This window comes from Streptomyces sp. NPDC002623 (genome assembly GCF_053592635.1).
Window position 1 is genome coordinate 1 of record NZ_JBSFWB010000056.1, and the last position, 42,612, is coordinate 42,612.

The 42,612-nt window shown below is 70.8% G+C and carries 31 protein-coding genes, 1 pseudogene and 1 riboswitch; of the genes and pseudogenes, 24 read left to right on the plus strand and 8 right to left on the minus strand.

Annotated elements, in window-relative coordinates:
• The 17 genes from ACWD4O_RS45280 to ACWD4O_RS45360 all read left to right on the plus strand — a co-directional run.
• Nucleotides 1-287, plus strand: a 287-nt coding sequence (locus ACWD4O_RS45280; protein ID WP_451288928.1) for a winged helix-turn-helix transcriptional regulator, incomplete at its 5' end; no start/stop codon positions are given.
• A gap of 190 nt (nucleotides 288-477) precedes the next feature.
• Nucleotides 478-1,776 (plus strand): extracellular solute-binding protein, encoded by a 1,299-nt coding sequence (locus ACWD4O_RS45285; RefSeq protein ID WP_451288929.1) that lies wholly within the window; start codon nucleotides 478-480, stop codon nucleotides 1,774-1,776.
• A 7-nt stretch (nucleotides 1,777-1,783) separates the two neighbouring features.
• Entirely contained in the window at nucleotides 1,784-2,704 is a 921-nt protein-coding gene (locus ACWD4O_RS45290; RefSeq protein WP_451288931.1) for a carbohydrate ABC transporter permease, read from the plus strand.
• Complete coding sequence (locus tag ACWD4O_RS45295) at nucleotides 2,701-3,582, plus strand: carbohydrate ABC transporter permease (RefSeq protein WP_451288932.1); 882 nt, start codon at nucleotides 2,701-2,703, stop codon at nucleotides 3,580-3,582. Before ACWD4O_RS45290 ends, ACWD4O_RS45295 begins: the two co-directional genes overlap by 4 nt.
• Nucleotides 3,583-3,587: 5 nt before the next feature.
• Nucleotides 3,588-4,982: a carboxylesterase family protein gene (locus tag ACWD4O_RS45300; RefSeq protein ID WP_451288933.1), complete on the plus strand. Its 1,395-nt coding sequence runs from the start codon at nucleotides 3,588-3,590 to the stop codon at nucleotides 4,980-4,982.
• Nucleotides 4,983-4,990: 8 nt separating this feature from the next.
• Nucleotides 4,991-6,121, plus strand: a complete 1,131-nt coding sequence (locus ACWD4O_RS45305) for an ROK family protein (RefSeq protein ID WP_451288965.1) — start codon at nucleotides 4,991-4,993, stop codon at nucleotides 6,119-6,121.
• 52 nt (nucleotides 6,122-6,173) lie between these two features.
• Nucleotides 6,174-7,727 (plus strand): GMC oxidoreductase, encoded by a 1,554-nt coding sequence (locus ACWD4O_RS45310; protein ID WP_451288935.1) that lies wholly within the window; start codon nucleotides 6,174-6,176, stop codon nucleotides 7,725-7,727.
• Nucleotides 7,724-8,332, plus strand: coding sequence for a nucleoside deaminase (locus ACWD4O_RS45315; protein ID WP_451288936.1), 609 nt, complete (start codon nucleotides 7,724-7,726; stop codon nucleotides 8,330-8,332). Before ACWD4O_RS45310 ends, ACWD4O_RS45315 begins: the two co-directional genes overlap by 4 nt.
• Nucleotides 8,333-8,361: 29 nt before the next feature.
• Nucleotides 8,362-9,306: a sugar phosphate isomerase/epimerase family protein gene (locus ACWD4O_RS45320; protein ID WP_451288938.1), complete on the plus strand. Its 945-nt coding sequence runs from the start codon at nucleotides 8,362-8,364 to the stop codon at nucleotides 9,304-9,306.
• Between the two features lie 76 nt (nucleotides 9,307-9,382).
• A complete protein-coding gene (locus ACWD4O_RS45325) occupies nucleotides 9,383-10,450 on the plus strand; it encodes an isopenicillin N synthase family dioxygenase (RefSeq protein ID WP_451288939.1) in 1,068 nt (355 codons plus the stop codon).
• A gap of 244 nt (nucleotides 10,451-10,694) precedes the next feature.
• Nucleotides 10,695-11,660, plus strand: a complete 966-nt coding sequence (locus tag ACWD4O_RS45330) for a PDR/VanB family oxidoreductase (protein WP_451288940.1) — start codon at nucleotides 10,695-10,697, stop codon at nucleotides 11,658-11,660.
• A 136-nt stretch (nucleotides 11,661-11,796) separates the two neighbouring features.
• The gene (locus tag ACWD4O_RS45335; protein WP_451288941.1) at nucleotides 11,797-12,774 is read left to right on the plus strand and encodes an MBL fold metallo-hydrolase; all 978 of its coding nucleotides are present in this window, start codon (nucleotides 11,797-11,799) and stop codon (nucleotides 12,772-12,774) included.
• A 151-nt stretch (nucleotides 12,775-12,925) separates the two neighbouring features.
• A complete protein-coding gene (locus ACWD4O_RS45340) occupies nucleotides 12,926-14,584 on the plus strand; it encodes a DHA2 family efflux MFS transporter permease subunit (protein ID WP_451288943.1) in 1,659 nt (552 codons plus the stop codon).
• Nucleotides 14,585-14,858: 274 nt separating this feature from the next.
• Nucleotides 14,859-16,148 carry an extracellular solute-binding protein gene (locus ACWD4O_RS45345; protein ID WP_451288944.1) on the plus strand — a complete coding sequence of 430 codons (1,290 nt, stop codon included), beginning with the start codon at nucleotides 14,859-14,861 and terminating at the stop codon, nucleotides 16,146-16,148.
• A gap of 47 nt (nucleotides 16,149-16,195) precedes the next feature.
• Nucleotides 16,196-17,047 carry a carbohydrate ABC transporter permease gene (locus tag ACWD4O_RS45350; RefSeq protein ID WP_451288945.1) on the plus strand — a complete coding sequence of 284 codons (852 nt, stop codon included), beginning with the start codon at nucleotides 16,196-16,198 and terminating at the stop codon, nucleotides 17,045-17,047.
• Nucleotides 17,044-17,979 (plus strand): carbohydrate ABC transporter permease, encoded by a 936-nt coding sequence (locus ACWD4O_RS45355; RefSeq protein ID WP_451288946.1) that lies wholly within the window; start codon nucleotides 17,044-17,046, stop codon nucleotides 17,977-17,979. The genes ACWD4O_RS45350 and ACWD4O_RS45355 overlap by 4 nt, the downstream gene beginning before the upstream one ends.
• Before the next feature lie 123 nt (nucleotides 17,980-18,102).
• A complete protein-coding gene (locus ACWD4O_RS45360; protein ID WP_451288947.1) occupies nucleotides 18,103-20,457 on the plus strand; it encodes a glycoside hydrolase family 3 N-terminal domain-containing protein in 2,355 nt (784 codons plus the stop codon).
• Nucleotides 20,458-20,537: 80 nt separating this feature from the next.
• Here ACWD4O_RS45360 and ACWD4O_RS45365 read toward each other — a convergent pair whose 3' ends face one another.
• A complete protein-coding gene (locus tag ACWD4O_RS45365; protein ID WP_451288948.1) occupies nucleotides 20,538-22,673 on the minus strand; it encodes an RICIN domain-containing protein in 2,136 nt (711 codons plus the stop codon).
• 152 nt (nucleotides 22,674-22,825) lie between these two features.
• The gene (locus ACWD4O_RS45370) at nucleotides 22,826-23,866 is read right to left on the minus strand and encodes a LacI family DNA-binding transcriptional regulator (RefSeq protein WP_451288949.1); all 1,041 of its coding nucleotides are present in this window, start codon (nucleotides 23,864-23,866) and stop codon (nucleotides 22,826-22,828) included.
• A 226-nt stretch (nucleotides 23,867-24,092) separates the two neighbouring features.
• Between ACWD4O_RS45370 and ACWD4O_RS45375 the strand changes: the two genes are divergently transcribed.
• The gene (locus ACWD4O_RS45375) at nucleotides 24,093-24,338 is read left to right on the plus strand and encodes a hypothetical protein (RefSeq protein WP_451288950.1); all 246 of its coding nucleotides are present in this window, start codon (nucleotides 24,093-24,095) and stop codon (nucleotides 24,336-24,338) included.
• 64 nt (nucleotides 24,339-24,402) lie between these two features.
• On the opposite strand, the gene metE is transcribed toward ACWD4O_RS45375, so the two are convergent.
• The 3 genes from metE to ACWD4O_RS45390 form a co-directional block, all read right to left on the minus strand.
• The gene (gene metE, locus ACWD4O_RS45380) at nucleotides 24,403-26,721 is read right to left on the minus strand and encodes a 5-methyltetrahydropteroyltriglutamate--homocysteine S-methyltransferase (RefSeq protein WP_451288951.1); all 2,319 of its coding nucleotides are present in this window, start codon (nucleotides 26,719-26,721) and stop codon (nucleotides 24,403-24,405) included.
• A 167-nt stretch (nucleotides 26,722-26,888) separates the two neighbouring features.
• Nucleotides 26,889-27,118, minus strand: a riboswitch (cobalamin riboswitch).
• 222 nt (nucleotides 27,119-27,340) lie between these two features.
• A complete protein-coding gene (locus ACWD4O_RS45385; protein ID WP_451288952.1) occupies nucleotides 27,341-27,937 on the minus strand; it encodes a hypothetical protein in 597 nt (198 codons plus the stop codon).
• A gap of 247 nt (nucleotides 27,938-28,184) precedes the next feature.
• Nucleotides 28,185-29,234, minus strand: a complete 1,050-nt coding sequence (locus tag ACWD4O_RS45390) for an amidohydrolase family protein (protein ID WP_451288953.1) — start codon at nucleotides 29,232-29,234, stop codon at nucleotides 28,185-28,187.
• Between the two features lie 332 nt (nucleotides 29,235-29,566).
• On the opposite strand from ACWD4O_RS45390, the pseudogene ACWD4O_RS45395 reads away from it, so the two are divergent.
• The 4 genes and pseudogenes from ACWD4O_RS45395 (at nucleotide 29,567) to ACWD4O_RS45410 (ending at nucleotide 34,412) form a co-directional block, all read left to right on the plus strand.
• Nucleotides 29,567-31,122, plus strand: a pseudogene (locus ACWD4O_RS45395) (bifunctional 3-(3-hydroxy-phenyl)propionate/3-hydroxycinnamic acid hydroxylase).
• A gap of 8 nt (nucleotides 31,123-31,130) precedes the next feature.
• A complete protein-coding gene (locus ACWD4O_RS45400; RefSeq protein ID WP_451288954.1) occupies nucleotides 31,131-32,024 on the plus strand; it encodes an alpha/beta fold hydrolase in 894 nt (297 codons plus the stop codon).
• Nucleotides 32,021-33,034: a VOC family protein gene (locus ACWD4O_RS45405; protein WP_451288955.1), complete on the plus strand. Its 1,014-nt coding sequence runs from the start codon at nucleotides 32,021-32,023 to the stop codon at nucleotides 33,032-33,034. The genes ACWD4O_RS45400 and ACWD4O_RS45405 overlap by 4 nt, the downstream gene beginning before the upstream one ends.
• Nucleotides 33,035-33,263: 229 nt before the next feature.
• A complete protein-coding gene (locus tag ACWD4O_RS45410) occupies nucleotides 33,264-34,412 on the plus strand; it encodes a N(5)-(carboxyethyl)ornithine synthase (RefSeq protein ID WP_451288957.1) in 1,149 nt (382 codons plus the stop codon).
• Nucleotides 34,413-34,693: 281 nt separating this feature from the next.
• Here the strand turns inward: ACWD4O_RS45410 and ACWD4O_RS45415 are convergent, their stop codons facing one another.
• Entirely contained in the window at nucleotides 34,694-35,317 is a 624-nt protein-coding gene (locus ACWD4O_RS45415) for a DJ-1/PfpI family protein (protein ID WP_451288958.1), read from the minus strand.
• A 92-nt stretch (nucleotides 35,318-35,409) separates the two neighbouring features.
• Here ACWD4O_RS45415 and ACWD4O_RS45420 point away from each other — a divergent pair, with 92 nt between their 5' ends.
• Complete coding sequence (locus ACWD4O_RS45420) at nucleotides 35,410-36,747, plus strand: aminotransferase-like domain-containing protein (protein ID WP_451288959.1); 1,338 nt, start codon at nucleotides 35,410-35,412, stop codon at nucleotides 36,745-36,747.
• A 28-nt stretch (nucleotides 36,748-36,775) separates the two neighbouring features.
• Here the strand turns inward: ACWD4O_RS45420 and ACWD4O_RS45425 are convergent, their stop codons facing one another.
• On the minus strand, nucleotides 36,776-37,009 hold the full coding sequence (locus ACWD4O_RS45425) for a hypothetical protein (protein ID WP_451288960.1): 234 nt from the start codon (nucleotides 37,007-37,009) through the stop codon (nucleotides 36,776-36,778).
• A 239-nt stretch (nucleotides 37,010-37,248) separates the two neighbouring features.
• Between ACWD4O_RS45425 and ACWD4O_RS45430 the strand changes: the two genes are divergently transcribed.
• Nucleotides 37,249-39,183, plus strand: a complete 1,935-nt coding sequence (locus tag ACWD4O_RS45430) for a glycoside hydrolase family 9 protein (RefSeq protein ID WP_451288962.1) — start codon at nucleotides 37,249-37,251, stop codon at nucleotides 39,181-39,183.
• Between the two features lie 123 nt (nucleotides 39,184-39,306).
• On the opposite strand, the gene ACWD4O_RS45435 is transcribed toward ACWD4O_RS45430, so the two are convergent.
• Complete coding sequence (locus ACWD4O_RS45435; RefSeq protein ID WP_451288964.1) at nucleotides 39,307-42,147, minus strand: alpha-L-rhamnosidase-related protein; 2,841 nt, start codon at nucleotides 42,145-42,147, stop codon at nucleotides 39,307-39,309.
• Between the last annotated feature and the right edge of the window lie 465 nt (nucleotides 42,148-42,612).

The window sequence follows — 42,612 nt, forward strand, 5'->3', positions numbered from 1 at the left end:
CCCGAAAGCCTTCGTCTCAGCGGCAGGTCGTCGGGCAGGACCCGGAACGCCTTGTGCCGGCTCTCGCACCCCTGGAGGACACCATGACGACAACGGACTACCTGCCCGGCCTCACCCGGGCCTTCGCCCTCCTCGGCAGACGCTGGAACGGCCCGATCCTCGCCGCGCTCGCCCACGGTCCCGTCGGCTTCGGACAGTTGCGCGAGCGGATCCCCGGCATCAGCGACCGCATGCTCGCCGACCGCCGGGCGTGTGAGGGATCGGACGACGGTCGCGACAGAGCGTGACGGGTCGATTTCGCTACAAGTTCCGAAATTATCCGGGACGGCCTCCGGTACGCCGCCGAAACACACCATTCATACCGTCACTATCGGCCGCATAGGACCCATCGAGCTCATTAGGTCCATCAGGTCAAAAATGCTGCTTTCACCAGAAAGCGCATCACTGTCCTCAGCGCCTTTGTGACGGGAGCCCCGAGTGTCCAACCTCTCCAGACGCGGTGCCCTACGGCTGACCGGCGGGATAGCCCTCCTCGGCAGCCTCGCCCTGGCGGGCTGCGGTCGCAGTGACGACACCACCGCGAAAGCCGCCGCCGAGCCCATCGACAGCTCCCCGGCCGCGGGCACCGTCAGTGTCTGGGCCGCCCAGGGCGACGCCGACGTGCTCGACAAGGTCATCGAGCCCTTCAAGACGGCGAACCCCGACCTCGACGTGAAGTTCACGCTGATCCCGAACGCCGACTACTACACCAAGCTCCAGTCGGCGATCGCGGCGGGCAAGGGGCCCGATATCGCCCAGTTCTTCCCCGAGTCGCAGGCCCAGTTCCTCGACCCGTCGATCCTCCGGCCCGTTCCGGACGGCCTCGTCGACTCGGACAGCTTCTTCACCAGCCTGTGGGACGCCGGTGTGGTCGAGGACGTCGCCTACACGGTGCCCTGGTACGCGTACACCTACGCGCTCGTCTACCGCTCCGACCTGGCGAAGAAGGCGGGCGTCGAGGCGCCGAAGACATGGGACGAGACGGTGCCGTTCCTCAAGGCGCTTCAGGGCGCCGGAGCCGCGCACGGCCTCGGGGCCGACATCGGCTGGGACATCTTCAACGGCCAGGACGCCGCGATGTACGCCTGGCAGGCGGGCGGCTCGCTGCTGTCCCCGGGCGGCGAGTGGACGCTCGACACACCGGCGATGGTCGACGCGATCAAGTACAACGCGTCGTTCTACACCTCGGGAACCGCCGACACCACCGGGCCCGGGTTCCTCGACTCGCAGCCGTACTTCGTCTCGGGCAGGACCGCCACGATGATCACCGGCCCATGGGTCATCGGTCAGCTCGACGCCGCCGCGAAGAAGGACGGCTGGACGGCGTCCCACGTCGCCACGGCGCCGCTGCCGGCCGGGGCGTCGGGCAGCGCCTCCTTCTCCGCCGGCGGCAGTTGGGGGGTGCTCGCCGACAGCGACAACGCGGACGCGTCGTGGAAGCTCATCCGGCACATATCGAGCCCGAGCACGCAGGTCTCGCAGTACAAGGCGTACAGCTCGCTGCCGGCGGTCGTGTCCGCCTGGAAGGACCCCGCCATCGCGGGCCAGCCGCTGCTGGACGCGTTCCTGACGCAGCTGACGAACACCCGGGCGTTCCCGCAGGTCAGTACCTGGCCACAGGTCGCGACCCGGCTGGGCAAGGAGATGGAGGCCGTGGCCAAGGGCAAGGAGACCGCCGCCGAGGCCGCCGCGAACCTCCAGTCGTACGCCGCGAGCCTCGGCACGGGTACGGAGTGATCCGCCGATGACCGTCACCGTCCTCCCGAGGGCGCCGCGCAGAACGCGTCGTCCTCGGGGCGTCCGCCGAACGGCTGTGGGCTGGCTGTTCCTGGCGCCGTTCAGCATTGTGTTCCTGCTGTACACGGCGATCCCCGCCGTGGCCGCGCTCGGGTTCAGCCTCACCGACCTGCGGGGCGCGGATCTGCGTCATCCGTTCGCGGTGGACTTCACCGGACCGGACAACTATCTCCGCCTGTTCCAGGACCAGAGCTTCCTCCGGGACATCCTGAACACCGCCGTCTTCGTGGCTGTCGGTGTGCCGCTGACCATGGGGATCGGGTTCGCGCTGGCGCTCGCGCTGAACTCCGGCATCCGTCGGCTGCGCGGCGTGTTGCGCACGGTCTTCTTCGCGCCGGTCGTCACCAACATCGTGGCGGTCGCCCTGATCTGGCAGTACGCCTTCAACGAGGGCGGCACCGTCAACAAGATGCTCGGCGCCGTCGGATTCGCCGGGCCGAACTGGCTGGACGACCCGAATCTGACCATGCCCGTGGTCGTCCTGCTCGGCGTCTGGCGCAACTTCGGCATCGCGATGGTGCTGTTCCTCGCCGGCCTGCAGGCGATTCCGCAGGACGTGTACGAGGCAGCCTCCCTCGACGGGGCCGGCCGGTGGCGGCAGCTGCGGAACATCACCCTGCCGCTGCTGCGGCCCACCACCCTCATGGTGTCGGTGCTGCTCACCGTCTTCTACCTCCAGGTCTTCGACGAGCCGTACCTGCTCACCAACGGCGGCCCGCTGGGCTCCACCGAATCCGTGGCGCTGTACACCTACCACCAGTTCGGGGCCGGCGAGTTCGGGACGTCCTCGGCCGCGTCCTTCGTGATGCTCGTGCTCGTGATGCTGGTGAGCGCCGTCCAGTTCCGACTGCTGAGGCCCCGCGCATGACCGCCATCGCCGTGTCGGAGAACGCCGACATGACCACCGACCGGATCGCGGTGCGCCGCCGGTCCGTCTCCCCGCCCCTGCTGTACGGCGCGCTGGTGCTGTGCGCGCTGCTCACGCTGCTTCCGTTCATCTGGGTGATCAGTGGTTCGTTGCGCAGCCTCGACGAGATTCGCTCCGACCCGGGTGCCTGGGTCCCTCAGCACCTCACCTTCGACAACTTCGAGCGGCTGTTCACCACAGAGGGCTTCGGCCGGTTCCTGGTCAACAGCGTCGTGGTCGCGGTCATGGTGGTGGCCGGCAACATCGTCGCGGCGTCGGCCGCCGGCTATGCGCTCGCGAAGCTCGACTTCGCGGGCAGACGGATCGCGTTCGCCGCGGTGATGGGCGCGATGATGATGCCGCTCACCACGGTGTTCGTCACACAGTTCGTGATCACGGTCGACCTGGGCCTGGCGGACACCCTCACCGGTGTCGCGCTGCCGAGTGTGGCACTGCCGTTGTCGGTCTTCATCATGCGGCAGTACGCGATGTCGATCCCCGACGAACTGCTCGAAGCGGCCCGGATCGACGGCGCGGGCGAGTTCCGGATCTTCTTCAGGATCTTCCTCCCGCTGGCCGGACCCGCTGTCGCCACGATCACGATCATGTCGTTCCTCTACTCGTGGAACAACTTCCTCTGGCCGCTCATCGTCGCCCAGAGCATGTCCGGCTACACACTGCCGGTGGGCCTGGCCGCCACCAGCCAGGCGGCGGCACACGTCACCGACTACGGCCTGCTGCTCGCCGGTGCGATCGTCGTGATGCTGCCGGTGCTGGTGCTCTTCCTGTTCCTGCAGCGCTACTTCGTGCAGGGCGTCGCCGGAACGGGAATGCGGTGACCTCCATGGACTCGTTCGCCGAAGGCCGGGAGACGGTCACCGTACGCGCTCCAGCGGGCACGATCATCGGCCGTCGCACCGGCTCGGTCCGGCGCTTCCTCGGCATCCCGTACGCCGAAGCTCCCACCGGTGCACGGCGGTTCGCCGCGCCGGCCCGACGCGGCCGGTTCACGGAGCCGTTCGACGCCTCCCGCCACGGCGCCACCGCGCAGCAGGTGCCGCTGTTCGCCACGACCACGGTGCCGGAGCCCTCGGTGCCGGGCGACGACGTGCTGAACCTCGGCATCGTCGCCCCTGACGCCGACGACGACCGCGGGCCCTGCCCGGTCCTGGTGTGGATCCACGGCGGCGCCTTTCTGGCGGGGAGCCAGGCCAGTCCCTGGTACGACGGCCGCGCCTTCGCCCGCGACGGCGTCGTCTGCGTCACCGTCGGCTACCGGCTCGGCGTCGACGGATTCTCCGTACTGGACGACGTTCCCGCGAACCTCGGGCTGCGCGACCTGCTGCTCGCGCTCGACTGGGTGCGGGACAACATCGCCGCTTTCGGCGGCGATCCGGACCGGGTCACCGTCGCCGGTCAGTCGGCCGGGGGCGCGGCGGTCCTCGCGCTGCTCTCGTCGCCCGCGGGCAGCGGCCGCTTCCACCGCGCGGTCAGCCTCTCCGGTGGCACGTTCACCGCGGACGGGGACGCGGCTCGCGACTTCCTCGGACGGCTCGCGCGCCGGCTCGGCGTGCCGGTGACGCGAGCCGGATTCGCCGGCCGCGCCGTGGAGCACATCCAGCGGTGCGTCATCGACCTGAGGGACGAGCAGGGCGACGACATGCCCGCGCTCGGCCTGTTCGTCGGCGACGACATCCTGCCCGTGCCCGTCGTCGACGGACTCACCCTGCACGGGCACGCCGTACCGCTGCTGCTCGGTGCGACGGGCGACGAGTTCGACGGCGACGCCACCACCGGCACGGCCGACACGCGCACGGCAGGCACCCGCACGGCAGGCACGCGGGTGACGGACACGCTCTTCCGCGCCGCCTGCCCGCGCGTCGCCGCCTCCCGCCGCGTCGCCGCCGTCGGCACCTGGCTGTATTCCTTCGAGTGGCCCTCCCCGGTGCTCGGCGGCGCCACGCACTGCATCGACATCCCGTTCTTCTTCGACGTGCTCGACGCACCCGGTGTCGCCGAGGCGCTCGGGCCGCACCCGCCGGGGGAACTGGCCACGGCGACGCACGGTGATCTGGTCGGGTTCGTACGCGGCGAGGAGCCGGCCTGGGCCAGGGCGACCGGGACCCACGGCGACACGGCTCGCGAGTACGGCCGTCCCGGCGCGGCGCTCGCGGCCGACACCAGGGGCGTGTTCGATCCGGTGGTACCGGCGGCGTCCGGGGTGGCGGAGGCGTGCTGATGTCCGGGATGAACCAGAGCGCCGTCCGACGCATCAACACCTCGGTCATCCTGCGCGCGCTGGCGGTGTCGGCCGGGCCGATCACACTGACCGAGCTCGCCGAGCAGGTCGGCCTCTCCCGCCGCACCATCGAGGTCGTCCTGGACTCCCTCGTCGAGGCGGGCTGGGTGACCGAGCTGGACCGTGTGCCGACCAGGGGCTGTGCCGGGCGCCCGGCCCGCCGGTACGAACTGCGGGCCGAACACGCGCTGCTGGCGGCCGTACGCATCACCACCCTCGACGCGTCCGCGGTCATCGCCGATGTACGCGGCCGTGTCGTCGGCCGGGCGCACCGGCCGCTGCGCGCCTACCAGGATCCGCAGTCCACGCTCGACGACGCGGCGGCCCTGGTGCGGGAGGCGCTCGACGACGCGGGCGGGCCGGCGAACCGCCTTCGGGCCGGTGCTGTCGCGAGCGGCGGCGCGATCGACGACGACGGGGTCGTACGGCGCCTGGTGCACACGACGCGGTGGGAAGGCGTGCACCTTCCCGGAGAGTTCGCGCGGCGGGTCCGGGTGCCCTGGTTCGCCGACAACGACACCAATCTCGGTGCCCTCGCGGAGCGTTGGCGGGGTGTGGCAGGCGACCACGACAACGTCGTATGGGCGGTACTGGGGAACCGGACCGGACTTGGCATCCTCATCCGAGGCGCCGTGCACCGAGGTCTCGACGGTGCCGCAGGCGAGATCGTCGAGGCGGTGTCGATGCGGACCGGCTCGGTGGAGAACCGCCCGGTGGCAGGGCTCACCTCACCGGAACCGGAGCGGCGCAGGGTCGCGCTCGACCGCTTCGACGCGGCTCGTGCCGGCGATGCGACAGCGCTCGCCGAGGTGGACGAACTCGTGGAGAACATCGCGTCGATCCTCACGACCCTGTCGTGGACGGTCGCGCCGTCGCTCATCGTGCTCGGCGGCGGTCTGGAGGACGCGGCCGATGTGCTGCTGCCCCGGGTGCGCAGGGCGATGCACGACGCCCGCACCCCCGCGGTCGAGCTGCGGGCCACGTGTCTGGGCCGCGACGCCGACCTTGTCGGCGCCGTCAAGCTGGCGCTCGACTCGATGGACACCGAGCTGTTCGGCCCGCTCGCCCCGAACACGTGACCGCTCACCACCAGCAGCAACAGGACAGCAGCAACAGGACAGGAGTCTCCCCTTGACCGGCACCACTCGCACCGACGTCCTCATCGTGGGCAGCGGCATCATGGGATCAGTCGTGGCCAGACTGCTGCGCGACACCGATCCGACGCTGGACATCACCATGGTCGAGGCAGGCAGCGCGATCGGTGAGGCACCCGGCCTGCACCTGCACGACGTCGACGATCCGGCCCTCTGGTCGCGCTACAACGAACGGGTCGGCACCGGCATCCAAGGCATGTACACCGGAGCCGAGATCGCACGCGATGTCGCGGACAGCCTCGACGATCTGACACCCGGTATGTTCCACGCGCTGGCCTTCGGCGAGGACGTGGAGGCGATGCCCGCGACCGCACTCGCGTGGAACGCCGGCGGCATGGGCGTGCACTGGACCGCCGCGACGCCGTGGCCCGCCGGGGACGAGGTGTTCGACTTCGGCGACCCTGCCCGCTGGGCGACGGACCTGGACACCGCGCGCCGGTTGCTCGCGGTCACCCCGACCGCGATCGGCCCGACCGACGTCGGCCGGATCGTGCTCGACGCACTGCGCCGGCGCTTCGACGGCATCGGACCGGACGACCGACGGCCGCAGCCGATGCCCATGGCCGTCACCGCGTCGGCATCGGGACCCATGCCGCGCACAGCTCCAGGGACGATCTTCCCCGCGATGGCGACCGGCGTGGACCCGGCCTTCACCCTGCTGACCGGAACGCTCGCGACGGCCCTCGTCGTCTCGGACGGCCGGGTCAGCGGCACCCGGCTGCGTCGCATCGCCGACGGCGCCGAGTCGCAGCTCCTCGCGGACGCCGTGGTGGTGTGCGCCGACGCGCTGCGCACCCCGCAACTGCTGTTCGCCTCGGGCATCAGGCCCGAGGCGCTGGGCCGCTACCTCAACGAGCACGCGTTCGTCACCGCCCGGGTACTGCTCGACCCCGACCGCTTCGGCATCGACCCCGCAGACCTGCCTCTGCCGCGCGCGGGCGAGTTCAGCACCGATTCGCTCTGGCTGCCGCAGAACGGAGCGGCGCAGCCGTTCCACGGCCAGATCATGAACCGGACGTACGTGGACGCAGACGGCACCCCCCTCGCCCACTCCGTGGGCCTCTCGCTGTACGTACCCGTCGAGTCCCGCCCCGAGAACCGGCTGGTGTTCTCGCCGACCGAGACCGACCTGGCCGGGATGCCCCGGATCGGTGTCGAGTTCGGCTACTCCGACGCCGACCGCGCGCTGCTCTGCCGGGCTCTCGACGAGATCCGGTCGATCGCCGAGGAATTCGGCCCCTTCGATCCCGCGACGGAACGCGCGCTGCTCCCGCCCGGCTCGTCGTTGCACCTCACCGGCACCGTCCGGTCCGGCCCGGTCGACGACGGCACCAGCGTGTGCGGTCCGGACGGCCTGGTGTGGGGCTACGACAACCTGTACCTCGCCGGCAACGGCGTGATCCCCACCGCGATGGCCGCCAACGTCACCCTGACCGGCGCGGTGACGGCCGTGCGGGCGGCCCGGGCCGTCGCCGGACGGACCGCCGCGCTCGCCGAGCTCACCGCACATCGAGAGGAAGTCCGATCATGATCGACATCGCAAGGGAATACCGGGTGGCGCTCCCGACCTGGATCGATGACGAATTGGCCGCCGTCCCCGCCGTGATTCCCGACCGTGACGACCGGATGCGCCTCGTGCACCGCCTGGCCGACCGCAACTGGCGTGAGGGCAACGGAGGCCCGTTCGCGGCACTCGTCGCGGAACGGGACACCGGCCGGATCGTCTCGGTCGGCGTGAACGTCGTACTCGCCTCCGGCGTCTCCAGCGCACACGCCGAGGTCGTCGCCCTCGGACTGGCCCAGACGGCGACCGGCGGCTGGGACCTCGGCGGTGACGGAATGCAGGCGCACGAGCTGGTGGTGAACTGGCGTCCGTGCATCCAGTGCTACGGCGCGGCGATGTGGTCCGGGGTGCGCGGTCTCGTGGTCGCCGGCGACGGCCCGCAACTGGAGGAGATCACCACGTTCGACGAGGGCCCGCTCGGCGCGGACTGGGCCGAGCAGTTCCAGGCACGCGGCATCGAGGTCGTACGGGACGTGCTCCGGGACGAGGCGCTCGCCGTGTTCCGCGGCTACCGGAAGGCCGTCGACGCCGACGGCCTCGTCGTCTACAACGCGCGCGCGGGCGCCGAATGACACCGCCGATCCGACGGGAGACACCCACCATGGCCCCACGCTTCGCCACCGATGTCGTGACCTTCTACCACCCCGGTTTCTGGGGCCTGGAATCCGCCGACGCGTTTCGCGACTGGGCCGTCGAGAACCCCGAGCGCTTCTGGGACCGGACGATGGACGCGTTGGCCGAGGCCGGTGTCACCGGCCTCGAGCTGACTTTCGCGCCCGGCGACATCGACTCGGTCCTGCGCGCTTTCGGCGACGCGCCGTCGTTCCGCCATGAGTTGCAGGCCCGAGGCCTGTCCGTCGTGAGCGCCTTCATCGCCGGGAGCGAATGCCCCGACTGGCGGGACGGCGAAAGCCTGCCCGCGATAGTCGCCGACGCCGAGCGACGTGCGGCCTTCCTCGCCGATGTGGGCGCCGAACTCCTCGTCACAGGGCTGCCCATGCGTGCGACGTTCGGGACGCGCCCACCCTTCTTCGTCGACGCCGCGTACATGACCCGGATGGCCGACATCGCCCACATCGTCGGTGAAGCCGTCGCACAGTACGGTGTGAAGCTCGCCTTCCACACCGAGTCCAACAGCACTCTCTGGTACGAGAGGGACATCGACCTGTTCATGGCCCTGACCGATCCGCGCTATGTGTGGCTGTGCCCGGACTCCTGCCACATCGCACTCGGGGGAGGCGACCCCGTCGCCGTCGCGCGTCGCCACTCCCCACGCATCGCACTGGCGCACTGGAAGGACGCGGTCAAGCCGATCGACGTCGAACTCACCATCGACGCAACGGTCTTCGCCCAACAACAGCCCTACATGACCGAACTGGGTACGGGCATTGTGGACTGGAAGGCATGGGCCGCCGCGATGTCACTCACTCCCGGCGCCGACACCGTGCTCATCGAGCTGGACGAGGCGGCTGATCCCGTCGCCGCGCTCCGGACGGGGATGGCCGTGGTGAAGGGGATACGCGGAGACGTCGGGCTTCTCTCCTGAGCCGGGTCGGCCGGCGCGCCCAGCGGTGGCTCCCGGCCCTTCGCCGAACAACCACAGTCTGAAAGGACGTAGGACAGTGAATTCTCCCATTGCCGCCTCCAGGCACCCGTTCACCGTGCCGGCCGTCGACATCTCCCCCTACGTCGGCGGCGGTACGGATGAGGAGCGGGGGCATGTGGCACGGCTGATCGACGCCGCGTGTGCCGAGGTGGGGTTCATCCAGGTCCTCGGGCACGGCATTCCGCAGAGCGCGCTCGACGGTCTGAAGGAGGCGATGGACGCGTTCTTCGCGCTGCCGTTGGAGGCGAAGAAGGCGTACCGCGTCGACGGCGGCGCCAACCGCGGCTACAGCCCGCCGAAGAGCGAGTCGCTCAGCCTGAGCCTGGGCCTGGAGTCGGCCTCGCGGATGAACGACTTCTTCGAGGCCTTCAACGTCGGTGTCGAGGCGCGTTCCTTCCCGCCCGACCTCGGCCTTTCCGAGGACGACTTCGGGATCAACGTGTGGCCGGACATCGAGGGGTTCACCCCGCGGGTGGAGGCTTATTTCGGCCATGCCTCGCGGGTGGCGCGCACGCTGACCCGGATCTTCGCGGACGCCCTCGGTCTGGCGCCGGACTTCTTCGAGGCGCTCACCGGACATTCCATCGACGTGCTCCGCATGAACAACTACGCCCTGCCGGAAGGCACCGTGGACCTGGACGGCGAGCTGATGGGAATGGGCGAGCACACGGACTACGGGATCGTCACCGTGCTGTGGGCCGACCGAGTCCCCGGGCTCCAGGTGCTCGACCGAGACGGCATCTGGCACGACGTGGCGCCCGCGGACGGCGCTCTGCTCGTCAACCTGGGCGATCTCACGGCCCGGCTGACCAACGACCGGTGGATGTCGACGCTGCACCGCGTCAAACCCCCCGTCGTCGACGGGGCGATCCTGCGGCGCCGCTCGGCCGCCTTCTTCCACGACGGGAACCCGGACGCGGTCATCGAGACACTGCCGGCCCTTCTCGACGCGGACCACGGTCTCGCCTACGAACCGGTCACCGTCCGCGAGCACATCAGGGCAAAGCTGAACGGCTCGCGGGAGGGCAAGAAGAACGTGGCCGCGGTCCGCGAGGCCGCCCGCGCGCGGGCGGCCACCCAGTAGACGTCGTCCTCCCCGGAGAGGGAGGCATGGCCTGAATGTGACGCTCCGTGCGTTGCCAACGTAACGATTCGGCAATGCACAGGCCTGTGTATCCGCTATGTTCTTCAACGGAACTCGTCGTCCGTTGCCTTGCCTTCCGTCGCGCGATCCATGTCCTGACACGTCTCAGCGTCAGCCCATGCGTCGGAAGTCTGCTTCGTCGGTGTGGGTGTCGCTCCGTCTCCTGTGAAAGCGGGAAACCATCTTGAGCAACCCCTCCGATCGCGAGCACGAGAGTGATCTCGTCGTCGTGGAACGATCCGAAGCCGCCGACGGCGTAGCCGTGCTGACGCTTCGTCGCCCCGACGGCGAGCCCCTCCCGCAGTGGCAGCCCGGCGCCCACATCGACCTGCTGCTCGACGACGGCCTGGTTCGCACCTACTCGTTGTGCGGCGCACCCGACGACCGGACAGCGTGGCGCATCGGTGTGCTGCGTGTACCGGACGGCCGCGGCGGCTCGGCCTACGTCCACGCCAAGCTGCACGTCGGATCCCGGGTGCGGGTCCGCGGACCGCGCAACAGGTTCGCCCTCCGTCCGGCCCGGCGCTACCTGTTCATCGCGGGCGGCATCGGCATCACCCCGGTCCTTCCGATGCTGGCGGCTGTCGAGGCCGCCGGGGCTCGGTGGCGGCTGCTGTACGGCGGCCGGAGCCTTTCCTCCATGGCCTTTCTCGACGAACTGGCCGGGTACGGCGACGCCGTGGCCGTGCACCCGCAGGACCGGCACGGTCTGCTCGACCTCGACAGCTACCTCGGCACCCCCGCCCCCGACACCCTGATCTACTGCTGCGGCCCCGAGCCGCTGCTCGCCGCGGTCGAGGAGCGGTGCCGGGAATGGCCCGCCGAGGCCCTCCGGGTGGAGCGGTTCCAGGCCAAGGAGCAGGAGCAGGAGGCGAGTTCGGGGAACGCCTTCGAGGTCGTGCTCGACCGCTCCGGGATCACCGTCCAGGTGCCGCCGGAGCGCAGTGTGCTGGACGCGGTGCGAGAGGCCGGCGTGGCCGCGCTCTCCTCCTGCGCCGAAGGCATCTGCGGCACCTGCGAGACCGAAGTCCTCGACGGTGAGCCCGACCACCGCGACTCCGTCCTCAGCGCGGAGGAGCGGGAGTCCAACGAGATCATGATGATCTGCGTCTCCCGCTCGCGCGGGCCCCGGCTGGTCCTCGACCTCTGACCGCCGCGTCACGGCCGCCGACTCGCCCGCACCCGGACCCGGATGCCGCCGCCGACGCGTGGAGGCGCATCGAGACCTTCCTCGACACCCACCTCAAGCACGACGACCAGCACGACAACCCGAAGAAAGTGACGTCATGAGCACGACTCAGGCAGAGCAGGAAAACCAGGCGGAGCAGGAAACCCAGGCCGGGCACGGTGCCGAGGCGGCGCCCGCGCAGAGCGAGGGCTGGTCCGTCGACGACCGCTGCCTCAACTGCAACATCGCCCGTCAGCTCGCCCCCGGCATGATCGGCTTCAAGGAGGGCGGCGAGTACGGCGGTCTGTCGACCGTCGTTCGCCAGCCGGAGACCGAGGCCGATGTCGAGAAGCTGTACCTGGCGGCGCACGCCTGCCCGACCCGGTCCGTCCACCCGCCGGCCGACCGGTGGGACGCCGACTCGGACCCGTACCCGAAACCGCTGGACGAGGACCAGGTCGTCTGGCTCTGCGGTCACGCCTCCCCGCAGACCTACGGCGCCACCTCCTACCTCGTGCGCCGCCCCGACGGCACCGCGATGATGATCGACACCCCGCGCTGGCGGCCCGCGCTCGCCCGCCGGTACGAGGCGAGGGTCGGCAAGGTCACCGACGTCCTCGTCACCCACCTCGACCATGTCGCGCACGCCCGCAAGTACGCCGACGCCTTCGGCGCGCGCCTGTGGATCCACGAGGGCGACCTGCACTCCCTGCCCTCCGCCGACCACATCATCCGCGGCACCGAGCCGGTCGAGATCGGGCCGGGCGTCATCGCCCACCCCTTCCCCGGGCACACCGAGGGCAGCACGCTCTTCATCGCCGACGACAAGTACTGCTTCACCGGCGACGCGTTCTTCTGGTCGAACGGTCAGCAGACCCTCGAAGTCGCCCACAGCGTCGTCTACGACTCGATCAAGACGCTCGCCGAGTCGGTGGCCCGCGGGGCCGAGGAGCTGACCTTCGAGTGGGTGCTGCCGGGCCACGGCGACCTGCACCACCTCCCCGCCGACGAGATGCGCGAACGCATGAGGGGCCTCGGCCGCCGCGCCGCGACGTACCCCGAGGAAGAGATCGACTACGGGGCGGTCCGCTACTGACCCGCTGAACGCGGGCCAACCCCTCACCGGGCTCAGGGGCGACAGCGAGATCCGCCCCTGGGCCCGCCCGGCCCGACCGCGTCCCCCGGCGGTCGGGCCGGGCCATGACCGGACCCACCACCACCCCGAGAACCACGAGGTCGGCAGAGCATTGACTGACACAGCGACCGCACCGACGACCGGACGCCCGGCCCCCTCCGCGAGCCCCTGGGCCGCACTGGCCGCCCTCTCCCTCGGCCTGTTCATGATCGTGGTGGACACCTCGATCGTGTCCGTGGCCGTGCCGACCATGGTCCGCAGTCTCGACACCGGGCTCAACGCGGTGGTCTGGGTCAACAGCGTCTACCTGCTCGCGTACGCCGTCCCCATGCTGCTCACCAGCAGGCTCGGCGACCGCTACGGCCCCAAACGGGTCTTCGTGGCCGGTCTCGCGGTCTTCACCGGCGCGGCCCTCGCCGCCGGGCTGTCCGGCAGCGTGGAGATGCTGATCACCGCCCGTGCGTTCCAGGGTCTGGGCGCGGCCCTGCTCACCCCGCAGACCCTCACCCTCATCACCCATCTGTTCCCGGCCGGTGACCGCGGCAGGGCCATGGGCGTCCTGGGCGGGGTGTCCGGCCTCGCCACCGTCACCGGCCCACTGCTCGGCGGGGTACTGGTGGACGGCCTCGGCTGGGAGTGGATCTTCTTCGTCAACGTCCTGGTCGGCGTCCTCGCCCTGGCCTTGAGCCTGCTGGTCGTGCCTGACCTGCGCCTCGGCCACGCGCGGCGCTTCGACGTGCCGGGCATCCTGCTGTCCGGCGGCGGACTGTTCCTGATCGTGTTCGGTGTGCAGAACGGGAAGACGTACGACTGGGGTCGGCTGCTCGGCCCCCTCACCGTGTTCGAGGTCATCGCCGCCGGTGTGGCGCTGCTGGTGGCCTTCGTGGTCTGGCAGCGCGTCAACCGCGATGAACCGCTGGTCCCGCTGCGCGTCTTCAGCAACCGCGACTTCTGCGCCGCCACCCTGACCACGGCCGCCATCGGCTTCGCCATGACCGGCATGTTCCTGCCGCTGGTCATCTACCCGCAGTCCGCGCTGGGCCTGTCGCCCACCGAGGCCGGCCTGCTGACCGCGCCCATGGCCCTCGTCTCCGCCTCCATGGGCCCGTTCATCGGCCGCCTCTCGGACCGCGTGGGCGGCAAGTACCTTGTCATGTCAGGTCTGTTCGGCATGGCGGGCGGCCTCGGCGTCGTCGCGGTCCAGGCAAGGGCGGACCTCCCGGCCTGGCAGCTGATACCGGGGTTGGTGCTGACGGGCCTCGGCATGGGCTTCGTCCTGGTCCCCGTCAACAGCGTCGCGATGGGCTCCGTACCGGCCGACCTGCGCGGAGCGGCCTCCGGCATCTTCTTCACCGCCCGCCAGCTGGGCGCGGTCCTGGGCAGCGCAGCCATCGGCGTACTGCTGCAGGCCCGTATCTCGGCGAACGTGGCCGCCGAGGCGAACACGGCGGCCGCCCGACTTCCGCTTCCCTACCGGGCGGCCTTTCTGGAAGACATGCGCAAGGCGGCCGAGAGCGGCCCGGCCGGTGGGGGCGAGGCGCACGCGCTGCCGGGACTGCCCGCGCACCTGGCCCGCCAGGCCGGGCCACTCGCCGACCAGGCCCTGCGGAACGGACTCACCCAGGCGTCGAAGGAGACCCTGATCCCCCTGGTCGCGGTTCTCGTCCTCGCCACACTCGCGGCCGTCGCGATGCGGCGCACCCGGGCGGCGCACGGCGAGGTCAAGGGCGTACCGACCCCGGACCGCCCGGGCACGCACCCCCGTCGCTGACTCCGGACAGCGCCCCGCGCCCGAGGGAGACCCCCTTCTTTCCCCGAGGCGGACACGTTCGCGAAAGTATTTCGTAACCGAGGTATTTCCTGTCCTTGTCCCGGTCGTGAATTCCGTGTCAGTGTCCCGGCCAGCAGGCAGGCCGTTCGGCAGCGGGGTTTCCGAAAGCCTTTCGTACCGGCCCCGATCTGCCTTGCTCAACGACGGCATGTGGAAAGAAGAGAGGCACAGCATGCGGAGAATCCCGGTCGACAGACATTCCTCACGCCCGAGAATGCGACGCGTCGTCGCGTCCGCCGTCACGCTCACGGCGGCCATGGGCCTTGCCGCGTGCGGGACTTCGGGGCCGGCCGGATCGTCTGCGAACTCGTCCGCGAAGGGCCTGACGATGTGGGCGCTCAACGACCAGACGATCCTCAAGGAGTCCGTCGACGCCTACAACAAGGACCACCCGGACGAGAAGATCACCCTGCGGCTGTTCGCCAACGACGACTACAAGCAGAAGCTGCGCGTCGCCTTCGGCGCGAACCAGGCCCCGGACATCTTCTTCAGCTGGGGCGGCGGAGCGCTGAACGACTACGTCGAGGCCGGCAAGGTCGACGCGCTGACGCAGACCGAGGCCAACACGGACCGGTTCACTCCGAGCGTGATGCAGAGCGCCACCTTCGGCGGCAAGGTCTACGGCGTGCCCGCCAACGGCCTCGCCCCGGTCGTCCTCTACTACAACAAGAAGGTGCTGGCCGACGCGGGCGTCGAGCCGCCGAAGACGTACGACGACCTGCTGGCGGCCGTGAAGAAGCTGAAGGCGAAGGACGTGGTGCCCCTCTCCCTCGCGGCGAACTCCAAGTGGCCGACCCTGATGTACCTGGAGTACCTGCTCGACCGCGCCGGCGGCTCCGAGGTCTTCACGAAGATCGCCTCCGGTGACGCCTCGGCGTGGAAGGACCCGTCGGTCACCAAGGCCAACCAGTACCTCCAGGACCTGTCGAAGGCCGGCGCCTTCGGCGACAACGCCTCCTCCGTCAGCTACGACCAGGGCGCCTCCACCGCCCTGCTCTACACCGGCAAGGCGGCGATGGAGGTGATGGGCACCTGGGAGTACGCCAACATCGCCAAGGCCGATCCCGACTTCCTGAAGGGCGATCTCGGCTACACGGCCTTCCCGTCGCTGTCCGGCGGCGCCGGCGACCCGAAGAGCATCGTCGGCAACCCCTCCAACTTCCTGTCGCTGAACTCGTCGACCAAGAACAGGTCGGCGGCCCTCACGTACCTGAAGGACTACGTCCTCGACGACTCCCAGGTCGACGCCTACCTCGCCGCCGGCAGCGTGCCACCGGTCAAGGGCCTGGAGTCGACGCTGGCGGCGGTGAAGTCGTCGTCCGACAAGGCGTGGCTCACCTTCGTCTACAACCTGGTGGAGGACGCGCCGGGCTTCCAGCTCTCCTGGGACCAGGCCCTGCCGTCCGACAGGGCCGACCCGTTGCTGACCAACACGGACAAGTCGTTCCTGCGCCAGATCTCGCCCGCCGAGTTCGGTACGAACATGAGCAAGGCGGCCTCGTGACGGTCACCGCCGCCCCAGCGCGCCGAAGAGGAGGCGCCGGCCTCCTCATGGCCGCCCCGGCACTCCTTCTCTTCGGCCTGTTCGGGCTCGTCCCCCTCGTCGGGGTCATGGCGCTCAGCCTCGCCCGCTGGGACGGCCTCGGGTCCATCGGCTGGGCGGGCCTCGCCAACTGGAGCGGTGTCCTGACCGACGGCGCGACCTGGCAGGCGCTGGGGCTCACCGTCAAGGTGATGGCGGTGAGCTGGCTGGTCCAGACGCCGATCGCCCTGGCCCTCGGTGTCTTCCAGGCGCCGAGGGGGCGGGCGAGGGCGCTGTTCGCCGTGCTGTTCTTCCTGCCGTTGCTGCTGTCGGCCGTGGCGATCGGCCTGACCTGGCAGGCGCTGCTCGACCCCTCCTTCGGCATCGGAGCCACCCCCGGGCTGCACTGGCTGGCCAAGCCGCTGCTCGGCTCGCCGGACCTGGCCCTCTACACGGTGATCTTCGTGATCGCCTGGCAGTTCGTGCCGTTCCACGCCCTGCTCTACCAGGCCGGGATACGGCAGATCCCCACCGCCCTGTACGAGGCGGCCGCCCTCGACGGCGCCGGACCGATGGCCCGCTTCCTGCACATCACCCTGCCGCAGCTGAAGTACACGATGGTCACCTCCAGCACCCTCATGCTCGTCGGCTCGCTCACCTACTTCGACCTGATCTTCGTGCTGTCCGGCGGCACCGGCGGCCCCGGTACCGCCACCCGCGTCCTTCCCCTCGCCATGTACATCACCGGATTCCAGGCCCACGACATGGGCCGGGCCAGCGCCGTCGCCACCCTCCTGGTGGTCTTCGGCCTCGGCCTGTCGCTGCTGACCACCCGCCTGTCCGGCTTCACCCGGATGGACAGCCGGCAGGAGGGCATGTGAGCACCACCGTGACCAAGGCCGACGACCCTCGTACGGGCACCGGCCGTGACCGTGCGCCCGGGCGACCGACAGCACCGTCGCGCCCCGGTCCCACCCGCCGCATCACGGCCGTCGGCGCGGTACGCCGTGCCCTGACCGGCGGCACCGCCCTCCTGTGGACCGCGATCGTCGTCGTACCCGTGTACTGGCTGGTGGTGACCAGCCTGCGCAGCCGCGGCGACTTCACCGCCGACAGCCCACTGGCCCTGCCCGGCCACCCGACGCTCGACAACTACCGGACCGTCCTGGCCGGTGACTTCACGACCTACCTGCTCAACAGCGTGATCGTGACCGTCGCGGCAGTCGCCCTGACCGTCGCCTTCGCCCTCATGGCCGCCTTCGCGATCGTCCGCGGCGCCGGAAGCCGCCTCTCCCGCGTGTCCTTCCGGCTCTACCTGCTGGGCCTGGCGATCCCGCTCCAAGCGGTGATCATCCCGGTCTACCTGCTGATCATCAGGATGCAGCTGTACGACAGCCTGCTCGCGATCGTCCTGCCCTCGGCGGCGTTCGCGCTGCCGATCACCGTGATGATCCTGGTGAGCTTCCTGCGCGACGTCCCCCGCTCGCTGTTCGAGGCGATGATCGTCGACGGCGCCGGCGACTGGCGCATGCTCTTCTCGCTCGCGGCACCGCTGGCCCGACCGGCGCTGATGACGGTCGCCGTCTACGACGGACTGCAGGTCTGGAACGGCTTCCTTTTCCCGCTCATCCTCACCCAGAGCGGCGACAAGGCCGTACTGCCACTGGCGCTGACCCTCTACCGGGGCCAGTTCGGCATCGACGTACCGGCCACGATGGCCGCGGTCGTGCTCTCCACTCTCCCGATGCTCGCGCTGTTCATCCTCGCGCGGCGCCAGCTCGTCGCCGGTCTCACCGCCGGTTTCTCCAAGTAACCCACTTCAGCAAGCAGTTCGCTCCGAGCAGTGGCCGGGCACCGCGCCCGGCCCCGTCGGCGTGCCCGCGCACACCCCGCGCGCCCCCTCGCGAGCACCTCCGCAATCCCCGAGGAGTCGTGAATGACGACCACCATGCCGGACCACGGCGGCATCCCCCAGCAGGAGGACGACCGGCCCTGGACCGACCCCACCCTGCCGACCCCCGACCGGGTCGAAGCCCTCCTCGCCGGCCTCACCCTCCCGGAGAAGGTCGCGCAGCTCAGCAGCGCCTGGGAGGACGTCGAACCGGCCGGCCCGGAAGTGGCGCCGGGCACCAGCATCTTCGACCGGGTCGGCGACCTCGCCGAGACCGCCCGGCACGGCCTGGGCCAGCTCACCCGCCCCTACGGCACCCTGCCCCGGCCCGCCCTGGAGCACTCCCGGGCCCTGGCCGAGCGCCAGCGGCAGATCGTCCGGCAGAGCAGGCTCGGCATCCCGGCCATGGCGCACGACGAGTGCCTGACCGGCTTCACCGCCTACGGCGCGACGATCTACCCCACCTCGCTCGGCATGGCGGCCACCTTCGACCCGGAGCTGATCCGTCGGGTCGGTGCGGCCATCGGCGCCGACATGGCCGAGGCCGGCGTCCACCAGGGACTCGCCCCGGTCGTCGACGTGATCCGCGACTACCGCTGGGGCCGCTGCGAGGAGACCTACGGCGAGGACCCGTACCTGGTCGGGGAGATGGGGGAGGCGTACGTCACCGGGCTGCAGAGCGCCGGCGTGTACGCCACCCTCAAGCACTTCGCCGGGTACTCCGCCTCCATGGGCGGCCGCAACCACGCCCCCGTGCATGCCGGCCGCCGCGAACTCCTCGACGTGATCCTGCCGCCCTTCGAGCGGCTCGTCGCCGCGGGTGTGCGCTCGGTGATGAACTCGTACGCCGAGATCGACGGCGAGGCGCCCGCCGCCAGCCGATGGCTGCTGACCGAAGTCCTGCGCGAGCAGTGGGGTTTCGAGGGCACCGTCGTCTCCGACTACTGGTCCCTGCCCTTCCTGGTGAGCGCCCACCGGGTCGCCGCCGACCTGCCCGGCGCGGGGGCACTCGCCCTGAGCGCCGGCCTGGACGTCGAACTGCCCGACCAGCGCGGCTTCGGTGACGCCCTCGTCCACGCCGTGCAACAGGGGCTGGTGGAAGAGGAGTCGGTCGACCGTGCCGTGCGCCGGGTGCTGCGGCAGAAGGTCGAGCTCGGGCTCCTGGACCCGGACTGGGACCCGCGGCCGCCCGCCCTCGTCGCGGGCGAACTCGACCTGGACAAGCCGGCGAGCCGCGAGCTGGCCCACGCCGTGGCGCAGTCGAGCGCCGTCCTGTTGTCGAACGACGGCACCCTGCCCCTTGCGACCACCGGCCGGATCGCGCTGATCGGCCCCTGCGCCGACGACGTACGCACCATGTTCGGCTGCTACAGCTTCCCCAACCACGTCCTGGCCGAGCGCGACGACCTCGGCAACGGCGTCGAGGCGATCTCCCTTCGCGGCGCGCTGATCGAGGAACTGCCCGCGGTCCACTGGGAGTTCGCCGAGGGATGCCCGATCCGCGACGTGGACCGCTCCGGCATCCCGGCCGCGGTGGCGGCCTGCACCGCCGCCGATCTCACGATCCTGGTCGTCGGCGACAAGGCGGGCATGTTCGGCATCGGCACCTCGGGCGAGGGCTGCGACGTGGAGGACCTGCGCCTTCCTGGCGTCCAGGAGGAGCTGATCGAGGCGGTGTCGGCGACCGGGAAGCCCGTCGTACTGGTCGTCAACAGCGGTCGGCCCTATGCCGTGGGCCGGTTCGCGTCCGCCGTCGCGGCCATGGTGCAGGTCTTTCTGCCGGGGGAGGAGGGCGGCCGCGCGGTGGCCCGACTCCTCTCCGGGCGGGCCAACTTCAGCGGCAAGCTTCCGGTGCAGATCCCCACCTCGCCGGGCGGGCAGCCGTACACCTACCTCCACCCGCCGCTCGGCGACCGACAGAGCTTTCTGTCCAACCTCGACCCCACGCCCGCGTTCCCGTTCGGGCACGGGCTGTCGTACACCGACTTCGAGATCGACGCGCTCGCCGTCGACCGCGAAGCGGTGCCGACGGACGGGGAGTTCACGGTCAGCGCGCGGGTGCGGAACACGGGGAGCGTCCCGGGCGCGGAGACCGTCCAGCTGTACGCCGTCGACCCGGTCGCGCAGGTGACCCGGCCGGTGCGCTTCCTGCTCGGCTTCGCCAAGGTGGCGCTCGCCCCCGGCGAGCGGGCGACGGTCCGCTTCCATGTCCACACCGACCGCCTGGCCTTCACCGGTCTGGACGGCCGCCGAGTCGTCGAACCCGGCGAGATCCTGCTCCACGCGGGCTCCTCCAGCCTGGACACGCCCGTACGGGACGCCGTCCGGCTGGTCGGCGAGGAGCGGGACGCGACGGTCCTACGGCACCACGGCGTGCCCGTGACCGTCGAGCGGGAGTGAGCCGCGGGAGACGGGCATGAGAAGGGCGGCGCCACCGGTGGATCCGGTGGCGCCGCCCTGCTGTCCGCCCTGGTCAGGAGCTAGCTTCGGCTCCACCGCTGGGTCGCGTTGCTCAGGCCGGTCCACAGCTGGACCTTCGAACCGTTGGCCGTGCCCCAGCCGGTCACATCGATGACCAGGCCGTTGGAGCGGTTGACGATGGTGCCGTCGACCCGGAAGGACCACTGCTGGCTGGTCTCTCCGTTGCAAACCCACAGGATCAACTTGGTGCCCGCGGTGGTGCCGTCCCCGTCGGCGGCCAGACACTTGCCGGAGACCCGCAGTTCGCCGGCCGTGGTCCGGGTGACGGTCTGGTTGGCGTTGCCCGAGCAGTCGTAGATCTGGACCTGGACGCCCGTCTGGCCGTTCGGGACGTCGAGGCAGCGCCCGGAGTACGCGCCCTTCAGAGTGAAGGTCGAGGCCGTGGGGAGCGGGTCCTGGACCAGCTGCCAGTCCTGCGAGCCGTCGGTGGTCGAGGCCGCCACGGTGACGGATCCGCCCGCGGTCGAACCGGTCATGTAGAGGCCGGTGTTGAGGACCGAGCGGAGCTTGTAGTAGCCGCTGGTCGAGGAGACCAGGGTCCACTGTTTGTCGGTGGCTCCGTCGTCGACCCACTGGGCCAGCTTCTGCCCGGCCGTGGCGCTGCCGGTCCAGATGGCGACTGCGCGGCCCCCGGCCTTGTTGAGCAGCGTCACGTTGGCGCCCTTGGCGGTCAGGTGCCAACGCTGGGTGTCGGCCGCGGAGTCCGCGCCCAGGACGAGATCGGGGGTGTTCCCGGTGAGGTTCGCGTCCTGCGTCTTGCCGGACGCGGTCGAGAGGACCTGGCCGGTCAGCCGGTTGACCAGGCGGTTGTAGCCGCCGTCGGACTGCCCGAGGTCGACCTCGGCGTACTTCACGGGGCCGACGCTGCCACCGCTCCAGGACGCCTGGAGGATGAGGACGCGTCCCGTGCCGTCGACGTACTGGAGGCCGCGGCTGTACCCGGACGCGATCGACGTCTGGTACTGCTTCCATGTGCCGGTGCTCAGACCGGACTCGTTCACCCAGACGCTGCCGCTGCCGGCGGCGTTGTAGACGATCCGGCCGTCCGGCATCGGCAGGAGGACCGGGCTGCCGCCGGTGGACAGCGTGCTCCCGCCCGAGGGCACGGGCAGCGCGGTGATCGCGGCGTCCGTGGCCGAGAAGAACTTCGTCGGGTCGTCGGAGATCCGGTAGCGGACGTTGGTGCCGCCGCCCCAGTACTCGTACGTCAGAAGCCACTTGCCGTCGGTCGTCGGGGCGATGGTGGTCATGCCCGGGCGGCCGCCGCCGATCTCCGTCTTGCCGCCGCCCATGTTCACCGTCGAGCCCGGGACGTCCACGACCGGGCTGCTCCAGGACGTGCCGCTGCTGCCGTCCCAGGTCCGGTGCAGGAGGACCTGACCGCCGGAGTCCGTGGCCGTGGCGTTGGCCGGGTCGAGGGTCGGGGCGCCGGTGGTGGTGTCGTAGCCGGTGTAGTCGCCCTCGTCGGAGTAGTAGGCGATCAGCTTGCCGTTGTGGGCGAGCAGGTGGGGTTCCCACACGGGGTCGACCTGGGCGGCGGTGTTGGCGGCCGAGACACGGCCGACGCTGCCCGCGCTGCCGCCCTGCCAGCCGCCGGCCGCGATGATGTTCTTGAAGCTCCAGGTCGCACCGCTGTCCGTACTGGCGTACAGGGCGAGCGCCACGTCCTTGCGGTCGCCGTCGGCGGACGGCGTCCAACTGGAGTCGGCGGCCTTCTGCTCCTGGTAGTAGTAGTCGTCGCCCGAGACGATGTCGGCGAGCAGCAGCGTGCCGGCGCTCAGCGAGCCGACGTCCTGCGGGAGGACGTAGAGATACGGGTTGGTCCAGTTGCTCGTGTACTTGGCGTACTGGGAGTCGCCGGACATATAGGCGGGGGCCTTGACGTCGGTGAGCTTCGACCAGGTCGTGCCGTCGTCGTCGCTCTTGTAGACCGGCATCGTCTGGCCCACCGGAGCGCTCTCGCTGTCCTCGAACGTGGCCACGATCCGGCCGTCCGGCAGCTGGGCCGACTTCGGGTAGAGCACGCAGGGACTCTTGTTGCACGCGGCGGTGTTGGTCGCCGTATACAGATTCGCGGTACTCGGCTGATATGCCGACGCGTTTGTCGCGGAGGCGACGGCGAATGCCGCGCCCATGCCGAAGGCCGTCGCCGAAGCGAAAGCCTTTCGCGCCCAGGATCTTCTCAACGGCGTTCCTTCGAAATGGAGGTGCGGGGAGGAAGCCAGTATTCGCAGGCGACACCGCACTGTCACCGCCACGTTGCGAAAGGATTTCGTGCGGCGGCGGGTTACGGAGTATTGACTCGGCGGCATACGGACGTCGAAGTCCGCAGGACGAGTTCCGTCGCCAGCTCGATGCGCGGCGACGCGGGCGGCCGGCCCTGGGCCAGATCCATCAGCACCCGGGTCGCCTCGCGCCCCAGCTCCTCGAACGGCTGGCGCACCGCGCTCAGCGGCGGGCAGGCCATCGCCGCGACCAGCGTGTCGTCGAACGACATGACCGACAGATCGTCCGGCACGGCCAGCCCCTGCTGACGGGCCGCCTCCAGCACACCGAGGGCCTGCGCGTCGCTGGCCGCGAACACGGCCGTGGGCGGGTCGTCCGCTCGCAGGATCTGCAGGCTCGCCGCGAGCGCCTCGGTGTAGTCGAAGTCCGTCGAGCGGACGAGCGCGGGGTCGTAGCCGATCCCCGCTTCCTCCAGCGCGGCCCGGTAACCGTGCACGCGCGCCGCCCCGGCCAGGGAGTGCGACCGGCCCGCGACCATGCCGATCCGGGTGTGCCCCAGTTCCAGCAGATGCTGGACGGCGTCCCGGGCCCCGCTCCAGTTCGTCACGCCGATGCTCGGGATGTCCTCGGACGGAGCGCTGAGCGGGTCGATCAGCACCACGGGCAGCCGCTGCTCGACGATCCGCCGCTGGTCGTCCTCGGCCAGCATCGAGATCACGATCACGATCCCCGCCGCGCCGAGCGCCACGCACTCCTCCAGCCACCCGGAGATCGACCGCCGGCTCGTCGTCCCGGTGACCACGTCGATGCCGAGCTCGCCGGCCGCGTCCACGATGCCCCGGGCGACCTCCAGCGTGTACGGACCGGACAGATCGCGGAAGACGACGATGATCTGCCGGGGCGTCGCGGGATCCCGTTCCCACGGGCGGACGTACCTGTACCGCGCCAGCAGTTCCTCGACCCGGTCCCGGGTCGCCGCGCCCACGTCCCGGCGCCGGTGCACCACCTTGGACACGGTGCTGAGCGAGACCCCCGCCTCGGCGGCGATGTTCGTCAGCAGACCGTGCTGCGCCTCCTGCCGTCCCTTGCCTCGACCTGTCACCCGATGCCCGTTCCGCTCGCCGGGCACCGATGCGCCGGACCGCACCGCGTACCTGGTCAGAGACTCGCCGCAAGGTAACGGGACCCGACACGGGGAGGCAAGACCGGAGCGCTCTGTTCAGTTGCCGCACAGGGCCTTGGCACCGGTGGGCCGTGCTGTCCTCCGCCCGGTCGGAGTCGAGGGCGACCGCCCGCGAGAGGGCATTGCGGCAGGCCAGGACGGCGGGATGTCCGCTGCGGCCGCGGCGTACGACGGTGAAGACGCGGCGTGCGCGCTGCCCGCGGGGAAGCTGCCGCAGCGGGACGGTCGGGTGCTTGCCGCTCCAGACGAGGTCGGGCAGGAAGGCGGCGGGCTCCATCACCCAGGGGCGGTCCGCGAGCGCGCCCACGCGGCGACCGAGTACGTCGGCCTCGCCTCGCTGGACCGCCTGACCGACATCCTCACCCGCACGATCGCCGACTTCTGCTCCTGAGCCCTCGGCCGGACCCGAGTGGGGGCCGGGGCGCTCGTGGCGCCCCGGCTCTCGGGACGGTCGGTCAGGACGCGGTCAGCTCGCCGCGGACCGTGCGGGCGGCGGCGACGAGGTTCTCCAGCGAGGTGCGGGTCTCGGGCCAGGCGCGGGTCTTCAGGCCGCAGTCGGGGTTGACCCACAGCCGTTCGGCGGGGATGGCCTCGAGGCCGGTGCGCAGCAGTTCGGCCGCCTCCTGCACGCTCGGGACGCGCGGGGAGTGGATGTCGTAGACGCCGGGGCCGGCCTCGCGGGGGTAGCCGTGGGCGGCGAGTTCGCGGGCGACCTGCATGTGGGAACGGGCGGCCTCCAGGCTGATGACGTCGGCGTCGAGGTCGTCGATGGCCTGGACGACGTCGCCGAACTCGGCGTAGCACATATGGGTGTGGATCTGGGTGTCCGGACGGACGCCGCTCGTCGTCAGCCGGAACGCCTCCGTCGCCCACGCGAGGTAGGCGGGGTGGTCGGAGGCGCGCAGCGGCAGCGTCTCGCGCAGGGCGGGCTCGTCGACCTGGATGACCGAAGTGCCCGCCGTCTCAAGGTCGTTCACCTCGTCGCGCAGGGCGAGGGCGACCTGGCGGGCGGTGTCGCCGAGGGGCTGGTCGTCGCGGACGAAGGACCAGGCGAGCATGGTGACCGGGCCGGTGAGCATGCCCTTGACCGGGCGTGGGGTGAGGGACTGGGCGTAGGTCGTCCAGCGCACGGTCATCGGCTCGGGGCGGGAGACGTCGCCCGCCAGGATCGGCGGGCGGACGTAGCGGGTGCCGTAGGACTGCACCCAGCCGTGCTGGGTGGCGAGGTAGCCGGTGAGCTGCTCGGCGAAGTACTGGACCATGTCGTTGCGTTCGGCCTCGCCGTGCACCAGGACGTCCAGGCCGGTCTTCTCCTGGAAGGCGATCACCTCCTGGATCTCGGCCCTGATCCGCTCCTCGTAGCCGGCCGTGTCGATCCGGCCGGCCCGCAGGTCCGCGCGGGCGGTGCGCAGTTCGCCGGTCTGCGGGAAGGAGCCGATGGTGGTGGTCGGCAGGAGCGGCAGGCCGAGGTGGGTGCGCTGGGCCGCGGCCCGTTCGGCGTAGGGCTGGGAGCGGCGGGCGTCAGCATCGGTGACGGCCTCGGCGCGGGCCCGGACGGCAGGGTCGTGGGTGACGGGGGAGTTCACGCGGGAGGCCAGATCGGACCGGTTCGCGGTCAGTTCCGCCGAGATGGAACCGGTGCCGTGGGTCAGCCCCTTGGCGAGGGTGACGATCTCGGCGGTCTTCTGCTTCGCGAAGGCGAGCCAGCGCAGGATCTGCGGGTCGACGTCCCGTTCGGCGGCCGTGTCGAGGGGGACGTGCAGCAGGGAGCAGGAGGCGGCCACGTCGACCCGGTCGGCCAGGCCGAGCAGGGTGCCGAGCAGGGCGAGGGATTTCGACAGGTCGTTGATCCAGATGTTGCGGCCGTTGACGACACCGGCGATCAGACGCTTGCCGGGCAGCCCGCCCACGGCTGCCAGCGCGTCGAGGTTGGCTGCGGCGGTGTCGGTGAAGTCCAGGGCGAGCCCTTCGACGGGAGCCTTGGCCAGGACGGGCAGGGCCTCGCCCAGCCGGTCGAAGTAGGAGGCGATCAGCAGCTTGGGCCGGTCGGTGAGGGCCCCGAGGTCGCGGCAGGCGCGGGCGGCGGCGTTGAGCTCGGCCGGGGTGCGGTCCTGGACGAGGGCGGGCTCGTCGAGTTGCACCCATTCCGCGCCCGCCGCCCGCAGGTCGGCGAGGACCTCGGCGTACACCGGGAGCAGACGGTCCAGCAGGGTCAGCGGGTCGAAGTCCGCCGCCACGCCGGGGGCAGGCTTGGCCAGCAGCAGATAGGTGACCGGGCCGACCAGGACGGGACGGGCGGTGAGCCCGAGGGCAAGGGCTTCGCCCAGCTCGGCGACCTGCTTGGTGGAGTCGGTCGTGAAGACCGTGTCCGGGCCCAACTCGGGGACGAGGTAGTGGTAGTTGGTGTCGAACCACTTGGTCATCTCCAGCGGCGCGACGTCCTGGGTACCGCGCGCCATGGCGAAGTAGCCGTCCAGGGCGTCCGCATCGACGGCCGCCCGGTGGCGGTCGGGGATCGCGCCGACCATGACGGTGGTGTCCAGGACGTGGTCGTAGTACGAGAAGTCGCCGGTGGGCGCCTCGTGGATGCCGGCCTCGGCGATCTGCCGCCAGTTGTCGGCACGCAGTTCGGCGGCGGCGGTCCGGAGGGCGTCGGCGGTGACGCGGCCCTTCCAGTAGCCCTCGATGGCTTTCTTCAGTTCCCGGTTCGGGCCCTGGCGGGGGTAGCCGTACACGGTGGCCCGTGCTGCCGCGGCTGCGGGCTTGGTGGTCACGGAGATCTCCTTCGCGAGATGAATCCCTGAGATCCCGGGGACGGGACGCGAGCGCGAAGGGGTGACGAACCGGACGGAGACCGACTGCGCAAGGTACGGCGCGGTCGTCCGCCTGGTAGGTACGCCGACCCGCCCACGAGGTCACCGGGATGTCCGCACACGAGTGGTTCGGGTGCGGGCAGTTGGCAGGTCTTCGGACTCGCGGGCACGTCTGTGTCGTACGAAGTCGTACGAGACACCTACTGGCCGTCGCTTCCCAGGCCCTGCGTGGACCCAGTGCGTATGACGGCGGTCGTTCCCGCTCACCGCTGCGGGGCAGTCCCGGATTCCCACCGGGTTCCCTCTTGCGACGCATCCCGCCTGGCGGACGGGGCGAACCAGCTGCACCAGCCACCGTACGGCGACCGTCAGGGATGCGGCCCGTGGTGTCCGGCATTCGGATGGTGGCGTGGGCCACATGGCGGACGCGTGTGGAACGGATCGGGGGAGGGAAACGCGCCCCCGCGTCTCCCTCCGCCCGGGTTGCCCGGCCCTGGTCGTACGGCCGACAGCAGTGAAGAACCGGGGCGACTCGCGGGCCGGAGCGGGGGCCGGGGCCGGGGGCGCGGACGCGTCGGCGTCACGCCTCCTGCGGGCTCGCCGCCAGGCGGACGGCGGCGTCGACCCGCGTGTCCAGCACCGGCGACGCGTCGGGCCAGCCTACGTACCGCACGCACAGCTCCTGGCGACCCGTCTCCACCGACACCACGCCCGGCGGCAGATCCAGTCGGCGTATCTCCCGGCGGTGCAGTCGGGTCGGCGGCCGCTCCTCGGTGAGGCGGACCAGGATCGCCGTGTACCAGCTGTTTCCGCCCTCGAGGCCGTCGTCGACGATGGAGCAGGCGATGCCCACCTCGACGCCGTCCCGGTGCACCACGGCCAGCACTTCGCCGCGGAAGAGCGGGCTCGCGGGGAGCTTCCACTGCTCCCCGTCGGTGGTGAGCGCGGCCAAGTCTGTTTCGCAACGCCCTCCGTTGCGGCCCGCCCAGGCGGTCAGCATCGCGCGGCTGCGCGCCTGCCGCTCCGCGTCACGCCGTACCTCGGCCAATGTCATGGCGGAGATCGCGACCCCGAGCACGACCGTGAAAGCCACCACGAGCAGGATCACCTGCCACGGGAATCCCCAGATGAGCCCGCCGACGAGGAGGAGCGCCGACCCGCCTCCTGCGATGGCCACACCCATGATGAGAGCTTCCCGCTCATCGTCCAAAAGGGGCATGTACCTCAGTAGACCACCGCTTGCCGCCAATTGCCCCACCCGGTCAGTAAAGTGGCCGTGACTCAGAGGTAGTTGACGAGTCGTCAGCTCGCGGAATCCGGAGAGACCGGCGGATCCTCGGCAACTCCGCCCGCCGCCGGTGGCGACGGCCGTCTGGGCATCGGCTGTCTCCGGGGGCATCGGGTGCGCGGCGGCGGTCGGGCTCTCAGTGGGTTCCGGGCTGGATGAGCTTGTAGAAGAGGCGGGCGCCGGCCCGTCGGGCGGACTGGCGCAGCCGCACGGGGAGCGGCCGGGCCGGCGCCGGCCCGGCCGGCTTCGTGGCCAGGCGGGGGAAGAGAGCTTCGGCGTTGGTGCGGTTGACGGCTGTCAGCGTGTGGGGGTCCACGCCGCTGTCCAGTCCGTTGGCGAAGTACTGGGAGGCAGGGGTGGGGGCGAAGGGCCAGTCGCTGCCGAACAGGACGTGTCCGGGGCGGGTGAAGGCGAGCAGGGTGGGCAGGGCGGCGGGGCTGGCGGAGAGAGCGGTGTCGTAGTAGAAGTCGCGCAGGTCGTCCAGGGTGTCGAGGGGGCTGCGTCCGGTGTCGGCGGCGATGGCGACGGCCATGCGGTGCGAGGCGTAAGGGACGAAGCCGCCGGCGTGGCTGAGGACGAAGCGGATGTTCGGGTGGCGGCGCGGGATGCCGTTGCGGACCAGGAGGTAGGCGGCGCGGGTGGTGTCGAGGAGGAAGTCGGCGGCGAACGGGGGGATTCCGTCGACGGCGGGTGCGGGGAGTTCGGCGGGGTGGACGAAGACGACGGCGCCGTGCTCGTCGAGCACGCGCCACAGTGAGTCCTGGCCCTCGGCGCCCAGGTAGGCGCCCTGGTTGTTGGCGAGCAGGGTGACCCCGTCCGCCCCGAGCCGGGCGAGGGCCCGCTCCGCCTCCTGCGCCGACGCGTCGATGTCGGGCATGGGCAGTGTGGCGAACCACCCGAAGCGGTCGGGGTGTTCGGCGGCGACGGACGCCGAGTGGTCGTTGAGTCGTTGGGCCAGGTCGGCGGCCTCGCCGGGGTGGGTGAGGAAGCCGGTGCCCGGGGTGGAGACGGAGAGGATCGCCGTCTCGGCCCGCAGCAGGTCCATCAGCTCCAGGGCGGCCTCGGGGCTCCAGTCGGGCAGGGCGCGGCCGCCCGCCTCGGCGATGCCTGCTTTGGCGAGGGCGTCGCGGTAGAAGGACGGGATGACGTGCTGATGGACGTCGATCCGGCGGGGTGCGGTGGTCATGAGGAGGTCTCTCGGCTTTCTGGGGTGAGCAGGTCGAGGCGACGTCGATCCAGTCTTTCCGGCCGCAGGCCACGCCGCGTGCCGACGGGCTCGACGAGTGGCCTCGGATGCGGGTGTGGATGCGGCGCACCCGCGCCGACTCTTGACCGTCTCCGCCGGCCGGATTAGCGTAGCGAACATTCCAATTGTAGTAAACGCTACAACAATGAGCCGATGGAAGACAGCGAGGTGGCCTGGTGAGCCATGTCAGCGCCAAGGAAAGAGCCAAGGAAAGAGCCGAGGTCGGAGCTGAGGTCGGAGCCGCGGACTGCGGCGGGGGCACTGCGTACGACGTGGCGGTGATCGGGTACGGGCCCACCGGCGTGACCGCGGCGAACCTGCTGGGAGCGCTGGGACTGAGGGTGCTCGTGCTGGAGCGCGACGCGGAGATCTACTCCCGGGCGCGGGCCATCTCCACCGACGAGGAGGTCATCCGGATCTGGCAGCGGATCGGGCTGGCGGACCGGCTTAAGGAGGACATGCTGGCCGAGCGGCCGCTGGACTTCGTCGACGCGCGCGGCCGCACCTTCCTCAGCGCCTGCCCCTCGCCGCGCGGACACGGCCACCCGCCGCAGATGTTCCTCTACCAGCCCGCGCTGGAGCAGGTCCTGCGCGACGGCGTCGACCGCTATCCCGGCGTCGAGATCCTGCTGCGGCACGAGTGCCTGCGGCTGCGCCAGGACGCCGACGGGGTGGAGCTGACGGTGGTCGGGACCGCCGACGACTCCGTACGGCGGGTGCGCGCGAAGTACGTGATCGCGGCCGACGGCGGCTCGAGTCTCACCCGCGCCCAGCTGAACGTGGGCTACGAGGGACGGACGTACGAGGACCGCTGGGTGGTCGTCGACACCGAGATGCTCAAGCCCTGGCCGGACCACGACCGGCTGCGCTTCCGCTGCGACCCCGCCCGCCCCGCGGTCGACTGCCCGACCCCCCTCGGCCACCACCGCTGGGAGTTCCCGATCCTGCCCGGCGACGACGAGGAGCACCTGACCACCGACGACGCGATCCATGCCATGGTGGCCAGGTACGGGATCGGCCGGGACCAGATCAAGATCCTGCGGGCCACCGTCTACAGCCACCACGTCCGCTTCGCCGCCCGCTTCCGCGTCGGCAGGGTCTTCCTCGCGGGCGACGCGGCCCACGCCATGCCGCCGTGGATCGGTCAGGGCATGGCCGCCGGGGTGCGGGACACGGCCAACCTCTGCTGGAAGCTCGCCGCCGTGCTGCGCGGCGAACTGCCCGAGACCGCGTCCTCGACTCCTACGAGGCCGAACGCAAGCCGCACGTCAAGGAGATCACCCGGCGGGCCGTGTTCACGGGGAAGATCATCACCGAACGGCGGCTGCCCCTCGCCCGTGCCCGGGACACCGTGCTGCACGCCGTCCGCCGCATGTCCGCCGTCAGCGGCCGGCTGGTGGACGCGCACTGGATACCGGTCGCCCGCTACGCCGAGGGATTTCTGGCCCGCCCGCGCACGAAGGCCTCCGGACGCCAGATCCCCCAGCCCTGGGTCACCGGCCCCGACGGCGGGCGGGTACGGCTGGACGATGTGCTCGGCGGTCGCTGGCTGCTCCTGCACGGAGGCCTGCCCGCCGCGCAGTCCCCGTGGGACCGCTGCGGCACCCCCTCGCTGACCGTCCTGCCCGCAGGCTCCCGCCCGGCCGAGGGCGCGATCGTCGACAGCGACGGCGTGCTGCTCGCCTGGATGACACAGCACCGCGTGGCCACGCTCGCCCTGCGCCCGGACGCCTATGTCTACGCCGCCGCTCCCCAGGGCGCCCCACTCCCGCCGCCCCCGGCCGGTTTCGCACCGGCATCGCAAGCCATCGCCTCGACCGTGAGCTGAGGAACGCCATGACCACGCACACCGCACCGCCGCCCATGCAGGAGTCCCTGCTCGACGTCGCGGGCAAGAAGATCTTCGTCGCGGAGACCGGTGGGACCGGTGACCCGACCGGTGACGGCCTGCCCGTCCTGCTGCTGCACGGCGGCGGCCCCGGCGCCTCCGGCGTCTCCAACTACTTCCGCAACATCGCCGAGCTGGCCAAGGCCCATCGGGTCATCGTCCCCGACCTGCCCGGCTACGGTCGCAGCACCAAGGGCATGGACGGCGCCGACCCCTTCGGGTACCTCGCCGACCTCATCCGCGGCCTGCTCGACGAACTCGGCCTGGAGAAGGCCCACTTGGTCGGCAACTCCTACGGCGGCGCCTGCGCCCTGCGCCTCGCCCTGGACACCCCCGACCGGGTCGGGCGGATGGTTCTCATGGGCCCCGGCGGCATCGGCACCACCCGCGCACTGCCCACCCCCGGCCTCAACAGCCTGCTCAACTACTACTCCGGGGACGGGCCTTCGCGCCTCAAACTGGAGAAGTTCATCCGCAACCACCTCGTCTTCAACGCCGCCGACGTGCCCGACGCCGTCATCGACGCGCGCTATGCGGCCAGCATCGATCCCGAGGTGATCGCGGCTCCGCCGCTGCGCCGCCCCTCCGGCCCGAACGCGCTGCGCACGCTGTGGAAGATGGACTTCACCCGCGACGACCGGCTGTCCCGGCTGCCCGTGCCGACGCTGGTGCTGTGGGGCGCGGCGGACAAGGTCAACCGTCCGTCCGGCGGCCGCATGCTGGCCGACCGTATGCCCGACTGCGATCTCTACGAGGTCGCCAACACCGGGCACTGGGTGCAGTTCGAGCGCGCCGAGCTGTTCAACCGGCTGTGCGCCGCCTTCCTGGCAGGCCGCCGATGAACGCTGCCCCGGGAGCATCCGTCTTCGGCGCAGTCCACCTGGGTTACACGGTCATCGAGAGCAACCGTTTCGCCGACTGGCGTCGCTTCGGCACCGACGCCATCGGCATGCATCGCGACGACCTCGACACGGACGTCATGCGGTTCCGCCTCGACGATCAGGAATGCCGCTTCCTGCTGCGGCGCGGACCGGCCGAGGACGTCGTCGCCCTCGGCTGGCACATCGACGACCACACCACCTTCGAACGCATAGAGCACCGCATACGCGCCCACGGCGTGCCGCTCGTCGAAGGCACCGAGGAGGAGGCGGAGCTGCGCGGCGTCGAACGCCTGCTGCGCTTTCCCGGCCCCAAGGGCATCACCCAGGAGATCTACACCACGCCCGTCACCTCGTCCGAACCGCTGCGCATGCTCGCGTCCGGCTGGGTCACCGGCGACGCGGGCATGGGCCATGTCGCCATCACCTCCGCCAAGCCCGCCTTGATGCGCGGTTACTTCAACACGGTCTTCGACGCCCGTCTGACGGACTACATCGACGAGACCATCAACGGAGTCAAGCTCAAGATCCGCTTCCTGCGGGTCAACGAACGCCACCACTCCATCGCGATCGCCGCCGTCCGAGGCCTGCCGATCGACCCGGTCCGCACGCGAGTCCAGCACCTCAACATCCAGGCCGCCTCGCTCGACGACCTGGCCCGCAGCTACGAGCGGGTGCACGAACTCGGCTTCGACATGGCCCTCTCCATCGGCCGGCACACCAACGACAAGGAACTCTCCTACTACGCCCGCACCCCCTCGGGCTTCGAGTGGGAGGTCGGCTGGAACCCGATCGTCATCGACGAGACCACCTGGCAGCCCTCCACCCACCAGGGCATCAGCACATGGGGCCACCTGCCCGTCGGCCAGAGCATCGTCGACAGACTCGACCAGTTCCGCCTCGGCGCCCGCTCCCTCGCCCGCCCGGAGAAGACGGTGCCCGCCCTCAGCGGCGCCGGCATCGCCGACGGCTGACGACCCCGGCCGGAACCGGATTGCCGAAGGGCGTACGCCGGAGCGATGTGCCGTGTGCGGGCTGCTTCCGAAGTCGGTGGATCATGGTCCGCCTCGCCGCCCTTGAACTGGACGGGAGTAGGGTGGCGGTACCGAGCGCACTTCGCACGCCGTCATCCGTTTCGGCGTCGCCCTCGGGGAACGGCAATGCCGGAGCGCATCGCGTCCGGTCGGAAATGAGCCGCCCCACATGAGTCTGATGAGTCTCGGAGTACTCGCCTCCTCCCGCAAGGAGAACGAGTTCCGCCTGCCGCTGCACCCGCGCCACCTCGACCGGATCGCCCCGGACATACGGGCGAGGATCTTCCTCGAACAGGGCTACGGCCGACGCTTCGGCGTCGCCGACGACGCACTGCGACCACTGGTGGCGGGCCTGCGCTCCCGCGAGCAGCTCATCGCCGAGTGCGACGTCATGCTGCTGCCCAAGCCGATGCACGACGACGTCGTCGAGCTGCGCGAGGGCCAGGTGCTGTGGGGCTGGCCGCACTGCGTGCAGGACGAGAAGATGACCCAGATCGCCATCGACCGGCGGCTGACCCTGGTCGCCTGGGAGGCCATGAACCACTGGACCTCCACGGGCGCCTTCAGCGTTCATGTGTTCCACAAGAACAACGAGCTCGCCGGCTACTGCTCGGTGCTGCACGCCCTCCAGCTCGGCGGGCTGACCGGCCACTACGGGCGCCGCCTGCGCGCGGCGGTCATCAGCTTCGGCGCCACGGCGCGCGGAGCGGTCACGGGCCTGGGCGCCATGGGGGTCACCGATGTCACGGTGCTCACCCAGCGGGCCGCCGCGGCGGTGGCCTCGCCGATGCCCTCGGTGGTCATGGGGCACTTCGAGGAGCAGGAGGACGATCCGTCGCGTCTGCGGGCCGTCACCGCGGCCGGGTCCATGCCGCTGGCGGAGTATCTGGCCGGGTTCGACATCATCGTGAACTGCGTCCTGCAGGACACCGACGCCCCGCTCATGTTCGTCACCGACGAGGACCTCGCCCTGTTCCGGCCGGGGACCTTCTTCATCGACGTCGCCTGCGACGAGGGCATGGGCTTCGGCTGGGCCCGCCCGACCACCTTCGGTGAGCCCATGTTCGAGGTGGGGCCGGGCTGCCACTACTACTCGGTGGACCACAGCCCGTCCCACCTGTGGAACTCCGCCACCTGGGAGATCAGCGAGGCGCTCCTTCCCTATCTGCGCAAGGTCATGAGCGGTCCCGTGGCATGGGACCGCGACGTCACGGTCAAGAAGGCCATCGAGATCCGCGACGGCGTCGTCCAGAACCCGAAGATCCTCTCCTTCCAGCACCGGGAATCCGCCTACCCCCACCCGCCTGCCCGAGCGTGACCCCCCAGGGCTCCTGGCGACGATGACCCCACGGGGCCGCCCACCGGCGGCCCCGATCCCACGTCAAGCCGTCGTGACGCACCGATCAGCCGTCCCCCTGTCGCAACCCCGACCGCGGCTGCCAGCCGAGTGAGGGTGCGCGGAGTGTGCGCCCTCAGGCCCTATCCGGATGCCGACGGTGAAGCCGCCGTCCGCCGCCCGGTCGAGCGCCCCGGCCTCGACGAGCTCACTCCGTCGCCTGCTGCTCGTCGGCGCCGCCCGAAGAGCCTGCGACCGGTGGTTCAGGCGAGCGCCGGTGCCGGAGCGGGCAGGTAGGGGGTGATGTTGCGCCAGGCGCGCTCGATGTACTCCTCCTTCTCGCCGACCGGGGCGACATAGTGCAGCGCGCTCTCGGCGGCGTCGTGGCCCTCGAGGCGGGCGATGATCCAGGCGGCGAGGTAGTGCGAGGCCAGGCAGCCGCCGGCGGTGGCGATGTTGTCCTCGGCGTAGAAGGGCTGGTCGAGCACCTCGACGCCGGCCGCGACGACCCAGGGCTTGGTGATCAGGTCGGTGCAGGCGGGGATGCCGCCCAGCAGGCCGAGCCTGGCCAGCACGAGCGCGCCGGAGCACTGCGCCGCGATGAGCTGGCGTGAGGGGTCCAGGCGGCCCAGGACGTCCATGATCGCCGGGTCTTCGACGACCTCGCGGGTGGCGATGCCACTGCCGACGATGACGGCGTCGGCGGCGCAGGCTTCCTCAAGGGTGGACATCTGCTCGATGACCACCCCGTTCATCGACGTCACCTTGGGGGCGGGGGTGGAGATGGTGACGCGCCAGTCGTCGGTCTTGATGCGGTTGAGCACACCGAGCGCGATCAGGGAGTCGAGCTCGTTGTAGCCCTCGAAGGTGAGGATGGCGATGTGCACGGCGGCTGTCCTTCCGGGTGGACGGGTGGTCCTCGACGGTAAGGACCCGCGAACAGGACAGTCAAAGAATTGTCATGCATACAATTCGGTGCATGGCAGCCTCGCGGTACAAAGCGCTGGTCGACGCGCTCGCATCCGACATCCGGACCGGTCGGCTCACCGCAGGCATGCGGCTGCCGACCCACCGCGGGCTCGCCGCCCGTGAGGGCATCGCCGTGGTGACCGCGACCCGGGTGTACGCCGAGTTGGAGACGATGGGTCTGGTGAGCCGGGAACAGGGCCGCGGCACGTTCGTGCGTGACATCGCGGTTCCCGCCGGTCACGGCATCGATCAGCAGTTCGTCGCCACGGATGCGGTCGACCTCAGCTTCAACTCTCCGTCGCTGCCCGGGCAGGCCGATCTCCTTCGCCAGGCCCTGCGGGAGGTGGCCACCTCCGGCGACCTCGACTCGTTGCTGCGCTACCAGCCACACCGAGGGCGTCCCCAGGACAGAGCGACGATCGCACGGCACCTGAGGCGTCGGGGAATCACCACCGACGCGGATCGGATCCTCATCGTCAACGGTGCGCAGCACGGCCTGGCCATCACCGTCATGGCCGCGCTCGACGCCGGCGACGTCGTCGCGGTCGACGCACTCACCTACCCGGGTTTCAAGGTGCTCGCGCATGCCTGCCGTCTCGACCTGGAGCCCATCCCCGTAACCGCCGACGGGCCGGATCTCGATGCCCTGGAGAGGCTGTGCGCGGCCCGTCCCGTGCGCGCGATCTACACCATGCCCACCCTGCACAACCCGCTGGGCTGGGTCATGCCGGCAGCCGACCGGACCCGCCTGATCGAGATCGCCCGACAGCACGGCCCGCTCCTCGTCGAAGACGCCTCCTACGCCTACCTGGTGGAGAACCCGCCACCGCCGCTGGCCGCGACCGCGCCGGACATCACCGTCTACGTCTCGGGACTCTCCAAGAGCGTCGCCACCGGCCTCCGGGTCGGCTTCGTCGTCGCCCCGCCCTCTGCGGTGCCGTCGCTCGAACGCGCGATTCGGGCGACCACCTGGAACACCCCGGCCCTCACCACCGCGATCGCCTGCCGCTGGCTCGAGGACGGCACGGTGGACGACTTGGAAGCGCAGAAACGAGAGGACGCCAAGGCCCGCCAAGCACTCGCCAGGCAGGAGCTGGCAGGCCTGCCGCTCATCGGCCACCCCTCGTCCTACTTCACCTGGCTGCCGCTGCCCGACGACGCCCGCGCCGATCGCCTGACCGCAACCCTCGCGCGCCGGCACATCTCGGTGACCACGGCCGAGCCGTTCACCACCTCGATGCACACACCGCAGGCGATCCGCCTCGCTCTGGGCTCGACCGACCTGGACAGTCTCCGGTCGACGCTGCGCACGGTACGACGAGTCGCCGTCGAGGACGCCTACGCCTGAACGCCCCTCGAATCACCGACACGGTCCGTCAGACGGCGGGTTCGGCGTTGAGGGCGCGCCCGGCGGGGCTGCGGGTGTGAGCCCACGCGGGCAGGGCGGTCAGCGCTCCGACGACCGTCAGGATGGCGAGTACGGCGGTGAGCAGCGCGGTGACCATGATGGCGGTGGCGGCCGTGCCCGCCGAGGCCAGGGCGGCGCGGCCGGGTCGACGGGCGAGCAGCCGGACGCCGAGCAGCACAGACGTGGGCAGACAGGCCGTCATGGCGTTCAGCCGCGGGGCGGTGCGTCAGTGGGTGCGCCGGGTCGGCCAGGGTGTCGACGGTGCTGGTACGGGCGCCCGTAGGACGGGACCGAGGCCACCCTCCTCTGCGACCCCCAATAGATAGCGGTTAACCAAAAGGGCGTCAAACCGGCCCGGCACCCCTCCACGGCCGGGCCGCCTCGGCTGGATCCGGCCCACGCCGTGGCCGCATCGCATGAGTGCCCTGGCACCGTGTGCACATGAACTCTCCGCGCAAAGCCCGACTGCTGGTCGGCATCGCTGCGGGCCTCGGCGCCCTGCTCCTCGCCGTATGCCTGCACGGCCTGCTCCACGACGGCGACACTGCGTCTGCCTCCACCGAGGCGGTCATCCGGGTCGACCAGGTCGGCTATGTACGCGGCGAAGCGAAGCAGGCCTACGTCATGGGCTCCCCGGCGGCACTCGCGGGAGCGCGCTTCAAGGTCGTCGACGCCAAGAACAAGGTCGTCTCGACGGGGAGACTCGGGGCCACCACCGGCCGCTGGAACGCCAAGTACCCCGCAGTGCGTACCGCTGACCTCACAGCGCTGAACACCCCCGGCACCTACCGCATCCTCCTCACCGGGACCGCGGCCGGTCGCTCTCCTGCCTTCCGGATCGCCGACGCCGACGAGCTGATGACCCCGCTCGTCCGGGACAACGTGCGCTTCCTGCAAGCGCAGCGCGACGGAGCCGACGTGCTGCCCGGTGCCTTGCAGCACGGGCCTTCTCATCTGGCCGACAAGGACGCGACGGTCTACGCCGCCCCGGAATACGACGAGGAGGGCACCGAACTCCTCGACGAGCAGCTGACCCCGACCGGCGACCGGGTCGACGTCTCCGGAGGCTGGTTCGACGCGGGGGACTTCCTCAAGTTCACCGGCACCACCTCCTACTCGGTCGCTGAACTCCTGCTCGCCCAGCGCGACCTGCCGGACATGGCGGAACTGTCCGCCGAGGCCACGCACGGGCTGGACTGGCTGGACAAGATGTGGGACGAGGACCGCGAGACCCTCTACGTCCAGGTCGGCATCGGCGTGGGAAGTGACGCCGTACGGACGGATCACGACGTGTGGCGGCTCCCGGAGGCCGACGACCGCCTCGATGTGTCTCCCGGCGACCCGGACTACACGATCAAGCACCGGCCGGTGTTCCGCGCGGCCGACCCGGGCGAGCCGATCAGCCCCAACCTGGCGGGCCGGGTGGCCGCGGCCTTCGCCCTCGCCGCACAGCGTGCGGCCGACACGGACCCGGAGGAGGCCCAGGCCTGGCTGGACAAGGCCGCCGCCGTCTACGACCTGGCCGACCCCGAGCCCGACCCCGACGAACCGCTCCTCACCGCGTTCCCCGACGCCTTCTATCCCGAGGACTCCTGGCAGGACGACATGGAGTTCGGCGGTGCGGAACTGGCCTTGGCCGCACGGGAACTCGGGGACGACAGGGAGGGCGACTGGGCGGACGCCGCGGCCGGATGGGCCGGTGCCTATCTGGACTCCGACGTCCAGGGCACCCTTGGCGTCGCGGACGTCAGCGCCCTGGCCCACACTGACCTGGCCACCGTCCTGAACGGTACCCGGGCGAACGGCATCGGGGCCGAGGAACTGTACGAGGACCTGCGCCGCCAGTTGGAGGACGGAGTCACCCGCGCCGGGAACGACCCATTCCGTGCCGGCGCTGTCTACGACGACTTCGACGCCGTACCGCACACCTTCGGGCTGGTGGCCACCGCCCGCCTCTACGCCAAGGCGACCGGGGACACCCGCTACGCGGCCTTCGCCGGCCGGCAGCGAGGCTGGGCCCTCGGCTCCAACCCCTGGGGAACCAGCTTCGTGATCGGCGCGGGTGAGGTCTACCCGCACTGCCCGGAACACCAGCTGGCCAACCTCAGGGGCAGCGACGACGGGAAGGGCGCCATCCTGCGGGGCGCCGTGGTCAACGGCCCCAACGCCGCCTCGAAGCTGGAGGAGTTGAACGGCTTCCCGACCATGAAGAAGTGCACGGCCGCCCCGCCGTCAGGAGCCTGGACCGACTTCGACGGCAAGGGGTCGCGGTACGTCGACGACGTGGGCGCCTGGCAGACCGTGGAGCCCGCGCTGGACTTCACGACGACGGCAATGCTGGCGTTCGCGTTGACGGCACAGACCGAGGACGAGTAGCCCGTCGGACGGGGAGCTGCTCGTCGGCACCTGGACCCATGGTCCGTCGCTCTGACACGCGACGTGCTGTGACGGCTTGCGCGATCGGGCGGGGGACAGCGCCGTCCACCGCCCCGGCGCTTCTCAGGACGTGAGGTAGCAGGCCTTGCTCACGCCGGGCAGGGGATCGGTGCCGAACGCCGCCGTCGTGCAGTCGGTGCCGCCGGTGAACGACCTGTAGAGGAAGCGGCCCCGTGCGCCGTAGGCGACGGTCCGCTGTCCGCCGAAGGCGCATGTGCCGCCTTCGGCGGAGCAGACGGTGGCATAGCCGGCCGGGCCGCCGACGGCGGTGTAGCAGGCCTTCGACTCGCCGGGGATCGGGTCGCCGAACGTGGCGTCGGTGCAAGGGGTGTCGCCGGTGGCCGTGACCGTGGCGAACGCGCCGAAGGCGCCGTACATCACCGGCTGTCCGACGACGGCTGGGCAAGTGCCGTACTGGTCCGCGCACTTGGTCCAGCCGCCGGGCGGGCCTCCGGCGGGCGGCAGGTAGCAGGACTTGGCGACCCCGTCGACGGGGTCGCCGAAGTGGGCGTTGGTACAGGCGACGGAGCCCTTGGCGACCTGGTGGGCGAAGTTGCCGTTGGCCCCGTAGGCGACATCACGGTTGTAGCCGGGCACGGCGCAGGTGCCGCCCTCGGCCGCGCAGACCGTGTATCCGGGCGGGCCGCCCGCGTCGGCGACGTAGCAGGACTTGACCAGGTCCGCCGCCGGATCGCCGCCGAAGGAGGCGTTGGTGCAGGCGGTGCTGCCGGTCACGGTCTTGTACCTGTACGTCCCGGCCCCGTAGGCCACGGCACGGGTGCCGCTGAAGGAGCAGGTGCCGCCCTCGCCCGCGCACCGGGTGAAGCCCGCCCGCAGGGCGCCGGTACCGGGTTCGGCGGGTGCCGGGGGATTGCCCAGTCCGCTTGCGGTCACGTCGTAGCTGCCCGGGGCGACGCCGGTCAGGTAGACGTAGGTGTCGTCCTGGCTCGCTCCGGTGATGCCGGAGGTCGGTGTGAAGGTGCCGTTGTTCCAGACGGCGTTGCCGTTCACGGACACCGAGATGTCGGAGCCGCCCAGCTTCGGGACGCCGATACGGCCGGTGGTGCCGGACGGGCTGGTGAGCTGAGCCGCGTAGGTGCCGGCGGCGGGGCTGCGGGACCAGGAGGCGTTGATCGCACCCTGGGGCATGGTGATGCGGCCCTCGGCGCTGGTCAGGTCGCCCGGGTGAGGGACGAAGCGGTACGCGCCGGTCGCCGACTCCGGTGCGGTGCCGAGCACGTCGAAGGTGAGCGTGGAGGTGGGCGCGGTGGACCAGCCGTGGGCCAGGCTCATGAAGGAACCGCCGTAGGCGAGGCCGCCGTCCGCCTTGACGCCCTCCCAGAAGGTGCTCCTGGTGCCGATGTCGCTGCCCAGCATGTGGCCCCAGGTGCGGCGGATCTGTGCGAGGGCGCCGTGGTCGTCATGGGCGGTGAAGCGGGCGTTCAGCTCCATGCCGCCGGCGAAGGGCGACACATTGCTGCCCCATTCGGGAGTGGTGGGGCCGTAGATGCCCCAGTTGTTGCCGAGCCCCGCGACGATGCTCCTCGACTTGGCCGCGGAGTCGGTCAACCCGTACCAGACCGCGAGGGAGTTGCCGTCCTGCGGGTACAGGCCGCTGGTCGGGTTGTCCTTGTACATGCCCTTCGAGGCGTCCCACAGGCGGGAGTTGGCCGCTGCCTTGACGGCGGCCGCCCTTTCGGCCCAGCTCGCGGCGAGTGTGTTGTCGCCCTTGACCGTGGCCAGCGTGACCCCGCCCTTGAGCGCGGCGTACAGCAGCGCGTTGGCGGAGATGTTCTCGCCGCCCTGACCGACCCGGGCCCAGTCCTGGGTGCGGGTCACGTCGAGCAGATCGTTGCCGTCGATCTTGTCGATGATGAAGGCCATCCCGCGCTTGTAGTCGGCCCACGCGGAGTCCAGCCACGCCCGGTCGGCCGTGTAGGTGTAGTACGTGGCCGTGCCCAGCAGCGTCCACGTGTGGTAGGTGTCCGAGCCGGTGAGGTTGAACGGCGGTCCCGACCAGGGGATTTCACCCTCCGCCGACTGTGCTTCGTACATCGTGGTGAGCGCGTTGCGCGTCGAGGTGAGGTCGCCTGAGTACGCGTACTGCGTCGGTACGGCGATGCCCAGGTCGCCGGGCCACACCGTACGGTCGCGCTTGGCCCCGTCGACCAGGACGGAGTCGCCGACGCCCACGGTCGCGCCGTTGTCCCACTCCGAGGCCGGCGGGGGCCAGGCGCGGCCCTGGTCGGAGGCGATCGTGTTGAGCTGCACGGTGTACGCCCCCGCGTACCAGATGCGGTTGAGCAGGTCGTCGTTGGAGTGGAAGTAGTTGGCGTAGTCGGCCGGGTTGGCCTTCCCCGGCGCCGCGGTGAAGTCGAGGCTGACGCCCTTGAGGTCCACCCAGCCCGAGGTGTCGAGGAAGACGGTGAGGTAGCGGAAGCCGCCGCGCTGTCTCGCGGTGGGCATCGTGTAGGTGCCGTCGGCGGAGGCCGTGGCGTAGAGGGCGCCGTCCTCGCCGTCGCGGCCGCTGCTGCGGTCGCTGTTGTTGCCCACGTACAGGGACGACTCGCTGAAGGCCAGGCCGACCCGTTGGCCGCTGCCGCTGGTGCTGCCGAAGGACAACGTTGCCAGGCCGCCGACCTCCTTGCCGAAGTCGAGGGTGATGGCCGACTGCGCGCCGGAGATCCGCGTCGGCTGCCCGCTGAGGACGTTCTGCGGGTCTGTGACGCTGCCGGATGTTCGGTGGACGGCGGTCGGCTCGAGGGTGCGGGAGGTCGGCGAGTAGTTCAGGGGGTCGAGGGCCGCCTTGCCGACGCCCGTCGGCGCCGTCGAGGCCTCCGCGGATGCGGACGGCGCGGGACCTGCGGCCAGCACGGTCGCCGCGACCACGGCGAGGCTGAGCAAGTGGTACCGACCTGGCGATCTGCTCAGCGAGGAGCGACGACGCATGGAAACCTCCCGGGGCAGGTGCGGGAACACGGCAAACACGGAAGCGCAATGTCTGGAACACGGTGTCTGAAACGCAACTTCTGAAACGATTCAAAACATGCTCTGCGAGGCCCGATGACCGATCGGACAGCGGGATGTGCGAGGAGCCTCGCCGAAGTTCCACCGATGATGGGTGCGCGAAATCGGGGTGTCAACCCGTCGCGGTCACTGTGAACTTCCGTGCGGCAAAGTCCTGTTGGGGGCATTGACAGGACCCGGTCGAGCCGGTGCACTCCCTCCGGACCGGCACCCGGACCCTGTCCCCGGACGTGCCGAAGGGTGGCGCCACCGGCTTGGCTAGAAGACCTGGCCCTCGCGCAGCAGTTCACGGCGGATGGCGGCACCGATCTGCTTCTGCTCGTAGGGGCCGACGAAGGTGAG

What these genes read in the sequence shown, in the direction of transcription:
- ACWD4O_RS45410 (WP_451288957.1), top strand. Translation starts at nt 33,264, where the DNA reads ATGAGTCTGATGAGTCTCGGAGTACTCGCCTCCTCCCGCAAGGAGAAC.
- ACWD4O_RS45315 (WP_451288936.1), top strand. Translation starts at nt 7,724, where the DNA reads ATGATCGACATCGCAAGGGAATACCGGGTGGCGCTCCCGACCTGGATC.
- ACWD4O_RS45420 (WP_451288959.1), top strand. Translation starts at nt 35,410, where the DNA reads ATGGCAGCCTCGCGGTACAAAGCGCTGGTCGACGCGCTCGCATCCGAC.
- ACWD4O_RS45295 (WP_451288932.1), top strand. Translation starts at nt 2,701, where the DNA reads ATGACCGCCATCGCCGTGTCGGAGAACGCCGACATGACCACCGACCGG.
- ACWD4O_RS45400 (WP_451288954.1), top strand. Translation starts at nt 31,131, where the DNA reads ATGACCACGCACACCGCACCGCCGCCCATGCAGGAGTCCCTGCTCGAC.
- ACWD4O_RS45375 (WP_451288950.1), top strand. Translation starts at nt 24,093, where the DNA reads ATGTCCGCTGCGGCCGCGGCGTACGACGGTGAAGACGCGGCGTGCGCG.
- ACWD4O_RS45360 (WP_451288947.1), top strand. Translation starts at nt 18,103, where the DNA reads ATGACGACCACCATGCCGGACCACGGCGGCATCCCCCAGCAGGAGGAC.
- ACWD4O_RS45430 (WP_451288962.1), top strand. Translation starts at nt 37,249, where the DNA reads ATGAACTCTCCGCGCAAAGCCCGACTGCTGGTCGGCATCGCTGCGGGC.
- ACWD4O_RS45345 (WP_451288944.1), top strand. Translation starts at nt 14,859, where the DNA reads ATGCGACGCGTCGTCGCGTCCGCCGTCACGCTCACGGCGGCCATGGGC.
- ACWD4O_RS45425 (WP_451288960.1), bottom strand. Translation starts at nt 37,009, where the DNA reads ATGACGGCCTGTCTGCCCACGTCTGTGCTGCTCGGCGTCCGGCTGCTC.
- ACWD4O_RS45365 (WP_451288948.1), bottom strand. Translation starts at nt 22,673, where the DNA reads ATGGGCGCGGCATTCGCCGTCGCCTCCGCGACAAACGCGTCGGCATAT.
- ACWD4O_RS45300 (WP_451288933.1), top strand. Translation starts at nt 3,588, where the DNA reads ATGGACTCGTTCGCCGAAGGCCGGGAGACGGTCACCGTACGCGCTCCA.
- ACWD4O_RS45335 (WP_451288941.1), top strand. Translation starts at nt 11,797, where the DNA reads ATGAGCACGACTCAGGCAGAGCAGGAAAACCAGGCGGAGCAGGAAACC.
- ACWD4O_RS45290 (WP_451288931.1), top strand. Translation starts at nt 1,784, where the DNA reads ATGACCGTCACCGTCCTCCCGAGGGCGCCGCGCAGAACGCGTCGTCCT.
- ACWD4O_RS45405 (WP_451288955.1), top strand. Translation starts at nt 32,021, where the DNA reads ATGAACGCTGCCCCGGGAGCATCCGTCTTCGGCGCAGTCCACCTGGGT.
- ACWD4O_RS45320 (WP_451288938.1), top strand. Translation starts at nt 8,362, where the DNA reads ATGGCCCCACGCTTCGCCACCGATGTCGTGACCTTCTACCACCCCGGT.
- ACWD4O_RS45390 (WP_451288953.1), bottom strand. Translation starts at nt 29,234, where the DNA reads ATGACCACCGCACCCCGCCGGATCGACGTCCATCAGCACGTCATCCCG.
- ACWD4O_RS45305 (WP_451288965.1), top strand. Translation starts at nt 4,991, where the DNA reads ATGAACCAGAGCGCCGTCCGACGCATCAACACCTCGGTCATCCTGCGC.
- ACWD4O_RS45350 (WP_451288945.1), top strand. Translation starts at nt 16,196, where the DNA reads ATGGCCGCCCCGGCACTCCTTCTCTTCGGCCTGTTCGGGCTCGTCCCC.